We start from the raw sequence: 57,671 nt of genomic DNA, 5'->3' as shown, positions 1-57,671 counted from the left end.
CGTTACAATTTCCATACTTTCTCCTCCTAATCCAAACGAATACGCGGATCTGCTACGCCGTATAACAAATCAGCAACTAGATTCCCAACCAGTGTTAAAATTGAAAACAACATTGTAAGCGACATCATAACTGAGTAGTCACGAGTTGCTACAGAGTCAACAAACAACTTTCCGATTCCTGGATACGTAAAGATCGTCTCTGTAATGATAGAACCGCTAATGATTGTTACAAGATCAAACCCTAAAAAAGTGATAAGAGGAATCATTGAATTGCGTAAAATATGAACATTATAAATTTTAGATTCTTTTGTTCCTTTTGCTCTAGCAGTGCGCACAAAATCTTTGCGACTGTTTTCAATAATGTCATTGCGCAAAAATTGGGTATACTGCGCGGTCGACATCAAGCCAAGAATCAGCGCGGGTAATATAACGTGATGAATTCTACTTTGAATAAATTCCCATGACCCCTCTTTCAATCCTACTTCAACAGAACCGCTAAATGGAAACCAACCTAACTGAAAGGAAAATAAATAAATGCCTACGATCCCTGCGATAAACGATGGAACCGCTAATGCAAAGTAATTATATCCTGCAATAAAGTTATCTGCTAAGGTATACGGTTTTCTTCCTGCATACATACCTAAAATAAATGCAAACACATACGTAATCAAAAGCGAAGTCAAAGCTAAAAAGATAGTATTAGGCATACGCTCTAAAATAATATCTAATGTCGGTAACTTATGAGTTGTTGACTTTCCTAAATCTCCTTGTGCTACGCCCTTTACCCAGTTCCAATATTGAACGTAGATAGGATCGTTATATCCTAGCTTATCACGCATTTCCTCAATGTATTTTGGATCTGTATTACTAGGGTTGATTTCTCCCCCAAAAGGGTCCCCTGGCATCATTTTTGCCAGGGAAAACACAACAAAGGAGATCAGAATCAACATTGGAATCATCCCTAAAATACGTCTTAGTGAGTATTGCAGCATCGTTGACTCTCCTTTACATGTAAAATACTTATTCCGTTACAGACCATTTCTCCGGATCTACAACTACCGTTGATGGATCTAGAGTTACGTTTTTCACACGCTTATTCACAGCATAAATATTGATATTTTCCCATAAAGGAAGCGCTGGCAGCTGCTCATTAAAGAATTTTTGCCATTTTACATATACATCTTTACGGTATTTATCATCAAATGATTTTTCACTCAAACCGTCTTTAAGCATTTCATTAGATTCCTTATTTACCCAACGGCCATAGTTCCATTCAGCATTAGAGCTCCATAATCCTGTAGGATCTGGATCTGAGCCAGTGTCCCAAGAACCAAAGAACGCTTCTAACGCCTTATCGTCGTTATCTTTCATTTCATTGTACAAGTTAAATTCAACAAGTGAACCCGTTGCTAATTTTGTTTTAATACCAATATCATTCCATGCTTGCATAATAGCTTTCGCACGACCCTCGAAGTTGGCTGGACCAGCATAGTGGCCGAATGAGATGGTAAATGGTTTTCCGTTTGGATCTTCTACAAAACCGTCATTATTCTTATCTTTATAACCAGCTTCAGCTAATAATTTTTTAGCTTTTTCTGGACTATACTTGTACTTTGTTAAATCTTTTTGGTCAGCAGCAATCCAGAATACAGACGGAATAACTGTGTTAGAAACAACCGCTTTGTCATTCATAAATGCTTTTACCATTGCTTTTCTATCTATTGCATAAAGCAATGCTTGACGAAGTTTTAGATCTTTGAACTTTTCGTAATCATCTACGTTTTTACCAGCCTTTTGATCACGATGTCCAAATCGTAGACCAATATACGAATAACTAGTTGATTTCCCTTCCAAAAAGTCTAAGTTTTCTGCTTTTTCAACTTGCCCTAAATCAGCTGGACGAACATCCATAATGTCGACATCGCCTTTTTTCAATGCTCCGGCGGAAACAGATGGATCCAGTACTTTTACAACAACACCATCAAGATGAGGTTTACCTTTCCAATAATCATCATTACGCTCCATTTGGACATATTCACTCGCTACCACTTTTTTCACTTTAAACGGTCCAACACCAATAGGCTCTTTACGAACTTGTTTGGACTCTGCAAGATCTTTTACAGCAATTCCTTCATAGTACTTTTTCGGCATTGGATACGGCCATAGATTGTCTAAGTTATTTACACGAACTTCTTTAAATGTTACTTTAAATGTTTGCGGATCTACTACTTCAACTCCGGAAATAGAATCCGCTTTGCCGTCGTGATATTCTTGAGCGCCTTTAATGTGCTCAACGTTTACATAGCGTGGACCTGTATAGTCTTTATCGGCAATCGTTTCATACGTATATTTAAAATCATCTGCAGTTAATGGATCTCCATTATGCCACTTAATCCCCTTTTTTAATTTAAACGTGTAAGTTAGTTTATCACCACTCACGTCCCAATTAGCTAAGTCAGATTTAATCTTTAATTTCTTATCATAAGTAAAGAGACCTTCATTGATAAATTCTAAGATTTGGCTATCGTATGCACTGCCATACAATGCGTACTCAAAAAGCCCTTCCGGTGCTCCGTCAATCCCATACGTAATCGTTCCGCCATCTTTTGGCTTGTCTGTTTTTGCACCTTCAGTTTTTGTTTCTCCGCCTTCTTTATTACTAGAAGATGAAGAACTGCTTCCACCGCTGCATGCCGCTAGAAAAAGCGATAGCACAAGCAAAATGGAAACAATTGATAAAAACGATTTCTTTTTCATCATGACGTTCCCCCTATTTAACTAATAATCTGTTCGTATGTAGCTTTTACGAGTTATATAAATGGCAAGCTACTTGATGGCCAGGTCTCACCTCCTTTAAGGCAGGTTTCGTTTGGCTGCACTCTGCCATGGCATGTATACAGCGAGGATGAAACGCACAGCCTTTTGGCGGATCAATTGGACTTGGCACATCTCCCTGTAAAATAATACGCTGTTTGTTCTTTCGTGGATCTGGTTCAGGTATAGCCGATACAAGCGCTTGCGTATAAGGGTGCAATGGCTCTGCGTATAGGCTTTTCTTATCAGCAATTTCTACTAAACCGCCTAGGTACATAACACCGATACGGTCACTCATATGTTTAACAACACTCAAATCATGGGCAATAAATAAAAAGGTTAGGTCGAATTCTTGTTGAAGTTCTTTAAGAAGGTTTAAAACTTGTGATTGGACAGAAACGTCGAGTGCCGATACCGGTTCATCAGCAATAATAAGTTTTGGACGAAGTGCAAGTGCACGTGCAATTCCAATCCGCTGACGCTGTCCACCGGAAAATTCGTGAGGATATTTATAGTATGCATCTTCCGGTAACCCTACTTTTGTAAGTAGATTCATAACTTCTGATTTTAATTGATTGGTTGATTTTCCTGTAAAATTCCGAATTGGTTCAGAAATAACATCTCCAACCATTTGCATTGGATTGAGGGAAGCATAAGGATCTTGAAAAACCATTTGGAAATCTTGTCTGATTTTACGGAGAGAAGTTCCTTTTACTTCTGTGATATCTTTACCATCGAAAATAATTTTTCCGCTAGTTGGTTCCAACAGTCTTAGAATCGTTCTTCCTGCCGTGGATTTTCCACAGCCAGATTCTCCTACCAGTCCGAGCGTTTCTCCTTTTCGAATAGCAAAAGAAATACCGTCAACTGCTTTTACATCACCAATTTTCTTTCGAAAAAATCCGCCGTGAATAGGATAGTAGGTTTTTAAATGCTGAACTTCTAGCAATACATCTTTCATCGCTTTAGTCATTAGCTTGTCTTCACTCCTTTTGACGGATAGCTATTTTTATACAGCAGACATGCGACATCATGCTCCTTTGAATCCTGGCGAAGAACAGGCGTAACGGAACTGCAGTCTTCCATTGCATGAGGACATCGGTTAACGAAACGACAGCCTGTCCGCGGCATGTTTACAAGAGAAGGCACAATTCCTTTGATCGTATTTAATACTTCTACATCATCTTCCATGCGTGGAATTGAGTGAAGAAGCGCTTTCGTGTATGGATGTTTTGGGGCATAAAATAACGTATCAACATCTGTATGCTCAACAATTTTTCCGCCATACATGACAATCACTTCATCACACATCTCAGCAACTACTCCTAAATCATGTGTAATCATAATAATAGACATATCATTGCTTTCTTGAATTTCTTTTAGCAATTCTAAAATTTGAGCTTGAACCGTAACATCTAGGGCCGTTGTCGGCTCATCAGCAATTAAAAGTTTAGGCTGACAAGCTACCGCCATGGCAATCATGACACGTTGCCTCATTCCTCCTGACAGCTGATGCGGATATTCATCGATGAGCTTTTCGGATCTCGAAATACCAACGCTTTTTAAAAGCGCAATGCTTTTTTCACGCGCTTCCGCTTTCGATATATTCATATGGTTAAATAATACTTCCTGCAGCTGATACCCAATGGTTAACACAGGATTAAGGGATGTCATCGGTTCTTGGAAAATCATTGAGATGTCTTTCCCCCGAACATCATTCATCTCATCTTCTGATAAGTGCGTAAGATTCTTTCCGTTAAATAAAACGCTTCCGCTTCTAATTTGACTATTTACTTTAGGTAATAGCCCCATAACAGATAAAGACAATACGCTTTTTCCACAGCCAGATTCTCCGACAACTCCTACAATTCGCTTTCGCCCGACTTGAAACGACACGTCGTCCACAGCATTATGCCAGGAATCATTAATGGAAAAAGCAGTTTGTAAATTTTTCACTTCTAGTAAAGGTGTTGATTCGACGGGCTTTTTATCCATTTATAGTGCACACCTCATTTTTCTAAAAATTGTTATATTTGAATAAGATATTATTACAATTTCATTACAAAATCAATATATTTTGAAAATTAATTATATTTTTTATTTTTAAAATAATGATTTCTGAATATCTCTTCGGCACTTTAACGCATAAACTTCCTAATTTTTTGTTGAAAATAGGAGAAAATTTACTATTTTTAACTTTAGGTATATAGAACTTGTTTTTTTACAGTTGGAACGCAGATTTTTTTAAGATAGTATTGGTGCTAAGAGGAAGCAGCTGGGTAGTAGTTAAAGTGTGAGGCTTCATACATGAAGTAACAAGATGATAACCAATATTGTAGCCCATCATTTCTGGATACCAATTTTGGCCGAATAACAGTTGATCATATTTTTTTTCGTCAGCGCGCAGATTGTAATAGGGTTTAACATGCTTTTCCCACATTTTTTTAGCTTCTTCAATGGTATAATAATTTGTCCAAGGAGCTAAATATTTTTTACCACAATACTCCTCTACAGCTCTTTCAGCTAACCCTTCCATCATCATAGCGTCTAACAAAGTAATCGTTTCATCAGATTTATTAATGGCTTTTAGCCTGCAAACGTGATGGTATTCATGGGTAAGTACCGCTAACATTTCTTCATCGGATGTATGACTTGTCATAAACACAAATAATTTATCGGTAAAAGCTACACCTGCTCTTCCGTTAAATTCACGCTGCATTTTTCGATTTCTAGGATTGCTTGGAAGCACTAGCACCGCTACATCGGGCCCATTCCATGCTTTTTTAAGCTTCTCATAATGTGCTTTAACTTTCTTCCAAACCTGTCTTTTCTTCATTTCTTCTAATTCTTTTATAAACATTAAAGAAGGCGGACACATTCCATAGTTAAAAAGTAATTCCATATATTCTTTTTCTTTTAATTTCTTAAAATAGCGCGCAAGATAACGGCTTATTTCTTTCGGCTCCGTCCAAGTAGAAGTTGAAACAATCGGCATGTTTTCCCCTCACTTTCTTCATCCTTTTATTTCATGATATGTTCACAGCTACTCTTTTGGTTATTAGAAATAAAAAAAATTCTAGGCATCAGCCTAGAATTTTTTATTATGCTTCGTATTTTTTAAAGATGATAGTTGCATTATGACCGCCAAATCCAAGTGAGTTGCTTAGCACCGCTTTTACTTCTTGCTTACGCGCTTTGTTTGGAATGTAGTCTAAATCGCACTCTTCATCAGGTGTTTGATAGTTAATTGTTGGAGGAAGAATACCATCTTGAATTGCTTTCACACTAAAGATAGCTTCTACTCCGCCAGCAGCTCCTAACAAGTGGCCAGTCATTGACTTTGTTGAACTAATTGCTACTTTTTGAGCGTGGTCACCAAATACTTCTTTAATAGCCATTGTTTCAAATTTATCATTGTATCCTGTACTTGTACCGTGAGCATTGATGTAATCAATATCACTTGGCTGTAGGCCTGCATCTTCAATCGCATGACGCATTGCACGAACGCCGCCTTCTCCTCCTGGAGCTGGCGCTGTGATATGATGAGCATCTCCAGTTGAACCATAGCCCACAATTTCAGCATAAATACGTGCGCCGCGCGCTAGTGCATGTTCAAGCTCTTCAAGCACAATAACACCCGCACCTTCTCCCATAACGAAGCCGTCGCGGTCTTTATCAAACGGACGAGATGCTGTTGCAGGATCTGGATTTGTAGAAAGTGCTTTATTCGCACAGAAACCAGCAATAGATAAACGCGTGATTGGCGCTTCCGTACCGCCCGTCACCATCACGTCTGCATCTCCGCGTTGAATTACTTTAAACGCATCACCAATAGAGTTTGTACCTGTTGCACATGCCGTTACCGTACAAGAGTTCACGCCTTTCGCCCCTAAAGCAATAGAAACTTGTCCTGTTGCCATATCAGGAATCATCATCGGAATGAAGAATGGACTTACACGGCGGGCACCTTTTTCTAATAACGTTGAATATTGGTTTTCAAACGTTTCCATACCGCCAATTCCAGAACCAATCCAAACGCCGACGTTTGGAGCAATTTCTTCTGTAATAGTCAAATCCGCATCTTTAACAGCCGCCAATGCAGCTACCATTGCATATTGAGTAAAGCGATCCATCTTACGAGCCTCTTTACGGTCAATAAAATCTTCCACGTTAAAATCTTTTACTTCAGCTGCTACTTTAGCCGGGAATTCATCTGCATCTAGTCTTGTTAAAGGACCAACGCCAGACACGCCTGCTACTGCGTTTTTCCAAGCTGTTTCCACGTCATTTCCAATTGGTGTAAGCCCACCAAGTCCTGTTACAACTACACGTTTTTTATTCATCGTACATTCATCTCCTTCAGTTGCTTTAAAAATGTAGTGTTATTTTCCCCATCTAATAGCAATAGCTCCCCATGTTAAGCCGCCTCCGAAGCCAACCATTACAATTAAATCATCATCTTGAATTTTCCCTGCTTCAAGCTCATGAACAATTGAAATTGGAATCGATGCTGCTGATGTATTGCCGTAGTATTGGATTGTTTTAGACATTTTTTCTTCAGGTAAGTCTAATCGCTGTCTTGCAGCTTCCATAATACGAATATTCGCTTGATGAGGTACAAGAAAATCAACATCCTCTTTTGTTAAACCTGCTTTTTCAATTACATTAACAGCAGATTCCCCCATTTGTCGAACAGCAAACTTAAATACTTCACGTCCGTTCATGACAATATGATCAAGCTCGTTTTGATACAAGTGCTTGCCTCCCGTACCGTCGGACCCTAGTTCAAAGGATAAAATACCTCGTCCTTCTGATACAGGTCCCATTACAACTGCACCTGCTCCGTCTCCGAATAAAACAGCCGTGTTACGGTCGTCCCAATCTGTAATCTTAGAAAGCTTTTCTACACCGACCACTAATATATGCTTGTAAGCATTGGTTTCAATAAATTGCTTAGCTGTAATCATGCCGTACATAAACCCTGCACATGCGGCACTCACATCGTAAGAAGCTGCTTTTTTTGCTCCCAATTTTTCTTGTAGCATACATGATACTGTAGGAAACGGTTGATCTGGCGTTACCGTAGCAACAATGATCATGTCAATATCTTCTGCCTCGACGTTAGCTTTATGTAAAGCTTCAACTGCTGCTTTATAAGCTAAATCAGATGTGTCCTCGTTATCGGCTGCAATTCGGCGCTCTTGAATACCTGTGCGCGTACGAATCCACTCATCTGATGTATCCATTACTTTTTCAAGATCTAAATTTGTTACAACTTTCTCTGGTACATAACGTCCAATTCCTAGAACACCAGCGTTCATATCAACCTCTCCTTTAAATAAAAGGCTTATATTCCTATAAAACCTATATCCGTCATTTCATTTATCGATTATATAATCAATTATTATGAGTTGGTACTAATTTTACTTCATTTTTTATTTTTTGTCTATATAGGTGTTCGTCCTACTCAGGTATCTATCATGCTACATATAGTGATCATACGGGACCCTCTTACTCTAGTATGGGACATTAGGTAAGAACTTACCCACCATTAAAATAATGAAAGGAATGAGTATCATGGCAAGAAGACAAAGAAATGAAGCTTTTTCTGATTTTATGTTTGGAGCTGGGCGCAGAAAATCAAGAGAAGAAAGAGAGCGAGAGGAGTGGGAAAGATTATTTAAACAAATCGATGAAATTGTACTCGCCGTCGAAGAACTAGCTCCTCTGCTTAAACAGTTTGCCCCTTTAGTCGATTTATTTTCCAAACAAAAATAACAGCTCGGATTCTACCGAGCTGTTTTCTTTAGTTGTTTTCATTTTCAGCTAATGCATCTTGCTTGCCAAGCTCATAGGCATCGTTCATTACTTTTGTTAGTAATGTCAATACCGGCTGCACGTGTTCCATCGATAACTCAACGCCTGTTTCATCTAAAATCTGCTTTGCTTCTGGCAAGTACTTCATTGCAATTTGCATGAATTGCATATTTTGCTCTTCCATAGTGAAATCTCCTTTATTAAAAACATTTATTCCTCCTTATATTAGCGAATCTATTCTATAAGTACAACTTTCTCCTTTTAATGAAGAGGTAAAAAGAATGTTCTCATATGTTTTTTTTGCAGATAAATGCCTTCTTTAGCCGTTACTCTTGAAGAAAAATGCAGCAGTTCTTTCGCTTTCCTGCTGATTTCATATTTTTCTTGAGCCGCTTCTTCCTTCACCTCCATATGAGTAATGTTTGCTCCTGCGCTCCAAGGCTGTAACTTTTCTTCAACTAAATGAACCACTTCATATGAATATGCAGCAGTTTTACAGCGTCTAAGTGCACTGATGGCATCTTCAATATAAATAATAAAATCCGTGCCTTCCATAATGTTAAATGCCTCTTCGTACCCGGCAATATTTTTAGAATAGCACATTGACAAAGGCTGCCAAGGTCCGTAAAGAGTCGGCGTTCTGACAATTATAATGGGCCATCCGTCATCTTTATACTTCTCTATCATTCGCTCAAAATGAACGTATAGTCTTCCTTCACTACTGTCCGGTTCTGGAATCATTGTTTCTTCAATCTTTCGCTGCTGGTCTCCAAATACGCGCATGGTAGAAACAAACACAAATCGAATGTTGAATTGACGGCATTTGTTAAGAGCTTGAATGAGCACTTGCTGCGCTTTTTGCATTTTTTGTCTTAAAAAATCAGGATGATAAAAATCTCCTCCATCGAAATACGTGAAGTAGACAATATCCGTTTCTGAGGTAATCATATCTAATGAATCTCCTATTTCAGTCGATACATAATTAGCGTTTCTCCCTAAGAAAAATTTCATCTCTTCTTGCAAATCATCTTCTTCTTTATGAGCAGAATGTGTATATCCTTTTACTTCTGTACCTTCGTCTAAAAAAGCTATACATAAATGAAAACCAATAAAGCGGTTTGCCCCTATTACTACTACATTTCCCATATCGCTTCCTCCAATTCTTCATTCATCATTTATTCAACAAAAAGCTTAAAGCCCTATAGTTATAGAGAATACTCATTCCTTATTTCAAAGAAGGTTATCTGTGAAAGCATCATGAACTCTTTTTTTCCTTTTATCTCTTATACAAAAAGCCCCTATGATATGTATAATCATAGAAGCTTTGCTTATAACACTTTTTCATACTGTTTATAAAATTGGAGAAGGGACCGTTCAAACAAATAGTTTTTTTCCGGCAAATAAAGTGAAAGCATAATCGGAGAGTGAAGTTCTTCACGATGTAGTTCATATTTTTTACTGTGTGCAATTGGATAATGAGTAGAGGCATTAGGCGCGGTCCATATCTTCACCGGCAGCGTTGATTTTAATTCCGTAACAGAAGGGTACTCCTTAATTAGCTTTGATACTTGCTTCCGCTCTACTTTATAAGCTTGAGTCAAGTCTTTCGTGAATTGTTTATAAAAGAATTTATTGTTTTTTTCATGTTCTGCATGCGTATGAAGATCAATACATGGATTTAATAAACAAACTGATCGAATGAACGTATCCCCATCATTCTCCATTAGCTGCAGCGCTAACAGGGCCCCCATTCCTTCAGCTAAAATATGAATTCGTTTATTTAAAATTTCTTGTTTCATTACTAAATGATAAAGTTGTTTTGCAAGGTGATATGCTTCAGGAGACCCCCAATGCCGGCCATATAAATTGGAATAAAATACTGTGTATCCTTCATCTTGTAAACATTGCAACAGCTGTGACCTTCCGCCGTGCTGAATCCATAAGCTAGTTGAACTTTCAACAAAATGATCTTTATCACCCAATACTAACACACCGAAACCATTCGGTCGTTCAGGGACATGTACGACATTCCATTGCGTATCTAAGCTAAAAAAGCGTCGATGTATCATAGCTCTTCCTCCGTAACTTACTAGTTGTTCCATACAGTGTATGATAGAACCATCAAAAAGCGCACTAGAATAATGCCTATTTCTGACTTATTGCTCTTTTGTTTCTATATGGGAACACGCCCCTTATTTATTCATAAAAAATTCAATTTCTTATTTGACTGCTATATGCTAAAATGAAATCAAACTGTACTGTAAACGAGGTGAATAGAATGCGTGTCGTAATGGCTTTTGTTTGGGGCTTTTTACTAATGAATATGGCAGTGTACGTAATCTCTGCAATGACGGGTGGTACTTACAGTTTCGCAACCGCTTCCATCCTTGGAGTAGTTTTCACGCTAGTTGTAATTTTGATTGGAGAACTGGGTGTACCGAATAAACCAGCAAATAATCACCACTAAAAAGTGTTGGCTGTAAAGCCAGCGCTTTTTTTATCTTTTGGCATAAGCACTTCTCAGCAATTTCTTTCGTTAACTCGTATTCAAAACGAATGACTGAAGCTACTTTTTTTACATTTATATACATTCATAATCATTGATTATGCCAGACTTCAACTGTATAATTTTTGAATAATCAAACTATTAATTGTAGGAGTGAATACTGCTGTGACTGAAGAAAAAATTGGTTTTATCGGAACAGGCGTTATGGGTCAAAGCATGGCCGGGCATTTAATTGACGCAGGATATGAAGTCCTTGTTTATACACGAACAAAAACTCGTGCTCAAGCACTACTTGAAAAAGGGGCCAAATGGAAAGAAACCGTTCAAGAAGTGGCCGAACAATCTGATGTTATTATCACCATGGTAGGCTACCCTCACGATGTAAAAGAGATTTATTTAGGAAAAGACGGCATTATACATAATGCAAAGAAAGGCTGCTATACAATTGATATGACGACATCGAGCCCTATACTTGCTCGTGAGATTTATCAAGCAGCAAAAGAGAAGCACATTCATGCGCTTGACGCTCCTGTTTCAGGAGGAGATATTGGGGCTCAGAAAGCAACCTTAGCGATTATGGTAGGAGGCGATTCTGAAGCATTCTCTGCCGTTACGCCTATACTTGAAAAAATGGGGACAAATATCGTTCTTCAAGGAAGCGCTGGTGCTGGTCAACATACAAAAATGTGCAATCAAATTGCTATTGCCTCTAATATGATGGGTGTATGCGAAGCTATACTTTATGCTGAAAAAGCCGGATTAGATCCAAATACCGTTCTAAAAAGTATTGAAACAGGCGCAGCGGGAAGCTGGTCGTTAAGTAATTTAGCTCCTCGCATGATTAAAGGAGACTTCGAACCAGGTTTTTATATTAAACACTTCATTAAAGATATGAAGATTGCCATTGAATCAGCTGAAGAAATGGAGCTGTATACACCAGGGCTAAAATTAGCAAAATCGCTTTATGAACAGCTCGAAAAACAAGGCGATGATAATAAAGGAACACAGGCTCTGTATATCCTTTTAAAACAGCATGCCCTAACTGTATAAAAACAGGCAGCTCATTACGAGCTGCCTGTTTTTATTAATGATTTACGCTTCATTTAACGAATTCATAAAACGACTGAATGCGAGCTGCCCTTCAGTATTTTGTTTAAACACACCTGCATGTTCTAAAATAGTTGCAAAGACCAAACCGAGCTCTTGTTGGAGAATACTTTGGACATTTTCCGCTTCAATATGTGGATATTTTTTCTTGATTTTTTCGGCCCACTTCACGTGTTTTTGCACTTGATCATGTCTGCTGGCTAACTCGCTCAGATTATTCTGAACTAACCCTTTGGCCACTAGACTCATTTCGTCTTTCAAACGACCGGGTAAAACCGCAAGCCCCATTACTTCGATTAAACCTATGTTCTCTTTTTTGATATGATGAACTTCTGCATGCGGATGATAAATTCCATCTGGATGTTTGCCGTTTGTTCTATTGTTTCGCAGTACTAAATCTAATTCGTACAAATCTCCTCTTTTCCGAGCAATAGGCGTCACCGTGTTGTGAGGAGTTTGATCTGTAAAAGCTAAAATACCAGCACTTTGATCACTATATGATTTCCATTTCTTCAAAATGAAATCCGCTGCTTCCACTAATGGTGCAAGGTGCGAACTTTGAAGACGAACGACCGACATCGGCCAATGAACAATTCCAGCTTTCACGTCTGGATATGCTTTAAGAGAGAACAATTTATTTATTTTTGCTTTAGCCATAGGAAAATCATGATAGCCGCCTTGAAAGTGGTCATGAGTTAAAATAGATCCTCCTACGATGGGTAGATCTGCATTTGATCCTAAAAAATAATGTGGAAATTGTTCAACGAAGGCAAGCAGCCGCTTAAACGTTTGCTTTGAAATATGCATGGGTGTATGTTCACTCGCAAAAACAATGGCATGTTCATTATAATAAACATAAGGTGAAAACTGCATGTACCACAGCTCTTCCTGCAATTCCACAGGAATAATCCGGTGATTTTGACGAGCTGGGTGGTTAATACGACCTGCATAACCAGCATTTTCTTTACAGAGAAGACACAGCGGATAGTTGCTTTCCTTCAATGATTTGCTTGCTGCAATTGCTTTTGGATCTTTTTCCGGCTTTGATAAGTTGATAGTAATTTCAAGTTCTCCAAAGTCAGTGTTTGTTACCCATCTTTCGTTTTTAGCAATTCGATCTCTTCGAATATAGTGAATGTCTTTTGACAGCTTATAATAATAGCTTGTGGCTTTTTGGGGGCTTTGCTGATAGTGATCATAAAATGTCCGATTAACCTCTGAAGGCATGCTTGCAAAGCATCCCATTATTTTGGTATCAAATAAATCTCTATACGTAATAGAATTCTCGGCGATTCGATTGTTTTCTGCAGCCCAATCAAGCATGTTGTCTAAAATAGCAGCTGGATGTTCCAGACGTTCTTCTTTGACTTCTACTACAATACATTCGTCGAGCTTTAACACTTCCAGCAGTTTATTTCTCACCACATCTATATCCCATTCTGTTAATAGATTCTTTTGTAAACCATATTGAATAAGTCGGGTGATTTCTTCATGAATGTTGACTGACATACACTCGTTCCTTTCTCTATCTGTTTTCTCTTATACTGCTTCTAATGTGAGTTCACGCGCTCCTTCTCCAACCGTAACCACATAAAATTCAGCTTCTAAACTCGTTTTCTCATAATAGGTATTCCTTACTTTTTCAACAAACCTATCAACCTGTGCTTTTTGTACGATGCTAATTGTACAGCCGCCAAAGCCTGCACCTGTCATGCGTGATCCAATCACACCTTCTTGCAACCAAGCTGCTTCTACAAGAGCATCTAATTCTTTCCCACTTACTTCATAGTCATCTCGCAGTGAGCAGTGCGATTCATTCATCAATTGACCAAACCCTTTTAAATCACCGTTTTGCAATTTAGCAACCGCTTCTTTTGTGCGTTCATTTTCATATACCGCATGTTTAGCGCGCTTACAATCTACTTCGTTTTGTATCAAAGATTTATGCTTTTCAAATTGTTCTTTGGTTAAATCACCAAGCGAATTAATGGAAAGTGACGTTTGTAAATCTGACAGCGCTCTTTCACACTCCATGCGGCGTTCATTATATTTTGAATCTGCCAGCCCTCTTCGCTTATTTGTGTTAGAAATAACGAGCACAGCATCTGTTAATTGCAGCGGGCTATATTGGTATTCAAGAGTTTGACAGTTTAACAATACGGCTTGATTTTCCTTTCCCATTCCAATTGCAAACTGATCCATAATCCCGCAGCTTACGCCGATAAATTCATTTTCAGCTTGCTGCGCCATTTTTACAAGGTCCATCATATCAATATTCAATTCAAGAATTTTATTTAAAAGTACGCATGTGACTAACTCAATTGATGCTGATGATGAAAGCCCTGCTCCGTTAGGAATGTTGCCAAAAAACAAGATATCAAAACCAAAAGGAAGATCATATCCGTGCTTTTTAAAGGTCTCCATTACTCCTTTTGGATAATTAGCCCAATCATCTTCGGTTTTGTACGTTAATTGCTCTAAAGAGGATTCAATGACGCCTGCTTCAGAGAAGTTTTTAGAGTACATACGTATTTTTCGATCATGACGTTTTTGTACTACCGCATACGTTCCTATACTCAATGAACAAGGAAAAACATGCCCTCCATTATAATCAGTATGTTCTCCAATTAAATTGACACGTCCTGGCGCAAAAAAGCAGCGAATAGCTTCTGACGAATGAAATATTTGTTTGAACTCTTCGATTAATTTTCCCAGCATTTATTATCACCTATTTTAAGTAGTTTTTTGGAAACGGATTCATATGTACATTGTAAAGTCCAATTTTCTTTGCCTCAATGGTAAAATTCCTATTGATAATCGGTACTTTTTTGCTTATCACTTTAAAAATGATCCTTTTGAATTGACGATGAACTACTCTTGCGCCAAAAAGATGTTATCTTTATGTGAGCCTTGACTTGCAAATTATAAGAAAATAATAAGATTTAGAGACATTCCCTAAAAATAATCACGATATTTTCAAAAAATTATAGAAAAATGAAAGCGATTACGTTAAAGTAAGAATTAAGTACTACTTTATTTCAAAAAGAAGGTGAAAATTTGCTCTCACATTTCCAAGCTCAAGAATATTCAACGTACGCATACAGGTTTTTAGAATCCCGCACAAATGAAGTTGCGCAGCTATGGTCTGTTGGGTGGGATGAAGTTTTCTCTCCCCTTTATAACTGGAGCGGAAATCAGCGAAAAGACGTAGGGAAATATATTTTTCAATACACGGTTTCTGGGTACGGGATGATTGAAATAGATGGACAAGAATATAAAGTGGATGCTGGGAAAGCATTCATCGTCAATATACCTGGAAATTATCGCTATTACTTACCAAAGGAAAGTGAAAACTGGGAGTTTATTTTTCTTACATTATACGGAGATGAAGTACAAAAATGCTGGGATTATATTCAGTCAACCCACTCCCCTGTAATTAGGTTTCATCCTGAATCAGCACCTGTTCAGCTGCTTGCTCAAATATATAAGCGGGCAAGTGAAAAACATATAGCAGATCCATTTCATGCCTCAAGCTTATCTTACCGCTTTGTAATGGAGCTGTACCAATATATTAAAAGCATGGACAGTTTTACAGAAGATTGGCCTGAAAGTATCATTAGCTCTATTTTATTTGCCCGTAATCATTATCATGAAGAAATCGGTCCGGATGAAATGGCAGATGCAGCTCATTTATCTCGCTATCATTTTAGCCGGTTATTCAAACAAACAACTGGGATTACGCCGATTCAATATTTAACGAAGCTTCGCATTCAAAAAGCGGCCGAGCTATTGCATCAAACCAAGTACTCAATCGAAGAAATTGCTGAAAACGTCGGCTATGCAAATGCCAATTATTTAACAAAAGTATTTCGCAAAACAACCAATATGACACCCGGGCAGTATCGAAAAAGTGATGCATCCATTGATGAGCACTTTGCATTGCCAAAATAAAAACGACTTCCATAAAAGGAAGTCGTTTTTATTTTTTATCGGGAATTTCTACTACCACAGAACCTTTTTCGTAAATAAAAGTCAATTTTTTACCCGGGATAATCATATTTTCTAAAATATCTCGTGCAGCTTGAAGTGCAAACTCTGTCCGTTCTGCCTTTTCCTGCACTTCTTCATTTTCAGCTTGAAGCTCATTTTTATCCAGCGCTCTTATTTTAGTTAATGCCTGATCTATAAAATCGTATGCTTCGTCATATATAAGCTCTATACGGTCCTTCATGTGCTCATTCATGCTCCTTTGCCCATTTTGTATTATCATAAATGAATTAGATATATTCTACAACCTAAAACTGAATAAGTTTTTACGCTTAGCTCTCACGTATTTTCTTTCATTTCTTTTTATTTATTTTAAAAGAAGAGTTGCTTTTAATAGCAAAAAAAGACCATTCAATTTATCATGAATGGACTTTTTAGAAAACTTATACGCTGACAACAAACTCATCATCTTTTACATCAACTGTCACTTGACTATAATCTTCAATTTGCCCTGCAATTAATTCTCTGGCAATTTTTGTTTCAATATATTTTTGAATAAACCTTTTTAAAGGGCGAGCTCCATATACCGGATCAAACCCGGAGGCTGCAATATAATTTTTTGCTTCTTCTGTTAATGTTAACGAAATATGACGATCGGATAAACGCTTTTCAAGCTGAAGCAATAGCTTATCAATAATCCCTTTTACTTCATGAACAGTTAGCGGTTTGAATAAAATCGTGTCGTCTACTCGATTTAAGAATTCTGGACGAAAATGCTGTCTTAATTGAGCCATCACTTGCTCTCTGGCTTTTTCAGTAATCTCGCCTTCACTTGTTAAACCGTCTAATAAAAATTGAGAACCGATATTCGACGTCATAATAATGACTGTATTTTTAAAATCAATGACTTTTCCTTTTGAATCTGTTGCTCTTCCATCATCTAGTATTTGAAGGAGCACATTAAATACTTCGGGATGTGCTTTTTCAATTTCATCCAACAAAACGACTGAATAAGGCTTGCGTCTCACCGCTTCCGTTAGCTGGCCGCCTTCTTCGTATCCTACATAGCCAGGAGGCGCTCCTATAAGCCTAGAGACCGCATGCTTTTCCATGTACTCAGACATATCAATACGAACCATTTGTTCTTCACTGTCAAATAAAGAATGTGCCAACGTTTTGGCTAGCTCCGTTTTTCCTACTCCGGTAGGTCCTAGGAAAATAAATGATCCAATCGGACGGTTTGGATCTTTAATGCCTGCCCGTGCGCGAATCACAGCATCCGTCACTAAGGATACGGCTTCGTCTTGTCCAATCACACGCTGCTGTAAAATTGACTCAAGCTTCAACAGCTTTTCTCTTTCCCCTTCAACTAGTTTTGATACCGGAATTCCCGTCCATCTTCCTACAATTTCAGCAATTTCTTCTTCTGTTACTTCTTCTCTTAACAAACGGTTTTCTTGTGCTTTTTCAGCAGCTGTTTCTTCCAGCTGTTTTAGTTCTTTTTCAAGAGCTGGAATGCGTCCGTGGCGAAGTTCAGCTGCTTTATTTAAATCATATTTCCCTTCAGCTTCTTCTAGGTCTCGCTTCGCTTTTTCAAGCTGCTCCCGGACATCTTGCACCGTTTGAATCGACTGCTTTTCTTTTTCCCACTGCAGCTTCATTGTATCTGCACGTTCTCTTAAATCAGAGACTTCTTTTCGAATTGCCTCTAACCTTGTGATGCTTGCTTGATCTGTTTCTTTACTTAATGCCGCTTCTTCAATTTCAAGCTGCATGACACGTCGTGTAACTTCATCTAATTCTGATGGCATCGAATCAATTTCTGTTCGAATAGTTGCGCATGCTTCATCAATTAAATCAATTGCTTTATCAGGTAAAAAGCGATCTGAGATATAACGATCAGACATAACCGCTGCTGAAACAATCGCTCGGTCATGAATGTTTACACCGTGATGAATTTCAAATCGTTCTTTTAAACCACGTAAAATAGAGATTGTATCTTCTACTGAAGGTTCTTCAACCAGCACCTGTTGAAAGCGTCTTTCAAGCGCTGGATCTTTTTCAATATACTGACGGTACTCATCAAGAGTTGTAGCTCCTATACAGTGAAGTTCTCCTCTAGCAAGCATTGGTTTTAAAATATTCCCTGCATCCATCGCTCCATCCGTACGGCCTGCGCCAACGATTGTATGAAGCTCATCAATGAATAAAAGAATTTGACCGTTGCTTTTCTTAACTTCTTGAAGAACAGCTTTTAAACGTTCTTCAAATTCTCCTCTGAATTTCGCTCCTGCTACTAAAGCTCCCATATCTAATGAAAAGATGGTTTTATCTTTTAATCCTTCAGGCACATCTCGGCGAACAATACGCTGTGCTAGTCCTTCGACAATAGCTGTTTTACCAACGCCAGGTTCTCCGATCAAAACTGGATTATTTTTTGTTTTTCGCGATAAAATGCGGATAACGCGGCGAATTTCTCCATCTCGTCCAATGACTGGATCAATGTTCCCTGCTCGTACTTCTGCTACTAAGTCTCTTCCATATTTAGCTAACGCTTCATATGTGACTTCCGGATTTTGACTTGTAATTCGCTGATTTCCTCGAAGGCTGGTAAGCACATCTTGCAGAGCTTTTTTTGTTATACCGTGACTTGAAAATAACTTGCCATATTCACTAGAAGACGGTTCCTGTGCTAATGCTAAAAAGATGTGCTCAACTGAAACATAATCATCTTGCAGACGGGATGCTTCTTCTTGAGCTTTAACAAACAGCTGCTGAAGTTTATTCGTAATATAAACCTTCCCTGCTTCAGCACCACTTCCTGTAACAGCTGGTTTTTTCGCAAGCAATTGATTTACCTGCTGCTGAAAAGATTGATGATCTATATGTAAATGATCTAATATGCGAGGAGCAATACCATCTTGCTGATGAATGAGCGTATAAAGCAAATGAGCAATATCCACTTCCTGCTGATTTCGTTTAATAGCTTCGGACTGCGCTTCCATCACGCCTTCTTGCAATTTTTGGGTCATTTTATTTATATCCATTGAACATCCTCCTTCGATACATTTGACCTTTATTGACCTTTATTTCATTATACCCAGCAATAGGAAAACAAGTAAAGCCATTCAATTTAGAATGGCTTCTTTATTTTTTACTATTTAAGGCTTGCGCATGTACGTCCAGTGGCGATCATCGTTGGCCGTCTCTGGAAAACGCTCTCCTGCTTTTAATTTAACCTTTTGAGGATTATTTACGTTGCTTCCTGTTTCACCAATTTCAATATACACTCCGTTATTAGGAGCTTTTTGACCCGGTGTGAAATGACGATTTTGTCCCATTGTCCTGCCTCCTCATTCCTGAAATGAAATGTTCTCCTATACTATTCCCTTAAGATTTCTGTTTCATAATGGAGATGTTTTCATATTAGGCAGAGAAAAAGAGCAGACCTTTAGATCCGCCCTTTTATGTTAATGAGTAAATTTAATAGCTTGTTCGATTTCAGTTTCTCCAGCTAACATTTCAAACGTTTTTCCTATCGTAGCTTCTTCGTTTAGACATTCTACAAGCACGGCTGCTACATCTGCTCGGGGAATCGTCTTAGATTTATCTTCAATATCATTATTGATATCAATTTTTCCAGTAGCTTGATCATTCGATAAAGTTCCTGGTCGTACAATTGTATACTGTAGATTAGACTGCTTTAGGTATTCATCCGCTATCGCTTTCGCACGCAGGTAAAGCTGTAAACCTTCTGGTCCTTGTTCAGGTGCGTCTGTTCCCATTGAACTTAACATAACAAAGCGCTTTACACCTTGATTTTTTGCTTCATCAATGATATTTTTAGCACCGTTTTGATCTACAGCGATTGTCTTTTCGTCTCCGGTATGTCCTCCAGAACCTGCTGCAAATATGACAGCGTCCATACCTCTTAAAGCATCTGAAACATCTTGCTCCAAGTCAGCAATCACAACGTTGGCACCTAGCTTCTTTAAAGCGTCTGCTTGCTTTTCGTCGCGAATCATCGCATAAGCTTCGTGCTGCTTGCTGTTTGCAACTTTTTCTACCACTTGTTTTCCCGTTGTTCCGTTTGCTCCAACAACTAATACTTTCATCATAAATCACCTTTCGTTCTGTTTAGTATACAAGTGGTGTTCCCTCAATTAATTCCCTTTAAACAAAAAACCCCTTCTGATATTCTCAGAAAGGGTTTTTCTCTTAAGCTAAAATGGCTTGCAGCAAAGCTTTTTGTACATGCATACGATTTCCAGCCTGCTGAAAGACAACAGAATTTGGGCCGTCAATAATGCTTGCTGTTACTTCTTCTTCACGATGCGCAGGCAAACAGTGCAGAAATAAATAGTCTGACTTAGCATAGGCAGCTAGTTCTTCATTTACTTGATAAGGAGCAAATATTTTCAAGCGCTGCTGTGCTTCTTCTTCCTGTCCCATACTTGTCCATACGTCTGCATAAATAGCATCGGCATTTTTCACAGCCTCTACAGGATCTTTTGTAATCATAACCTTCGCACCTGTTGTAGCAGCTATTTCATTAACATAAGCTGTTACAAAGTCTTTTGGCTCATAACCATCAGGGCATCCAATTGAAATATCTATCCCCATTTTTGCACATGCAATCATTAACGAATGCGCTACATTATTTCCGTCTCCAACATAAGCTACTTTTAGCCCTTTAAATGATTTCTTGTGCTCGTAAATCGTTAATAAATCAGCTAGAGCCTGACAAGGATGATAATCATCTGTCAAACCATTAATAACGGGAATAGATGCGTAATCTGCAAGCTCTTCGATCTTGCTGTGTTCAAACGTACGAATCATTATAGCATCGATGAATTCAGATAGTACGCGTGCTGTATCAGCAATCGTTTCTCCGCGTCCAATTTGTAAATCTTGGCTGCTTAAAAAGAGGGCGTTTCCTCCAAGCTGCATCATTCCTGCTTCAAATGAGACTCTTGTTCTTGTTGAAGATTTTTCAAAAATGAGCCCCAGCGTTTTTCCTTTTAACGATGTTACGATTTCACCATTTTTATGCTTTTCTTTCAGCTCGATGGCGCTCTCCAAAAGTGACATAATATCGTCTGATGATAAATCTTTAAGCGTAAGCAAATCTTTTCCTTTTAAATTGGTATTTACCGATACTGTACTCATGATACTGTCACTTCCTTTTTAGTTTTTTGAAACCATTCTTGTAGTGATGAAACCTGATATTCATCGACTTGGAACGATTGGAAAAATAGCGAAGCCGTTTCTGCCTCCGTCATGACCATCAAACCATGTTTTAACGCTGACATACGGCTTTCTTTATCTTCAGGCTGTAAGCTTACGTATAATAACGCTTCTTTCGTTTTCACCCATTCACTAACTTCTTTACCTTTAACAAGAGTTAAGCCCGCGCTTTGCACAAGTGCTTCAAGACCCTGCGCTTCTCCGTTGATATACACTTCCGCAGCACCTTTTTTACTTAACACATACTGATGGAATACTTTTTTTGCTGCTTCTTCAATCGTTGAAGAAATCGCAATTCCTTCACCAGTTGACTTCATTTCCGGTCCCACAAGAGGATCGACTCCTGATAATTTACTTGTCGAAAATACTGGAAACTTAATGGTTGTGTAAGCTGGATCTGGCAATAAACCTAGCTTTTCACTAATTTCCGACAATGATTTCCCAAGCAATATTTGAGTTGATAGCGAAACAAGCGGCGTGTTGCACACTTTACTTACTACTGGCACTGTACGGCTGGCACGCGGATTAACTTCCAGCATGTAGACTTCATCGTTGTAAATAACATACTGGATATTCATAATCCCTTTATATTGAAGTTTGTTTACAATTTTTTGAGCGTAACTCACCATTTTTTCTTTATGTGCTGCTTCTAATGTTTTGGCTGGTAAAAGCGCGTAGCTGTCTCCTGAATGAACGCCGGCTTTTTCAATATGTTCAACGATTGTCGGAATCAACACATCTTTTCCGTCTGCTACCACATCAACTTCTGCTTCTTTTCCAGGGAAGTAAGCATCAATAAGCATTGGGAAATGAGAAGCTTTAATAGCCGGTAAACAAGCCTGAAGCTCTGTTTCGTTTTGAATTGTCAGCATTCCTTTTCCCCCAATTACGTAAGAAGGACGAATGAGTAATGGGAATCCCATATCTTTTGCTTTTTGTACAAGTTCTTTAGCGTCTTTCGCCATTTCACCTGGAATATGAGGAATATTGCAGTCATCTAATAGCTTATAAAACAGGTCACGGTCTTCAAATGCATCAATGACATCATTTGTAATCCCTAGTAAATTGACGCCAGCTTCTTCTAGCCCTTTAACAAGCGAAATTGCCGTTTGACCTCCGTATTGAACAATTACATCCGTCACATTTTCAGCATCAAGAACATTTAATACGTCTTCTACTGTTACAGGTTCGAAATATAAGCGATCTGCTACTTCAAAATCCGTACTTACCGTTTCTGGATTATTGTTAATTAAAATCGTTTCGTATCCTTCTTTTTCAAGAGCTAGCACACCGTGTACAGAGCTGTAGTCGAACTCTACTCCTTGCCCGATACGAATTGGTCCAGAACCGATAATCGCAACTTTTTTATTCGTTGATGGTTCAATCTCACTTTCGCCGTAGTAACTAGAGTAGAAATAAGCCGTTGAAGATTCAAACTCCGCTGCACATGTATCCACCATTTTATAGCTTGGCGTAATATGTAGTGCTTTACGTTTCGCTCTTACGTCAAGTTCTGGCACATTCCATACGTTTGCTAGATACGCATCTGTAAAACCATGCTCCTTTACTTGTTTAAAGTGTTCAGCTGTAATGGAATCAAAACGTACTTCTTTTAAAGAGGCTTCCATTTTAATCAGCTGTGCAAAGTGTGTTAAATAGAAATAATCAATTTGTGTTACTTCATGGATATACTCAGGCGTTGTGCCGCGGCGTAAAAGCTCAAGGATAACAAAAATACGCTCATCGCTTTGTTCGCCTAGCTTGCTTTTTAATTCATCCGTTGAAATTTCTTGCAGTTCTTCTACTTCTAATCCTTGTAAGTCAATTTCTAAAGAAGATAATGCCTTTTGGAAGCTACGTGTAAAGTTACGGTCAATAGCCATTACTTCTCCAGTTGCTTTCATTTGTGTACCAAGCGTTCTCTCAGCGTAGAAAAACTTGTCAAACGGCCATCTTGGAAATTTCACTACTACATAGTCAAGAGCAGGTTCAAAGCTTGCATACGTGTCTCCTGTCACAGGATTTAATAACTCATGAAGCGTGTAGCCTACCGATAGCTTTGCAGCAATTTTAGCAATCGGATAGCCAGTTGCTTTTGATGCAAGAGCAGACGAACGGCTCACACGCGGATTTACTTCAATTAGATAGTACTGCTTGCTTTTTGGATCAAGCGCAAACTGAATGTTGCAACCTCCAATAATGCCAAGCGATGAAATAATTTTAACTGAAGCAGAGCGAAGCATTTGATATTCCACGTCTGTTAACGTTTGAGAAGGAGCAACTACTACCGAATCTCCAGTATGGACGCCTACGGGATCAATGTTTTCCATATTACAAATTGTGATGCACGTATTGTTCACGTCACGCATAACCTCGTACTCAACCTCTTTAAATCCAGCGATGCTTTTTTCAATTAAGCACTGAGTAATAGCACTTTCACGCAAACCTGACGCTGAAAGCTTTTCAAGCTCTTCCATAGAATGAGCAATTCCTCCGCCCGTTCCGCCTAACGTATAAGCAGGACGTACAATAACAGGAAAACCAATTTTCTCGGCAAAAGCTAACGCTTCTTCTACTTTTGTGACAACTTCACTTTCCGGCACCGGTTCATTCAGTTCATTCATCAATGCACGGAACTCTTCACGGCTTTCACCTTTTTTGATTGATTCAATCGGTGTTCCTAAAAGTTTCACATCGTATTTCGGCAAAATGTTTTGTTCATGAAGCTCAAGGGCTAAGTTTAAACCCGTCTGTCCACCTAATGTGGCTAACAAACCATCCGGCTTTTCTTTTGCAATAATTTTCTCCACGCAGTCTACTGTTAATGGTTCAAAATAGATTCGATCTGCTACGTGAGTGTCCGTCATAATGGTAGCTGGATTATTATTGATTAAGATAACTTCATAACCTTCTTCTTTTAATGACAAGCATGCCTGAGTTCCTGAATAATCAAATTCTGCTGCTTGCCCGATTACGATTGGTCCTGATCCGATTACTAAAATCTTTTTTAACGTTTGGTCTTTAGGCATATACTTTTCCGCTCCCTACTTGCTGTACTTTCGTCATAAATTCATCAAAGATATACGTGCTGTCACTTGGTCCAGGATGTGCTTCTGGATGGTATTGAACCGACATAACAGGAAGGTCTTTATGCATTAAGCCTTCAACCGATCCGTCATTCACATTTTTAAATCGAACGTTTAATGGCGTAGATGTAATCGTCTGTTCGTCTACGACATAGCTGTGGTTTTGAGACGTCATACACACTTTGTTATTTGTTAAATCAATTACAGGCTGATTAGCTCCTCGGTGACCGAACGCCAGCTTTTTGGTTTGTGCCCCAAAAGCGAGCCCAATTAACTGATGTCCAAAGCAAATTCCCAAAGTTGGATACGATGAAATAATTTCTTTTAATTCATCCAGCTGACTGCTCACTTGAGTTGGATCTCCAGGTCCGTTTGATAAGACAATGCCATCCGGCTGCAGCTCTTTTACTTTTGAAGAGCTTGTAGAATAAGGAACAACTGTTACTTTGCACTCTCGATTTAACAGCTCTTGTAAAATTGATTTTTTATAGCCAAAGTCCATTAATACAACGTGTTTTTCACCGTTTCCGTAAGTAACAGGCTCTTTTGTTGATACTTCTTTTACTACATATCCATCGCATTCAGCAGTAAATGCTGGCGGCTCAGCAGATGTCGAAAAGGCAGATTGCATCGTGCCTTCTTTTCGAATTCGTTTTACGACCGCTCTCGTATCCACATGTGTAATAAGCGGAATGTTCCATTTCTTTAAATATTGTTTAAAGCTGTACATCGCTTCGTAATGGAACCCTTCATCTGAACATTCGTATACGACAACGCCTGCTACGTGAGGCTTTTTGCTTTCATAATCTTTTTCATTGATACCATAGTTCCCAATTAAAGGGTACGTAAAGACGATAATTTGATCTTTGTAAGATGGATCAGTCACAACTTCTTGATAACCAGTCATTCCAGTAAAGAAAACAATTTCTCCTTCTGCCTGGTGCGTTGCTGTATGTTCAATGTGTCCGGCGAACGAATCGCCGTTTGCTAAGTGTAAATATCCGTTCATTGTGCATCCCTCTTCGAATAATTATTTATAAAACAGAATTTTTATACAAATATATTCAAAAAAATTTGTATTATGAAGTAATTTTTGTTTGGCTAAACGCTTCTTCAATGATATGAATCGCTTGGTCCAACTCTTCTTTTGTTACAGTTAAAGGCGGCAGCAATCGTACTACGTGCGGTCCTGCTCCCAGTGCTAGCAATCCTTTTTGACGCATAGCTGCAAGCAATGCTGACTGATGTTCTCCGCATTCAATTCCAATCATAAAACCTTTTCCACGAACATCGGTTACAAATGAATAATCTGCTACACTATTTTTCAAAGCATGGGTAAAATAAAGGCTTTTTTCTGTAACCTCTGCCAAAAATGCTTCATTAAAAATAATGTTTAAGGTTGCTTTGGCTGAAGCTAATGCAATTGGGTTTCCTCCAAAGGTTGTTCCGTGAGTACCAGGTCCAAACGCTTCTTTGAGATAGCCTTTTCCAATCATCGCACCAACCGGCATTCCGCTTCCTAACCCTTTGGCTGCTGTAATAATATCTGGTGAAACGTTAAAATGCTGATAAGCAAATGGTTTTCCTGTTCTGCCGATTCCAGTTTGCACTTCATCGACTATAAACAGTGCTTCGTGCTTTTTACACAGCTCTTGAATGGTTAATAAAAATGCTTCGGTTCCTGGAACCACTCCGCCTTCTCCTTGAATGACTTCAACCATAATTGCTGCTACGCTATCGTCCATTTCTTGTTTTAATGCTTCTTCATCATTGTATGGCACGTAAACAAACTCATTAACAAGAGGACCGAAGCCATCATGAATTTTCGCCTGCCCTGTAGCTGTCATTGTAGCAAATGTACGTCCATGAAATGATTTTGTAAACGTAATAATTTTGTGTTTTTGTGTGTACTTGCGCGCTAATTTAATCGCCGCTTCGTTGGCTTCTGCACCGCTGTTAGAGAAAAATACTGCATCACCGTTTGAGTGTTCCACAAGCTTACCTGCTACGTCTTCTTGAATCGATTGATGAAATAAATTTGACACGTGCCACACTTTATTTAACTGCTCTTCGACCGCTTTTTGAACATCAGGATGACGATGACCTACGTTACAAACAGCGATACCTGAAATAAAATCTAAATACTCATTTCCTTTGTTATCTATTAATTTTGTTCCTTGCGCCTCTTCCACATGGATATCAAACCGTTGATATGTTGGAAACAATGAACTCATCGCTATCTTCTCCACCTTTTCCACTATATTTAATTGCTGTACCAATCAGCTTTCCTTCCTTATCTAAAAATCCATCAGTTCCGCTAATAATATGAACTTCTTCAAGCAAAGGAGATAACGCATTTACCGCTGATGTTACTTTCGGAATCATTCCGCCGTAAATTACTTTTTCTTCAATAAGTGCATCAATCTCTGACTTTGTAAGCTCAGGAAGCAATGCTCCATCCTTTAACACACCTTTTACATCCGTTACAAACATCAGCTTTTCAGCATTTACTGCTTGTGCAACGGCTCCGGCCGCCACGTCAGCATTAATATTATAGCTATTGCCTTCTTCATCGGCTCCAATGGAAGAAATAACTGGAATATACTGACTGTCAGTTAGTTGTTTTAGTAATGTATCATTTACGCCTTTTACTTCTCCAACGTAACCTAGACGTTCCACATCAATTGCCTCTGCTTTAAGCAATAATCCATCAATTCCTGATAGTCCTACCGCTTTTAAGTTCGCTTTTTGTAGTTCTTTTACAAGCTGCTTATTAACCTTGCCTGCTAATACCATCGTCACCACTTCTAATGCTTCTTTGGACGTTTTTCGAAGCCCATCTACAAATTCCGTTTCAATATGAAGTTCGGTAAGCGTATCTTGAATATCAGGCCCGCCTCCGTGCACAACAATGATCTGATATCCACTCGCTTTTAACTGCTGAATACTTTCAAAAAAAGCGCTTGTTAACTGATTGACAATGCTGCCTCCGCATTTTACAACGACGATTTTTTCACTGCTCATTTCACTCTCTCCTTACGTTCGATAACTGGCATTGATTTTGACATAATCGTAAGTCAAATCGCAGCCCCACGCCTTGCCAATTCCATTTCCCTGCTGCAAGTCAACATAGACTTCGACCGTATCATTTTCTAGATAAGCCTTTGCTTCTTCTTCACTAAATGAAACAGGCTGACTGTTTTCTAACATCTGGATATTGCCTAACGAAACATTCACTGTTTCTGGATTAAGCGCTACTCCGCTGTACCCAACTGAACAAATAATTCGTCCCCAATTAGCATCGGCTCCATACATAGCCGTTTTCACTAGGTTCGAGCCCACAATTTGTTTAGCAATCACATTTGCTTCTTCGTTTGTATGAGCACCAGATACGTTTACTTCAATTAGTTTTGTTGCTCCTTCACCGTCGCGTGCAATTTGTTTGGCTAAATCTTCACACGTCAAGCGCAGTGCTTCATAAAACGAATTCCATTCAGGATGATCTGGTGTAAGCGACTGATGATCAGCTTTTCCATTTGCTAAAACAACAACCATATCGTTGGTTGACGTATCACCATCCACTGTAATTTGATTAAAGCTTTTATTTGTAATAGAACCTAGCGCATCTTGTAGCACTGAAGCCTCAACCTTAGCATCCGTTGTGATAAAGCTAAGCATCGTAGCCATATTTGGGTGAATCATACCTGATCCTTTCGCTGTGCCTCCAATGGTAACTACTTCACCATCAATCTTTGTTTCATAGCAGGCTGACTTCATCACTGTATCTGTTGTTAAAATAGCCGTTTGAAATTCTTCTGCTTTTTCTTTGTTCGACGAAGGGCTTAATAACCCAATACCTTTAACAATTTTTTTCATATCTAGAAGCTCTCCAATTACGCCTGTAGAAGCTACCGCTACATGATGAGGTAGAATATTAAGCTTTTCTGCACATGTATTTCGCATTTGGTATGCATCTTTTAATCCTTGTTCTCCAGTACATGCATTTGCACATGCGCTGTTCACAACGATCGCTTGCAGCTTCTGCTCCACCGCTACACTTTCTTTTGTAACAGCTAAAGGCGCTGCTTGAAAGGCATTAAGCGTGTAAACAGCTGCGCAATTAGCTGGCACGTCGCTTACAATAACTCCTAAATCTTTTTTAGCATAACGTAAACCAGCGTGAACGCCATCTGCTGAAAAACCTAGCGGCGTTACAATTGTACCGTTCTCTATTTTCTTTATCTTTTCTTTCGTTTGTTTAACCGTAATCACTATACGTTCCCTCCTGCTTTTATCGTGATTAGTGATGCTGTGCCTTTATGGGAAGACAGGCAGTAGCCCGATACCCGCTTGCTGTTCAAATCCCATCATGATATTGGCATTTTGAATGGCCTGACCGGCTGCCCCTTTAACTAAGTTATCAATGACAGAAACAATCGTGACACGCTTTGTTCGTTCGTCAAATGCAACACCGATATCGCAATAATTTGATGCACTTACTTCTTTAGTAGACGGAAATTCACCAGCTTTTCGAACGCGAACGAACGGGGAGTTTTGATATGTATCTACATATAGCTGATGAAGCTCTTGTACTGAGCTCACTTCAGAAAGTTCAGCGTATATTGTACTCATAATCCCTCGCGTCATTGGAACTAAGTGCGTACTGAACGTAACGTGGCCAATTTCCTCATCCCACTTTTCTAAAATAGATTCGATTTCTGGGATATGCTGATGTTGATTAACTTTGTATATTTTCATATTTTCATTGATTTCAGCATAATGAGCCATTTGCGAAAGACCGCGTCCTGCTCCTGAGATTCCGGACTTTGCATCAATGATAATAGAGTTTGATTTCACCATTTGTTTACTAACGAGGGGAGCTAGCCCAAGCAGTGTAGCTGTTGGATAACAACCCGGGTTCGCAACGAACGTGCTGCTTTCGACTTCGTCTGCAAACCATTCTGATAATCCATACACAGACTGTTGTAAAAACGCTTCGGCTGCAGCAGGCTTTTTGTACCATTTTTCATAAAGCGCTTCTGTTTTTAATCTAAAATCTCCAGATAGATCTACCACTTTTATTCCTTCTTCTACTAATTGAGGTACAAGTTTGCTAGAAACACCGGACGGAGTTGCTGTAAACACTAAATCTAATTCTTCAGCCATATTCTTAGGGTTTATATCTTGCAGTGTATATACAGTATTAGAAAGGTGAGGATAAACTTCTGCTAGTTCCATCCCATCCTGAGAGGATGAATAAACTGCATAAACATGAAAATGTGGGTGATTCGCTAACAAACGAATCAGTTCTACTCCTCCATATCCTGTTGCTCCAACAATTCCTACCTTGTATTCTTTCATTTTAAAACTCCTTTTTCCACGTATCTATTTGAATTATTTATCATTATAATACCGTATAAAAATAAAATCAAATGAATATTTAAAAAATCCAACACTTTATTCTATATTTTTAAACATTTTTATTTATTCATAAGTTTTTATTTTTATAACTATCTTTCTATTTTTGTTTAGAAATTGTTCACAGATAGTTTTGGAAAACACTGGTTGTTTTTGTGTATAATAAGAATATCGATCAAAATGATCCGTATGACATTTTTTCATACGGCTAGTGGACGTACAGCATATACAGACTGTTCTAACTTAATAGATTAATAAGTAACAGTCGCAAAAATTTTAATTAAAAGGTGATAACATGATGAACATCACAACGGATTCTTTTTCAAATGAGCTGCAGCAATTTTTTATGAACTTTGATTATAAAATTTCGTTTAAAAAAGGTGACTTTCTCTTTCAAGAAGGTTCACCTTCAACTCATTTATTTTTTATTACTTCTGGAGCTGTACAAGTAGGTAAAGTGACGCCGGAAGGACGTGAACTGACGCTTCAGCTGGCGAGTTCAGGAGACTTAATCGGGGAAGTCATGCTGTTTTGCGGATCTACTCCCCATATGCTTCAAGCAAAAGCTATTGAACATTGTACGGCAATCAGTATTCAAAAACGGGTGTTAGAAAACGAACTAGCACAATACCCTGCTCTTTCTATGGAGTACATGAAGTGGATGGGACTACAAATTAAGCGAATGCAGACAAAATTTAGAGACTTAATTCTAAATGGAAAAAAAGGTGCTCTCTATTCTACTCTGATCCGCATGTCTAATAGCTTTGGAGTAATGAAGCCAAATGGTATTTTATTAAACGTAACGTTGACAAATCAAGAAATCGCCAATCTATGCGGGACATCTCGAGAAGTGGTCAATCGCATGCTTGCTGAGTTGCGAAAAAACGAAGTGATTTCAATGGCAGATGGAAAAATTATCATTCATAAGCTTTCTTTTTTAAAGAAAGAAATAGACTGTGAGGACTGCCCTGTGGAATTGTGCAGAATTGAATAAGAAAAAAAGCCATCGTTGATGGCTTTTTTCTTATTGAACACCTAATGCAATTTTAGCGTAGCGCGTCATGCGATCTTTATCCCATGGCGGATTAAATGTGATATTCACTTCTACATTTTCTACTTCTTCAAGAGAAATTAATTGTTTTTTCACCTGTTCGCCAATCACACCAGCCAGCGGGCAGCCGATAGAAGTTAACGTCATCGTCACGATAACCGTGTTGTTTTCTTCCATTTCTACACCGTACACTAAGCCTAAATTTACGATATCAACGCCAAGCTCTGGATCAATTACTTCTTCTAGTGATTCCATGATTTTATCTTCTAACTGTTTATCCATATTCATTCTCCTTTCTTTTACTTCCGTAATTATCTTCACGTATTAAATATACCCTGAAACAATTTATCGTAAGCAATCAATAACTATGTCTTACACCGTAACAAGACAGCTTTTGCATGTCAATCGTTCTGCTTTGCTCCTAAGGAAAAGTTGTGTAAAATATGGGAATACAAGCATGAATATTAGTAGAATTCAATATAATCGTATAACTACTTCAATTTAAAAGGAGCCCTATATGAGAAACGATCAACACTTAATCGCCTTAGATCTGGATGGAACATTGTTAACGAATGAAAAAACCATTTCACCTATAACAAAACGGGTATTAGAAAAAGCCAAACAAGAAGGACATATTGTAATGATTGCAACTGGAAGACCTTATCGTTCCAGTGCTATGTATTACAGCGAATTAGATTTATCCACGCCTATCGTAAACTTTAACGGAGCGCTTGTCCATCACCCCCTTCAGCCTGATTTCGGCACGCATCACGAACCTTTAAACCGCTGCACTGTCCATGACATTGTGACAGCTATGCAAGACTATCGTATCAACAATATCATGGCAGAAGTACAAGATGATGTGTATCTTCATTTTGAAGATCGAAAATTAATGGATGTACTTAGCCTAGGGGATCCTAAATTACAAACGGGTGATTTGCGTCATACGCTACAGCACGATCCAACGTCTATTTTAATTCACGCAGATGAAGAACATGTACAAGATATACGCTCTCACCTTTCAGATGTTCATGCAGAAGTACTAGAACATAGACGCTGGGGAGCACCTTGGCATGTGGTTGAAATTGTAAAAAAAGGACTTAATAAAGCTGTAGGTCTTGAGCGCGTAGCTAATCATTATCAAATTCCACGCGAACGAATTATTGCGTTTGGAGATGAAGACAATGATTTTGAAATGATTAAATTTGCAGGACACGGTATCGCCATGGAAAATAGTATTAACGAATTAAAGCAGCTAGCGCGTGAAGTAACAAAATCGAATGAAAATGATGGTATTGCTTATTATTTGGAAAAAACGTTAAATTTATAACTTAGCTTTTTTTGAAAAGCAAGGTAAATTTTTATCGCTATCATTTTTTTTATTTAGCACACACTATAACCGACACTTCTTAAGGTGTCGGTTTTATTTATATTACGAGGAGGAATTTATGATGGGCAGAGGCAATCGATCAAAACGTTTTGTGAAACAAGGTGCAGACGCAGTTCAAAAACATGATGAACGAATTCCTTATCATATGACTATGGCAGAGGCAGAAGCATTTCAAGCTCAGCAGCGCCAAACTCCTCATGGAGGACAGTAACTTATGAAAAATTCACTTTTTGGTCAAGTAAAAGATGCGATTCGAAATGCAGTATCCGGCCATTCAGAAGATCAGCTTCACCGTCAAAAGCACGGCAATGGTGAGCTTGATATTTCAGAAGGCGTATTAAATAGTATTGCTTCTAACGCTTCTCCTGAGGAGCAAGAGCAGTTGAAGCAATTCCAAAACTCATTGCATCAAGCGTATGATACAGATGGAGAATCACATTCACAAGAGAAAAGCGCAGACATTACGTCTGATACGCTGTCTCATATCGTTCAGAATGCTTCTCCTGAAGAGAAGGCACAGCTTGAACAGCTTCAAAACACTTTAGAAGGCGGTCAGTCTCACGCTCACGGTAAAGCTCACATGTCCAGTGAAAGCGTGGCAGCTGATATATTATCTCATGCACAGCAAAATGCTTCTCCTGAAGAAAAGAGCCAGCTTGAACAGCTTCAAAGCACTTTAGAAGGCGGTCAGTCTCACGCTCACGGTGAAGCTCACACGTCTAGTGAAAACGTAGCAGCTGATATGCTGTCTCATGCGCAGCAAAATGCTTCTCCTGAAGAACAAGCTCAGCTTCAAGAGCTTTCTAATGACTTAAAAGGTACACATTAATACAAAAGGTCCAGGTAATTAATTACCTGGACCTTTTTTAATCCTTGCGAAACAAACCAAAGATTCCCGTTGTCTGAACAATATTGGTAAATGCCTTAGGATCTACCTCTTTAATCACTCGTTCCAAGTCAAATAATTCATATCTAGTCAAAACAATCATTAGCATTTCTTTATCTTCATTTGTAAAGCCGCCTTTAGCCGGTACCGCCGTAATCCCTCGCACGAGTTTGGCGTGGATCGCCTTTCTTAGCTCCACTCCTTTTTTCGTTACGATCATTGCTGTAAGTTTGACATGACGCGTATGAATAACATCAATGACGCGAGTAGTTGTATAAAGCGTCACAAGCGTATAGAGTGACTTCTCAGCACCATATAAAAGACCTGCTAGCACGATAATAATTGCGTTTAATATGAACATATAAGTGCCAATTGGTCGGTCTTTTACTCGAGACAAAATCAGGGCAATAATATCGAGCCCACCAGTTGAAGCTCCAAATTTTAACGTAATTCCTACCCCCACCGCTAAAATAACGCCTCCAAAAACTGCGTTAAGGATGATGTCTTTAGAAAGTGCTTGAATAGGAATAATTCCAAGAAACAAAGTTGTTGCAGCAACGCTGATAAAGCTGTAAACAGTAAATGACTTCCCAACTTTTTTCCACCCTAAAATAGTTACAGGAATATTTAACAACAACAGCAGCACTCCAGTGGAAATAGTAAAAGGGGTGTAATCTGTCACGATACTCGAAACAAGCTGCGCTACTCCCGTAAAGCCGCTCGAATATACATTAGCAGGTATCAAAAACAAGTTGAGCGCAAGCGCATTCAATAATGCTCCTACCAAGACGACTATCGCTTTTTTTGCTTCAAGCCACATATTCAAATGACCGACCTCCGCTTTTTTAAAACTTCTTACTTTCTTATACCCATTTATAAAATGAATAAAGTCAGCACCTTTAAAATAGTTAGTACATATAGTATGTACGATTTGGCCGAATTAAAAAAACTTATTCAAAAATTGTATTTTCCTCAAAGTGCTTATACACTAATACTATGTCGTATATAACGCTTCTCAATGTTTATACATCAAACTCATTTAATATTTTATAAATGCAATTAGGAAGGTGACATTTATGTCAATTAAACTTTTAACCGATAGTGCAAGCGATTTGCCTTTATCCTTTTTTCAAGAAAATAACGTTGGCTTTTTACCGCTTCGCGTAAGCTTGGATAATCAAGAATTTTTAGATCTGCAAACGATTCAACCAGCTTCTGTCTACGAAGCCATCCGTAAAGGCAAAATGCCAAAAACATCTCAAGCCGCTCCAACTACTATGTATGAAGTCTTTGAGAACATAGCTAAATCAGATGATTCGTGCATTTATTTAGCTTTTTCTTCAGAATTATCCGGTACATATCAAACAGCAATGATGATTCGAGAAGAACTCCTAGAAAAATATCCTGATTTTCAATTAGAAATAATCGATACGAAATGTGCATCTCTTGGCCAAGGAGTAGTTACTTATTATGCAGCACAATTACTACAACAAAACCTCTCACTAGTAGAGATGACAGAAAAAATAAAACAATACGCTCTGCATATGGAGCATATTTTTACGGTCGATGACCTAGATTTTCTTGCTCAAGGAGGCCGCGTGAGCAAAGCTTCTGCTTTTGTAGGAGGTCTGCTTAATATTAAGCCGCTGCTTCATGTGGAAGATGGAAAATTGATTCCAATCGAAAAAATCCGCGGCCGTAAAAAAGTATTTAAACGCATGCTTGACGTGATGGAAGAGCGAGGAAAAAACCTCTCTTCTCAAACCATTGGAATTAGCCATGGAGATGATTTAGAAACAGCTCTTCAGCTGAAAGAGATGATTCAAGAACGTTTTGGAACCAAACATTTTATTATTAATATTATTGGTGCAGCCATAGGTTCTCACTCTGGCCCAGGGACGATTGCAGTCTTCTTTTTGAACGAAACCATCGAATAATTTAAAGAGGTCAGGGCATTCTAAAGGTACGATCAAAAAGGGGTGTATCACAATGCCAAAAACGAGCGATAACGATAAAAAAGCAAAAGATAATAACGCAAAGCTTCACGAAAAGAATCTGCAAACTAAGCATAACCGTGAGCTTGGAAAACATTCATTTTCTAAAAAAACTGATCACTTATAAAAAGAAGCCGCTGAATTTTCAGCGGCTTCTCCTTTTAGTTTTCTTCTTTTTTAAAATATGTCCATCCTTCTTCTTGATAAACTTTTCCTTCTTTCATCAGTTTACCAAGCGCACGTTTGAACGCAGCTTTACTCATATTAAAGCGCTCACGAATATCTTCTGGATAGCTTTTATCCCAAAATGGCATAACACCACCGCGGCTTTCCATGTAATCGTATAGTACTTGTGCATCTTCATCCATGCTTTCTTGCTTGCGAGGAAGAAGCGATACGTTTAGCGTTCCGTCTTCTTTTACATTAATTACGCGGCCTGTTACATACGTACCAAGCTTTGGTTCTTTGCGTCTCTCGCTTTCATGAATAAATCCAACATATCCTTCATCTGTCATAATAAATGAACCTACGCGCAGTACGCGATAGATGTATCCGCTCACTTCACGATTAAAAAGTTCGGGCGGAGCATCTAATGCCATTGCTTTCATCACATCATCTGTAGCAATTTTTCCATACATCTTACCGCGCTTTGAAATCTTCATTGTACAGTAAACCTTGTTTCCGGCTTCTGGCCACAGATCTTCTAGCGCAGGTAAGTCTGTTGAACCAATTAACATATCTTTGTTCATGCCGATATTTACAAACACGCCCAAACCTGGATTAACATCTACGACCTCAACCCACTCATAAACACCTTCTTCAACAAGAGGTAAGTGCATCGTTGCCGTTAAACGGTCATGCTGATCAAGGTATAGAAAAACTTCTACTTCTTCTCCTTCAGCAAGTTCTCTTGTTGTTTCATTTTTATGTAGCAAAATTTCTTCTTCACCTTCTGCTAACATATAACCAATCGGCGTTTCCCGGTTTACTGTTAAATACGCTTTCATCCCAGCTTCTACATTCATCGTTCTATCCATCCTTTATATAAATTAGTAGTGACTATTCCGTCACCACATACCTTCTCACTTTGCATCGAACAGCATTTTAAATTTCAAATCAACTTAAATGCATGCATTGTTTAAAAAAGCTGCTTCTATAGCTTACAACAAAAAGCATAACTTGTATTGTATCAATTACCGGCTCTCTATTCAATATCAGTTGTATACAGTTTGTGTTTTATTTATAATAAAAGAACAAACTCTTTACATATGGAGGTTATTATGGCTAAAGATAGTTCATTTGACATTGTGTCACAAGTCGATTTATCAGAGGTAACAAACGGCATTACCATGGCAACAAAAGAAATTAAAACCCGCTACGACTTTAAAGGCAGTAAAAGCGAAATCTCGCTTGAAAACGAAGAGCTTGTTCTTATTTCTGATGATGAATTTAAGCTTGAACAGTTAAAAGACGTACTGATCTCTAAGCTTATTAAACGCGGCGTACCTACACGCAATATCTCATATGGAAAAATTGAGAACGCCTCTGGAGGAACGGTTAGACAACGCGCCAAGCTAATTCAAGGTATCGACAAAGACAACGCTAAAAAGCTAAATACAATTATTAAAAATACTGGTTTAAAAGTAAAAAGCCAGATTCAAGATGATCAGCTTCGCGTAAGCGGTAAAAATCGTGATGACCTGCAGCAAATTATTTCAGCTATTCGCAGCGCTGATTTACCTATTGACGTACAATTTATTAATTACCGCTAAAAAAATGGATGCCCCGGCATTCATTTTTTCTTTTAAAGCCTTTTTTTATTCGTTCAGGCTTATTCCTATGCATAGATACACTTTCTTAACAAATACTAGTATACGCTTACATACTCATATTAATTAAGGAGTGTATACCAATGAATCAAAATCAAAATCAAAATCAAAACTTCCCTCCTCAGCATCAGCAAACTCAGCCAGGTATTGAGAAAGATATGCATCCAATCCCTATCTCTATCGCTCCAGACTATAAGGCAAGCGGAAAATTACAGAACAAAGTAGGTGTTATCACCGGAGGAGACAGCGGCATTGGACGTTCTGTCGCTTATCATTACGCTAAAGAAGGCGCAAATGTTGTCATAACCTATCTTAATGAACATGATGATGCAAATGAAACCAAAAAACAAGTTGAACGAATGGGAGCTTCTTGTTTGTTACTTGCTGGTGACATAGGAGATGAGCATTTTTGTCAAGAAGTCGTCTCAAAGGCCATTCAGACTTTCGGAAAAATAGACATCTTAGTCAATAATGCAGCTGAACAGCATCCTCAAAAAAGTATTACGGATATCACGACTGAACAGCTTACTCGTACGTTTCAAACGAATATTTTTTCAATTTTTCATCTGACCAAAGCTGCATTGCCTCATTTAAAACAAGGAAGCGCTATTATTAATACAACGTCTGTGACAGCTTACCATGGGCATGATCAGCTGATTGATTACTCTTCAACCAAAGGTGCTATCGTTGCTTTTACGCGTTCTTTATCAGCTTCGCTCGCAACAAAAGGCATTCGCGTAAACGGCGTAGCTCCGGGACCTATTTGGACACCTCTTATTCCGTCTACGTTCGACGAACAGCAAGTTGCGACATTTGGGTCTAATACACCTATGAAACGGGCAGGACAGCCTTCTGAGCTCGGACCGGCCTATGTATATTTGGCAAGCTCTGATTCTTCTTATATGTCCGGGCAAGTTCTGCACATTAATGGGGGATCCATTGTAAACGGATAACATTTCTCTTCGGTCATTCATTTATTTTTATGTGGAAACACTATCAGAATTCAGCTATTTTTGTTTAAATAGAGATATGAACACCGCTAAAGGAGAGTATTTGAATGACCGATACATTAAGCACTCTTAAACATATATATGAAACCATTTTAAATAAAGTCGATGCCGGTATCCATGCGGTCGATGAAACAGGAAAAACGATTATTTATAATGAAAAGATGACAAAGATGGAGCTGATGGATGAACAAGACGTTTTACATAAAAACTTGTTAGATGTGTTTATGTTCAAAGAAAATCAGCAAAGCACGCTTGTACAGGCGCTGCAAAAAGGAAAAGAAACGGTTAACGTCAAGCAAACGTATTTCAACAATCAAGGACAAGAAATCACGACGATTAATAATACTTTCCCTATTTTAAAAGACGGGGTCATTCAAGGAGCGGTTGAAATTGCTCAGGACGTGACGAAACTAGAGCGTCTAATCCGGCAAAACATTAGGCAAAAAGGAAACACACGCTTTACGTTTGATAGCATCATCGGAAACAGTCAAGCCGTTCACGATGTGATTGAAGACGCCAAGCGCGCTACTAGAACTCCTTCTTATGTCTTAATTATTGGAGAAACAGGCACGGGAAAAGAACTGTTTGCTCAAAGCATACATAATGGCAGCAGCCGCTCTTCTGCTCCTTTTATTTCACAAAACTGTGCTGCGCTACCGGATAATTTAATTGAAAGCCTTTTGTTCGGTACGAAACGCGGAGCTTTTACAGGTGCAATGGATAATCCTGGTCTTTTCGAACAAGCGCAAGGAGGCACATTACTGCTAGATGAAATCAACTCGTTAAACCCAAATCTTCAGGCTAAGCTTCTTCGAGTGCTGCAGGAAAAAACTGTACGAAGAATTGGGGATACAGTGGACAAACCGGTTAACGTTCGAGTGATCGCGAACATGAATGAAGATCCAATCGATGCGATTGCAGAAAACCGATTACGCAAAGACTTATATTATCGACTTGGCGTCGTGACGCTTTTTATTCCTCCTCTTCGTGAACGAAAAGAAGATATTATTGAATTAACAAAGTTTTTCATCAAAAAATACAATGATTTGTTTCAGATGAATGTAAAAACCGTAGATCACCAAGTCATGTCTTCTTTTCTCTCTTATGACTGGCCAGGGAACGTACGGGAATTAGAACACATTATTGAAGGTGCAATGAACTTGGTGATGGACGAAGATGTTATTCACTATTCTCACCTTCCTTTCCAATACAGAACGAAGTTCCAGCTAAAGCAGCATGAACATTTTGAAAATAAAGCAAGCAGTGACGCACCTTCTTATCCAAGCGCTTTTCACCCTTCTCTTCCTTTAAAGGAACAGCTGTTAGCGTTTGAAGCAGAATGTATTAAACAAACGCTTGAACAACACAATCACAACATCTCAAAAAGTGCTAAGATACTAGGGCTGACCAGACAAAGCTTGCAGTATCGTATGAAACGATTAAACATCCGCTCTAAATAAAAAAGAAGTGCACAGTGCACTTCTTTTTTATTTTGCTTTATAAACCGGTGAATCCGATTGTTTTTGATCAATATTTTTCTTGATTCCTACGTGATAATACACGTAGAGTACAATGATTAAAGGGACCCCACAGTAAAGACCAATTCGTTGATCCGGAATAAAAATTAAGCTGATTAATACAAGTCCATACAAACAAAAACCTAGAATAGGAACGAACGGATAAAGCGGCGTTTTAAATTTCAATTCCTTTATGTCTCCTCCTTCCGCTAAAAAACGACGGCGGAACATAAATTGAGAGGCACAAATGGACATCCAAACAATAATGGTCACCATTCCTGAAATCGAAATAAACCAAAGATATACGGTTTCAGCAGCCACGACGCTTGTAATCAACGAGCACCCTGAAATAATCATTGTCACAATTAACGCGTTAATTGGAACACCTTTTGAAGATAATTTTTTCAAAGGTTTTGGCCCCATATTGCTGTTTGACAGTGACCAAAGCATACGAGAAGCAGCATAAACGCCGGAGTTCGCCACTGATAGAACGGCTGTTAAAATGACAAAGTTCATGATATCCGCTGCGTATGGAATGCCAATTTGATCTAATACGGCAACAAACGGACTTTCAATGACGCCTGCTGTTTTGTATGGCAGAATAGAGACTAACACAAACATAGCTAACACAAAGAAAAACAGCGTTCTCCAAATGACATTTCGAATGGATCGCGGCAACGTTTTCTCAGGATTTTCACTTTCTCCTGCTGCAATACCGACAAGCTCCGTTCCTTGAAACGAGAAGTTAACCGTTACTAAAGTTAATAGAACTGCCAGTATTCCATTCGGAAAAAGACCTGCACCTTGGGTGAAATGCGAAAGAAACGGTGCAGGTTCTCCTCCTTTAAAGTCGATAAAACCAAAAACAGCAGCTCCTCCAATTAAAATAAATAGAATAATAGCGGTAACTTTAATGCTCGAAAACCAAAATTCCGTTTCAGCATAGCTTCGAGCGGAAAGAGCGTTAATTAAAAAGGTAATGACGCCAAAAATCAAGCACCATGACCATATAGGTACATCAGGAAACCACCTTTGCATTAAAATTCCTGCTGAAGTAAATTCAAGCCCTGTTGTATTTGCCCAGCTGAACCAGTACAGCCATCCAATCATAAAGCCTGTAGAAGGTCCTAAAAACTTTGTGGCATATTCTTGAAAGGAACCTGAAACCGGCATCGCTACCGCTAGCTCTCCTAAACAAAGCATAACTAAGTACATGAGGAAACCGCCTATTATATAAGCAAGAATGGCTCCACCTGCCCCTGCCTGGCTAATAGTAAAACCCGAACCTAAAAATAGTCCTGTCCCTATAACGCCTCCTAACGCAATCATAAATAAATGTCTGCTTTTCATTGTTCTCTGTAATTGGTTTTGTTCTGTATGTCTATTCATCGGTACCTCCGTTCTTCATTTTCTTATATGTGGTTTGTACAAGCATGCCTACTTTTTAGCATCTGAACAGTTGTTTCTTGAATCAACTTAGGAAGAACTCCGAACGAATAAGGCTTATACACTCGCTCTGTCCACTTATGTCCGTCTTTCCCATATACTCCTATATTGATGGACGGAATATTTAACTCTCGAATTTCACGGAAAGGAATCGCCCCTGCAATCCCCCACCCCGGAAAGTTACGTGTAAAAGCATCGATTTCCTCATCTGTCTCATGAAGAGATAAAAAGCTGCCATCCGCTAGGTAGGGAAAAAATTTTTTAAACTGAAACGTCTCTCCCATCTGTTTTCCAACCTTCTCCACAGCTGCTTGCAAGGGATAAAGAAGCTGCTGATCTCTGCTTTCGTCTTTCTTCAAGTGATTATGAGGCAAGTAAGGCGGTGCAAAAAAGACAATTACGCGCGGACTTTGATGCGGATCTAACTTTTGAAGTTCTTCAATTACTTTAAAGCACCTTGTTCTAAGTTCTAAATGCGCATACTGTTCGAAAGCTCGTTCAATACAAGCCTGAGCATTTATCCCTTTTTGATCCAATTCTTCCAGGTAATCTTCCAAACTCACAACATCCACTTTCCAAGACAAGTTTCGCTTTGGTAAATTCGTTCTTCGAACAAAAAGTTCGTAATAATCAGAAAGTTTTTTCTCCACTTTTTCACATGCTTCGATTGATAATCCAATTAATTGACTCATCACTTCTTTTGCCGTTCGTTCATAGATGAAATAGTTAAAATACAAATGACTGCTTACAGCGGTTTGCACATTATAAGCCTCTTTATTATCTCGTTGATACAGGCAGGAAGGTGGCAGTACCAGCTCTCCTTCAATATTTTCAGCTAGATTAATATTGTTATGGATGCTTCCCGTAATCTCAGATGCAATCAAATTAGGATCTATACCAGCAAGCGTATCTCCTACGTGTACCTCCCTTCCGTAAATATAAAAACATGGAAGCAGTTTCCCAGCGGCTCCTGTATAAATATAGCGCGTGGAATCTCCATCGTAAAGGGGTGTAATAAAGTCGGTATTAATCGCTGCTACATATAAAAGATTTTTTTCTTTTTTCAAACGGTTCAGTTCAGAAACAGCAGAAATAATTCCAGCATGCTGACTTTCCTCATCTGGGTTGACCATAAAAAGCACGTTTCCTTCTAATTGATCTGGATGCTTAGTAAAATGCAGCACATTGGCTAAATGTACAGCAATTCCACTTTGCATATCAACACTTCCTCTTCCAAACATCCATTCACCTGATTTGGCATCTCGCTGTACATCTTCATTAATATTATGCATAGAGAAATAGCGCTGAAGTTCTTCTGGATCTAACGCTATGTCTTTTAATGAACCAAAATCTTCGATGCCAACCGTATCTAAGTGCGCATGATAAATAATCGTTTGAGCATTCTTTCTGCTGCCTTGAATAAAAGCGAATACATTTTTTCTGCCTAGCGCATCGCCATTAATTTTCTGTTCCCAGACGTGAAGCGGATTGTCTTTGAAATAAGGAAAACTTTGAAGCGTGTTTTTAATAAAATCAGCAATCTTCACTTCACCGCTTGTCCCGTTGACACTTTTGATTTTAACTAACGCTTTTGTTAAACATTCAACTTGCTCTTCCATCCTTAGCCGTGAGAGTTGGGTATACACTTCTATTCCTCCTGCCTATCAAATAAAAACGTTATTTAGCTGCATATGAATAAAAATAGTACGATATATACATATCGTACTATTTTTATTTACTTTAGACCGATTACTCAGCAAATACTTTTTCAATTCGTTCAATCGCCCAGTCCAACTCTTCTTTTGAAATCGTTAACGGAGGCGCAAAACGAATTACCGTACTGTGCGTTTCTTTACAAAGCAAACCTTGTTCTTTTAATTTTTCACAATAAGGACGAGCCTCTTCATGTAATTCTACCCCAATGAATAGACCGCGGCCGCGCACTTCTTTAATAATTGGATTGCTTAAGCTTTGGAGCTTCTGTTTAAAATAAGAACCTAATTCTAATGAACGCGCTGGAAGTTCTTCGTCTTCAATTACTTCTAAAGCAGCTAATGACACGGCACAAGCAAGCGGATTTCCTCCAAACGTTGAACCATGAGAGCCAGGGTTAAAGACACTTAAAATGTCTTCATTAGCTACTACGCAAGAAATAGGAAAAACTCCGCCTCCAAGGGCTTTACCTAAAATCAGCATATCTGGTTCTACGCCTTCCCAATCACAAGCAAACATTTTGCCTGTACGCGCTAAGCCAACTTGGATTTCATCAGCAATAAATAGCACATTATGCTCTTTACATAAGTCAGCTGCAGCTTTTAAAAAGCCTTCTGGCGGTAAAACGATACCTGCTTCACCTTGAATTGGCTCAATTAAAAATGCGGCTGTATTTGGTGTAATAGCAGCTTTTAACGCTTCTAAATCACCGTAAGGAATGGTTTGAAGCCCTGGAAGCATCGGTCCAAAACCACGTTGATATTCTGCTTCAGACGATAAGGAAACAGCTGTCATTGTACGACCGTGGAAGTTGCCCACACACGCGATGATTTGTGCTTGATTTTCAGCAACGCCTTTCACATCGTAAGCCCAGCGGCGTGCAGCTTTAATAGCTGTTTCCACCGCTTCTGCTCCCGTATTCATTGGAAGAGCCATATTTTTATTTGTTAATTTACAAATCTTTTCATACCATGGACCAAGCTGATCATTATGAAACGCTCGTGATGTTAACGTTACTTTATCAGCTTGACGTTTTAATGCTTCAATAATTTTTGGATGGCGATGTCCTTGGTTAACAGCAGAATAAGCACTTAGCATATCCATATATTTATTATTTTCTGGATCGTGTACCCATACGCCTTCTGCCTTTTCAATTACAATCGGCAGCGGATGATAGTTGTGTGCCCCAAATTTTTCTGTTTGCTCAATGATTTTCACCGTTTTTTGTGTTTCAGTTGTCATATTTACTCCTCCTTATTTTCCAATTAGAATGTTTCAGATGTTGTTTTTGCTTGCATGTGAAGAACAAGATAATCCGGTCCGCCTGCTTTTGAATCCGTTCCTGACATATTAAATCCGCCAAAAGGCTGGTACCCAACAATCGCTCCTGTACATCCTCTGTTAAAATACAGATTTCCAACATGGAACTCTTCACGGGCGCGCTCAATATGCTCGCGGTTATTTGATAATAAAGCGCCTGTTAATGCATATTCTGTATTGTTTGCAATCTCCATCATATGATCAAAATCTCGCGCTTTAGAGAATGCTACTACCGGACCAAAAATTTCTTCTTGCATGAGACGAGCTTTTTCATCTACATCCGCAAAAATAGTTGGCTGAATAAAGTATCCAGTTGAATTGTCTGCTTCTCCTCCCGCAACAAGCCGTCCTTCTTCTTTTCCAATTTCAATATACGATAATACTTTGTTATACGAAGCCTCGTGAATAACAGGTCCCATATAAGTTGAAACTTCTTCCGGGTTTCCAACGGTTAATGTTTTTGTTAGCGCAACTGCTTTTTCAAGGACTTCATCATACACATCTTGATGCACAACAGCACGAGAACCAGCGGAGCACTTTTGCCCTGCAAAACCAAATGCAGAGTATACGATTGAAGAAGCAGCTAAATCAAGATCCGCATCTTTGTCTACAACCACCGTATCTTTTCCGCCCATTTCAGCAATAACGCGTTTTATCCATTTTTGGCCCGGCTGTACTTTTGCTGCTCTTTCGTAAATGCGGCAACCTACTGCGCGCGAGCCGGTAAATGAAACAAAGCGTGTTTTTGGATGTTCAACTAAGTAGTCACCGATTTCAGGTGTAGCACCAGGAATAAAGTTTAATACGCCTTTCGGTAAACCTGCTTCTTCCATTACTTCTACAAATTTCGCTGCTACTACAGGAGTGGCATCAGCTGGCTTTAATAAAATCGTGTTGCCTGTTACAATAGCTGCTACTGCTGTTCCAGCCATAATAGCTAACGGGAAGTTAAATGGTGAAATGATAATACCTACGCCAAGCGGAATATAATTGTACTGATTATACTCACCGTCTCGACTTTGTACTGGAGAACCATCTTTTAATGTCAGGACTTGACGTGCATAGTACTCTAAAAAATCAATTGCTTCTGCTGTATCAGCATCTGCTTCGTTCCAAGGCTTTCCTGCTTCTTTTACAAGATAGCTAGAAAATTCATGCTTTCTGCGACGGATGATGGCCGCTGCACGGAAAAGAATATCTGCTCGATGTTCTACTTTCCATTTTTTCCACGTTTCAAAAGCTTTTAAAGCTGACTGCATCGCTTGCTCTGCTAGATCTTTATTTACTGTAGAGACATATCCAATCACTTCTTTTATATTCGCTGGGTTAACAGACGTAATTTTCTCTTCAGTTTCCACTTTTTCACCGTCGATCACAAGCGGGTACGTTTTGCCAAGCTGTGTATTTACATATGTTAATGCTTCTTGAAATGCCTTTTTATTGTTTTCGTCCTTAAAATTTGTAAATGGTTCATGAGAATAAGAAACTACCATGATATATACCTCCTAGTATGCAAATCTTTGTTTACTTTATAGTTATGCAAATAGCGTGCCAACTTTTAATAAAACTTTACAGCCTATTTGTCATCAAGGTTTTCACCACTTCTATCATTCTTTCTTTTTGATAAAGGAAAAAATAATTGGCATGTGTATATTTTTTTGCACTTTAAACGCCAATATTTTTGGCATAAAGAATATATTGAGACATACCTAAATCAACCCAATCACCAGCTAAGAAGCAGCTACCCACGTTTACCCTACCAACAAAAAAATCCGAACAAGTTTGATTCTCCATCAAGAATCAAACTCGTTCGGATCTTCCTTCAACTACAATACTTTTGTTACAGCCTCTTTTCTATTTGTATATAAAGTTATCTTTTCGTCATTTGAATGGTTTTACAGGAATGTCTTTTAATCATTTTGTGAGGAACGCGCACTTGTTCTGCAACAGCATATGGCGTTTCAATCTGCTTAATCAAGCAGCGTACAGCCTGATAACCAAGTTCAAAAATATTAATATCAATAGATGTGAGAGCAGGTCTAGCCATTTCGGCGATCAGAACATTATTAAAACTGACAATCGAAATGTCTTCAGGAACTGCAATCCCCATTTCATCCAATGTATTTAAAACGCCTAATGCCATTAGATCGTCTGCTACTACTAGAGCCGTTGGACGTTCTTTTAGAGATAAAAGTTCGCAAACAGCTTCTTTTCCTCCCTTCTGTAGAAATTCTTCATGAATCACATACTCGTCCCGGTAAGGAATGTTTGCTTTTTGAATCGCTTTATCATAGCCAGTTAAACGGTCAATGGTAACGACTAATTCAAGACTTCCGCCAATAAAAGCAATACGCTCATGCCCAGATTCAATTAAATATTCCGTCGCTTCTTTTCCAGCTTTAAAATTATCATTATCAACAAACGTGATGCTTTCACTATGTTTAAACGGCTTTCCGATAACTACAAACGGCACGCTCTGTTCTTGCAAATAAGAAAGTACTTGATCATCAACTTTGGAGTACAGCAAAATTAATCCATCCACTCGTCTCCCCTGTACCATTTGAACAACTTCTGCAAAAATCTCTTCTTCCGTTTCTCCAGTGGACATATAAATCGCTCTTTTGTTTTCGTGAGCTCCAGTGCTGATTCCTCTTAGCACTTCGGGAAAGAATGGATTTTGAAACACCTTGTCTGCTGAGCTCGGCATCACTAGGCCGACTGCCTCTGTCGTTTGATTTGCTAGACTTCGCGCAATAATATTTGGGTGATAACCAAGTTCTTTCATAGCCGATCGCACGCGCTGTTTTGTTTTTTCACTAATTCTTGAGCTGTCTGCAATGACGCGAGATACCGTCGAAGGGGCTACATTTGCTAAATTTGCCACATCTTTTATTGTTACACCCATAATTCCACCTCTTAATTATGTTTTCTTCATTAATACTTATCCAATATAATTTGACAACTACGACGCGCTGTCCTTTTTACGAGATTGAGAAATTTTCTTTTCTTTTCTTCTTTTTGAAGATGCTTTGTACAAAAAGATGCCAAATCCCGTATAAACAGCAGCAACCGCTGCGATATATCCAATATTAAACCCTGACTTTTTCACTACTTTATATACATTTGTGGTCTCAGGCTCCAATGAAATGTTGTATACATCGTCAACGGGTCGTATAATTCCTTCCGTTATTAACCCTCTTAGTTCATTTTCTTTTCCAACTTTTTTAAGCGGGACATTAATGGCCGACGTTTCCTTTGTATTATTAACCACAACAAATGTCGTTTCGTCCTTATACCTTCTCTTGTATACAGCCACACCTTTTTGCTCAGACACAAGGGTAAAGCTTCCTTTTCGAAGAGAAGGCGACTTTGCTCTAAGTTCAGCCAGTTTTTTTAAATGATCTATAATATCGGGATTAGCTAAAAAATTCATCATGCCATAATTTTCTGCTCCCTTTCCCCCATTCAGCGCAATTTCCGTTCCATAAAAAACGATTGGTACACTCGGCGAAGTATAAAGATAGGAAAGCCCTTGCTTTGTTCGGGCTCCAGGATGATTTTCACTCTTTAATGCTTGTGCTGTAAAACGTGTGCTATGAACATCATCTAAAAAATTGGCTAAAGGCTGATTACTTCCTTTTCCCCACTTGTCATACAACATTTTCTGCGGACGATTAGTACCGCTAAACGTAGCAGCAGTGGCTTCGGCTAGCGTTCTATCTACAAGCAAATCCACTCCTAACGAATCAGCCTGCTCATTTTTTTTTAATGGTTGCCCGTTTATTTCTCCTATTAATAGAAAAGAAGGATCCATGCTTTTTAGCGTCTGAGAAAAGGATGAAATAAATGCAGAAGGAGCTTGATCGATATCTTTAACGTAATATCCGTCAATATCTGCTTGTTTGCTCCACCAAGCAGCATTTTTAATAAGGTATTTCTGCACAGCGCTTTCTTTTAAATTAAGGTGAGGCAATGCTTTAATTACTTCGTTATCTGTACCGGATTCATTACTTATCCATGTTTGTTTTCCTTTATCTGCTACCCAGGTATGATTGTTACTGATTGTCAAAGGAAATTCGACCATAATTTTTATATTGCGCTCATGTGCTTTCTTCACAAGATTTTGTAAGTCTTTTAACGTTCCAAAATGATCGTCTATTTTATAATGGTTGGTCACCGCATATCCATGATAGCCTGTCTCATCATTTTCCATAAAAGGAGTTAATAAAACAGCGGTAAATCCCATCTCTTGAATATAGTCTAGCTTTTGTGCTATTCCCTGTAAATCGCCTCCATAATAGGCATCTGAGCGTTCATAGTTAACATCTCGATCATTCTGTTCACTTCCGTTATAAAAACGGTTAATCATCAATGAGTATATTACCTCATCACGTATATCTTTATGATCTTGCGCTGAGGCGCTGCTTCCAAAAAGCAATAATAGTATAAGTAGCATACTTGTCCTTTTCCATTTCATCTATTCTCCTCCTATAGACGAACTGTTTCAAACTCACTTTTGTTTCCATTATAACGTTAACGCTTACATTATTGTTAAATAAGTTGATAAAAACAAAAAAAGTGATTAAAAGTTTTTACTTTTAATCACTTTTTTTCATCTATATACTGCTATACCGTCTCATTTACGTTCGATATATGAGGTTTATCCGATACTTTACCAACTTTATTCAATCGATCAATCAATCCAACACCAAATTCAGGATGAAGATTACCGTCTCCTGTCGCTACAAAACTTTCACGAAATTCGTATGCGGATGAACCATGTTCAGCAAAATCTAAACCAGCAATTTCTTCTTCACTTGATACTCGAATAGAAGAAAAACGCGTGAGAACAAATAAGAATAACCCAACCGTTCCAATTGTCCAGCCCATCACAGCTATAATTCCAAGAGCTTGAATACCTAATAGCTGTACGCCACCACCATAAAATAAACCATTAGCCGTATCAAACAGCCCCACTGCTAACGTCCCCCAAATACCGCAAATTCCATGAACAGTAATAGCACCAACTGGATCATCTAACTTCATTTTGCTATCGATAAAATGCACAGCTTCTACTAGAATAATTCCTGCAATTAGCCCAATGACGATCGCACCAGGAATCGATACGTTTGCTGTTCCAGCTGTAATCCCTACAAGTCCAGCTAAGGCACCGTTTAATGTTAAGCTAGCGTCAATACGTTTGTAGCGAAACTTTGTATATAAAGCAGAAGACAGGACTCCGCATGACCCAGACATTAATGTAGTTGCGATAATTCCTGGTACAAGGGCAGGATCCGCTGCTAATGTACTTCCTCCATTAAATCCAAACCAGCCAAACCAGAGGATAAATACACCTAAGGCGCCAAGTGGAATATTATGTCCTTGAATAGCATTGACTTTTCCATCGCTTCCATACTTTCCAAGACGCGCTCCTAGAAAAGTAACTGCTACAGCCGCACCAAGAGCTCCAGTCAAATGAACAACTGTCGACCCTGCAAAATCTACAAAGCCTAGTTTAGACAACCATCCTCCTCCCCATACCCAGTGACCTACAACTGGATAAATAACAGCTACCATAGCAATTGTGAGCACCATATAGCTGGATAATTTCATACGTTCTGCTACCGCTCCTGAAATAATCGTAGCGCACGTTGCTGCAAAAACAAGTTGGAAGACAAAAAAGCTCATTTGATCGTTTTCTCCATTTAAAAAGAAACCGCTCGAACCGATAAATCCTCCTTTAGAACTTCCAAACATAAGCGCAAAACCAACCACAAAATACAAGACGGAAGACACAGCTACCGTTAGCATATTTTTCATTAAGATATTAAGCGAATTTTTCGAACGAGTGAAGCCTGTTTCAACCATCGCAAACCCTGCGTGCATTAAAAACACAAGTACTGCCCCAAACATTACCCACATCATGTCAATTGATGCGCTGACTGATTCAACAGTTGGGTCAGCCGCATTAACGCGTGTTGCCGCCAACAAACTAATAAACAAAGCCGCACTAATTTTCTTTTTCAACGCTTAACTCCCCCTCTATTAAAATAACACTCTCTTTTTATAAAATAGCCTCTACACCTGCTTCTCCTGTTCTAATTCGTACAGCATCCTCTACCGGATATACAAAAACCTTTCCGTCGCCTATTTGATTCGTAGAACAAATTGATTGAATGATCTTAATGACTTCATCAACTTGTTCTGTTTCTAAAATCATTTCTACCTTGACTTTAGGTACTAGTTTGATTTCAAAACTTTGTCCCCTGAACAGTCCCTGCTCTCCTTTTTGCTGACCGCATCCTGCTACTTCTGAGACCGTTAATCCGTTTATTCCTACTTCCTCTAATTTTACGCGCAGCGCTTGAAATTTTTCTGGACGAATGATGGCTTCTACTTTTTTCATCGTAACCCCTCTTCCATGTTAGTTTTATTAACATTTAATGTTATGTATATTATCATATAGATAATTTTCTGAATATTCAAGTTAATATGTGATAAAAATGAGACTTTTTTCTTATTTACATAATAGTTAACGCTTTCATATCTTTTCAAAAAAAAAGCAACGCAAAGGAAAAGTAATTCCTTTGCGTTACCCCGTAGAAATAGATGTCATAATTTTCTTTTTCACTTGACTTGTGACAAAGTGCTTTTCTGTAAATACGTCATAATTTTCTTTTCGAATTTTATCAAGAATCGCTCGGTATAAATGCGCCGCTCCTGTAAGAGGTAAACGAGAAGCCACCGGATATTTATGAATCGACTGAAGTCCTTTTAGATAATACATTTCAGCTTCTTTGGCCAGGTGCTCCCACATCTCTATAAACTCAGAAGTGACCCACCGGTTCTCTAATAGCATGCGCGTATATCCGTAAGAATTCATAAGGTCTTTCGGTAAATAAATGCGCCCTCGCTCTAAGTCTTCCCCAACATCTCTTAAAATGTTGGTCAGCTGCATCGCAATGCCTAATGCAACTGCTTCTTCTTCTAAATCTTTATGAGTAGTTGGAGCTAAAATCGGTAAAAGCATTAACCCTACCGTACTCGCTACGTGATAAGAGTATGTTTTCACTTCATCAAGCGTATCGTATTCTTTTTTTACTAAATCCATTCTCTGGCCGGTAATCATATCATCAAACGCTTGAACATTCATCTCATATTGTTCGAATACATTGCGCAGAGCTACCCACATGGCGCTTTCGTTTAATAGTTCTCCATTTTTAAATCGGGCAAATTCTGATTCGAATTGCTGCAGCTCTATTTCAGGGTTGCATCCTTCATCTACAATATCATCGACTTGACGGCAAAATGCATATACTGCCCATACTGCCTTTCTTTGTTTTGACGGCAGCATGGAAAAAGCTTTGTAAAACGTTTTTGAGTTTTCTTTAATAATTTCTTCACACTGATTGTACGCTTTGTCTAACGAAATGTTCATCATATAGGACCCCTTTCTCTATTAAAGGATAAACCATCATTTCCTTATGGCTTACAAGATCTTAAGAAAGCTTTGCAACCGTTTGAACAGATGATTGTTCAATAAGATGATCAGCTAACATTTTTGCTCCTTGCATAACAATCGGCACGCCTCCGCCTGGATGAATAGATGCTCCGACCGCAAAAACATTTTTATATTCGTACGGCTGGTACTGGGGTCTGAATACGCCCGATTGAAACAGCTCAGGAGCAATACCAAAGCTTCCTCCTTCGTAAAGTCCAAATGCTTGAGCATCATTTGGCGTGCGTACTTTTACCCACTCTATTTCTTTACGAAGCTCTTCAAACCCTTTTTCTTCTAAAGTTCGAATGATTTCATCAACAAAATCTTGCTGATTGCTCCAATCAATGTGGCCACCGGATGGAACCGGTACAAGCGCATATAGCACACTTTTCCCTTCAGGGGCTAACGATGGATCAATAACAGAGGGATTAAATGTATAAATAGCGGGATCTTCAGGAATCGTTTTATGCTTAAACACTGCTTCCATATGTTTAGCCAAATCATTGCCCATAAAGTATTGATGCACATTGTGATGATCATATTTTCTCTTCAAACCAAGATAAAGCAGCAGACAGCTGGACGAAGGCATATACTTCTTTTCTTTTTTTCGAGCAATTTTCGCCATATTAGGAAAGTCGCCATTTAAAACAACTTGATCAAATGGATAAAGTTTTTCGTCAACAATAACCCCTTCCGTCTTGTCTCCTGATATAGAAAGCTCTTGAACCACCTTATTCAAATGAATGTTTACACCTTGCTCTATCAGCGCCTTTTCAAGAAGTGGCACAAGACTTGCGTATCCGCCTTTTACGTAATAGATGCCATGAGCATGCTCACTGTAAGGAACAAGGGAATAAATAGCTGGCGCCGAATAAGGATTTCCTCCAATATAGAGAGATTGCAGCGAATAGGCATCTACTAGACGTTCATCATGGAAATACGTTGAAACAAATTTTCTCATTGATTTATTTGCATTCATTTTTTTTAATGCCTTGATGTTTTGCCATGTCCAAAAATCTCGTTTATTTACAAATGTTTTTTCCAAAAATGCCTTACTTCCTAATTCAAATCGCTTTTTTAATTCAGACATAAAACGCCGGTAGTTTTGCTCTTCGCCTGGAAACAAACGGCTAATCTCCTCTAACTGATCTTTTTCAGTCGCTTTTTTTGTATAGGTCGTACCGTCTGGAAAATGAATATCATAAAGTGGATCACAGCGTATTAGTTCATATTGAGAAGCAGAAATGCCTGCTTCATCTAAAATACGTTCAAGCATTAAAGGCAGTAAGACAATCGTGGGACCTTCATCAATTTTATAGCCGTCTTTTTCTACAAACGCCAGCCGACCGCCCAGCTTGTTTTCTTTTTCGAAAATATCAACAGAAAATCCTCGTTTCCTTAATAACAAAGCGGTAATTAAACCGCCTATGCCGCCTCCAACAATTGCTGTTCTCATAATGCACTCTCCATTTCCTTCATGGTTTTAAACGGCTCATTCAGTAATTGTCCGTCTCTTTTTAAGATGAGCTTTGTCGTAATGCGAGATGATTCCAGAATAGTTGGTAGACCGCTCCCTGGATGAGTTCCTCCTCCAACTAGCCAGCAATTTTCTAATTCTTCAAATTTATTATGCGGACGCAGCACCATCATTTGAGTGAGCTGATGTCCAAGGTTAAATGTCGCTCCTTTATAGACCAGCACGTCTTCTTCCCACTGCTTTGGTGAAATGATTTTTTCAACTTCAATATGACTCTCTAAATCTTTGAAACCCGTTTTCTTTTCTACAATTTTTAATACTGCATCCCGAAAATCTTTTTGTTTTTCATCCCAGTTTACACCGCTGAAATTATTTGGAACCGGCGCTAAAATATAAAGAGCAGACTTTCCTTCTGGTGCTAAAGTTGGGTCTGTTATACCTGGGTTTTGGATGTAGATAGAAGGGTCTTCTGAAAGAGCTAGCGTTTTTGTGATCTCTTCTACATTTTTTTTATAATCTTCAGCAAACACAATCGTGTGATGAGGCAGATCTTTGTACTGTTTGTCTATGCCTAGATAAATCATGAAAGTAGAACAAGAGTATTTTTTCTTTTCAAGTTTTTTAACTGCATATTTTTTAAGGGTGCCTTCATCTATTAAATTCGTCATTGCATGAGCAAAATCTCCATTAATAATGACGTCGTCTGCCCCTATTCGCTCTCCATTTTCTAGAATAATTCCTTTTACTCTCTTATTTTCAATCCATAGTTTTTGGACACCTTGGTTTAAGTGGATGTGCCCTTGATGTTCTTCCACTACTTTTGCCATTGCTTGAGATAGTTGGTTTACTCCTCCTATTGGATGGAAGATACCGTAAGCGTGTTCCATAAACGATAAAATAGAAAAGGCTCCTGGACATTCCCAAGGGGACATTCCCAAGTACTTCGATTGAAAAGTAAAAGCTAATTTCAATTTCTCATCAGTGAAATACTTGCCAAGTACCTCATAGAGCGTTTTACCTAAGGATAAATGCGGCAGTGCTCGAATTGCTTCAGGCTTTAAATAGTGATGAAAACGATCCATCTCGCCCTGCAATAAAGGCAGCAAAGCCGCCATCTTTGCTTCGGTGTCTTTCATAAAGCGCTCGTAGCCTTCTCCGTTTCCTGGGTATAAACGTTCGATTTCTTCTTTCATCTTTTTATGGTTATCCGTCATCTGAATCTGCGCATCATCGAAAATAAGCTCATACATGAGATTTAGACGTTTTAAGTCCATATAATCATGCGCATTGCGATTAGCAGCTTGAAATAATTCTTCAAAAATCTGTGGCATGCTCAAAAATGTAGGACCCATATCAAACGTATAACCTGACATTTTAATCGCTGAATTTCGCCCGCCCACGTATCCTTGCTTTTCATATACATCTACTTTATAGCCATGACTTGCTAACAGCATCGCTGCCGCTAGTCCTCCTGGACCTGCTCCAATCACGATTACGTTTTTTTGCATACATACACTCCTAATCCTATACAATAGTTATACAAACATTATACAAAGCTTTATTATTAAACACAACGATAAACTGCTTGTCTTTATTCGAATCATAAAATTACCAATAACTAAACCATTAAAATATGACGTTTGTACCATTTTTCCAGGGTTTCAGTACACTTTCCCTTTATTTGGTGCTTTCAAGCTTTTATTTTATATCTATGTAAAGTTATACAAAAATAGACTGCGGTCTTCTTCTCTAGTTAAACGTGCAAAAAAGAGAAACAGATGACTTATTTCATAAAAAAAACCCTCTGTACTGCGAGGGTTCTGTCATTCAACAATTTGAATATTATTGTGAGTAAACCAGACGTGAATTTGAGCTAGATGAGCTAGCAGCTGAGGTCCTGTCATTAATTGACCAAACCACGGTGCTTTAAATCCTTCTCCGCCTGTATCAATAATATGCTTTAACTGTTGCTTATCAAAAAATTCATGAAGAGGTGACTGTTTATCTTGTAAAAGAGATTGAAGCCATACAGTTACAGCTTTTGTATAAGCTGGGTTATGCGTTTTAGGATAAGGGCTTTTCTTGCGATAAAGAACATCATGAGGCAAAATTCCTTCAAGCGCTTTGCGTAAAATTCCTTTCTCTTTATTGCCCGTCATTTTCATCTCCCACGGAATATTCCATGCATATTCCACAAGGCGATGATCTGCAAAAGGTACGCGTACTTCTAAGCTCGCGCCCATGCTCATACGATCTTTACGATCTAATAAAGTTGTCATAAACCAAATCTGATTTAAATAAAACAGCTTTCTCCGCTGCGCATCTTCTAACGATTCACCTTCTAATTCAGGCACTTCCTTTAATGTTTCTTCATATCTTGCACGCACATAATCTTCTAGCTGTAATTTCTTTCTCCATGAACTTTGCAGCAAATCAATTCGAGCATCTAATGAACGCATCCACGGGAAGGTATCCGAAGACAAATCATGTTTTCGGTGAAACCACGGATATCCTCCAAAAATTTCATCCGCACATTCTCCTGATAAGCTCACGACAAAATCTTGTTTGATTTCACGGCAAAACCAAAGCAGCGATGAATCTACATCAGCCATTCCAGGAAGGTCTCTCACCTCTACAGCCTCTGTTAAATGCTGCACAAGGTCCTCCGTTGAAATAATGCAGCGGTGATGATTTGTTTGAAACGTATCCGACATGAGCTTGATATAAGTCCCATCAGAATTTGGCTGAAACTCATTTGCTTTAAAAAATTTATCATTGTCTTCATAATCGATAGAATACGTATGAAGAGAGCCCTTGCCGCTTTCTTTGAACGCATTTGCAGCAATTGCTGTAATGGCGCTTGAATCTACTCCACCTGATAAAAATGTACAAACCGGGACATCCGACACTAGCTGTCTTACAATCGCGTCTTGCACTAAAAATTTAACTTTTTCTGTAGTTTCACCTAAATCATCTGTATGCTGCTCACTTTTTACGTTCCAGTATCGCCAAATCTTCAACCCGTCACGCGTAAGCGTGAGCGCGTGAGCCGGGCGCAATTCATTTATTTCTTTAAATACGCCGTGGCCGGGAGAACGAGAAGGTCCTAAGCCAAACACTTCTGCTAATCCATCTAATCCTACTTCCGCTTTCACCTCAGGATGAGCTAATATCGCTTTTAATTCAGATGCAAATTGAACTCCACCTTCATAAGATCGATAGAATAAGGGCTTCACTCCCATTCTGTCGCGTGCTATAAATAATTTTTCATTGGCTTCATCCCAGATTGAAAAAGCAAAGATACCATTAAAATGATCTACGCATGATTCTTTCCATTCTATATAAGATGTTAGAAGTACTTCCGTATCTGAATGTCCCTGAAATTGATAACCTCTTTTTAGTAATTCTTTCCGAATATCTTCTGTGTTGTAAAGCTCTCCATTATAGCAAAGCGTATAGAGCTGTTCATTTTTTTCTCGTGTCATCGGCTGTCTTCCGCCTTGAGGATCTACTACAACTAAGCGTTTGTGCCCAAAAGCAACATGCTGCTGTGTCCATACGTTGGTGTCATCAGGACCTCTTTTCGATAAAGTGTCAGCCATTTTTGTTATTGTTGCTGTTTCATTTAAAAGCGATCGCTTTAAGTCGACCCAACCCGTTATACCACACATCGTTTATCATCCTTTCTTTCACGCTCTTGTTTATGAATGAAATAATGCCATTGTATGCACGCAATAGTTACAGTTGAATTGTCCTTATATTTTATTTTCACTTTCGAGTTATAAAGAGAGCTTTTTTAGGCAATAAAAAAATATGGATAAATTTCACACGGAGGTTTGATTATGAATCATTATTCTAAACAACAAGCTCTGAACAATCAGCCGCGTTCCTTCGTGATTGGTACGGTTGAATGTGTTGATTCACAGTGGATTTTCTTTGAAGATGAAAGTGACGAAGCTTCCATGCTCCATGAAGTAATGGATGATACATTAGAACTTCTTATTGATACACGCTGGGAAAAAGCCATTATGGTTGATGACCGTCAAATAAAGCTTCACGATGGAACGTATTTATTGCGAAATGGGGATAAGCTAAGACTGACTAAAAAGCTACCTTATGCATACGAACAGCTTCTTCAATCACTACCGAAAGAGACCTTTTTATCATTCACTCAGCACTTAAATTCATTAAAATTCTCTCTTTATGATTGTATTTACTGTCACAACACATTATGTTTTTTACCGACAGACGGTGATACAAAAGGTGCTAATTTTATCATTTATGACAATGAGGAAAAAATTTGTGCCGTTCAGCATTTATTCGAACGAGGCACGCATCACCTAGATCGATTTGAATATACCGTTAATGATGGAGAACGTTCAATGAATCTTTTTTTAGATTAAAGCAAAAGAAAAAAGCTATCTTATCTGAACTGCACCCCAATTGTTAGACAAAGAAACTCTAATGATTGGGGTGCTTGTATGTCTAGACATACATTTGAAGATAAGTTGAAGGCTATTGATTTGTACCTAAATAAGCGCAACTCATATAGGGA

Annotated in this window: 53 protein-coding genes (1 of these 53 running past the window's edge); 14 read left to right on the top strand and 39 right to left on the bottom strand. The window is 38.6% G+C overall.

The features are described from left to right. From opp4C to ACN6NE_RS14450, 8 genes are all read right to left on the bottom strand, one after another. Positions 1 to 15: the beginning of an oligopeptide ABC transporter permease gene (gene opp4C, locus ACN6NE_RS14485; RefSeq protein ID WP_129706251.1), read on the bottom strand. It extends 900 nt beyond the left edge of the window; 15 of the gene's 915 nt are visible here — the first part of the coding sequence; the start codon lies at positions 13 to 15; the stop codon falls past the left edge of the window. Between the two features lie 11 nt (positions 16 to 26). Next, the gene (gene opp4B / locus ACN6NE_RS14480) at positions 27 to 992 is read right to left on the bottom strand and encodes an oligopeptide ABC transporter permease (protein WP_013055410.1); all 966 of its coding nucleotides are present in this window, start codon (positions 990 to 992) and stop codon (positions 27 to 29) included. 28 nt (positions 993 to 1,020) lie between these two features. After that, positions 1,021 to 2,760: an oligopeptide ABC transporter substrate-binding protein gene (opp4A, locus tag ACN6NE_RS14475; protein ID WP_474325744.1), complete on the bottom strand. Its 1,740-nt coding sequence runs from the start codon at positions 2,758 to 2,760 to the stop codon at positions 1,021 to 1,023. Positions 2,761 to 2,803: 43 nt separating this feature from the next. Then, positions 2,804 to 3,787, bottom strand: coding sequence for an ABC transporter ATP-binding protein (locus tag ACN6NE_RS14470; RefSeq protein ID WP_474325742.1), 984 nt, complete (start codon positions 3,785 to 3,787; stop codon positions 2,804 to 2,806). Then, positions 3,787 to 4,809: an ABC transporter ATP-binding protein gene (locus tag ACN6NE_RS14465; RefSeq protein ID WP_129706245.1), complete on the bottom strand. Its 1,023-nt coding sequence runs from the start codon at positions 4,807 to 4,809 to the stop codon at positions 3,787 to 3,789. The genes ACN6NE_RS14470 and ACN6NE_RS14465 overlap by 1 nt, the downstream gene beginning before the upstream one ends. A 226-nt stretch (positions 4,810 to 5,035) precedes the next feature. Beyond that, positions 5,036 to 5,809 (bottom strand): DUF2268 domain-containing putative Zn-dependent protease, encoded by a 774-nt coding sequence (locus ACN6NE_RS14460; RefSeq protein ID WP_016763040.1) that lies wholly within the window; start codon positions 5,807 to 5,809, stop codon positions 5,036 to 5,038. Positions 5,810 to 5,915: 106 nt separating this feature from the next. After that, positions 5,916 to 7,157, bottom strand: coding sequence for a beta-ketoacyl-ACP synthase II (gene fabF, locus ACN6NE_RS14455; protein WP_013055405.1), 1,242 nt, complete (start codon positions 7,155 to 7,157; stop codon positions 5,916 to 5,918). Positions 7,158 to 7,196: 39 nt separating this feature from the next. After that, complete coding sequence (locus ACN6NE_RS14450; RefSeq protein WP_013081747.1) at positions 7,197 to 8,135, bottom strand: beta-ketoacyl-ACP synthase III; 939 nt, start codon at positions 8,133 to 8,135, stop codon at positions 7,197 to 7,199. Positions 8,136 to 8,391: 256 nt separating this feature from the next. On the opposite strand from ACN6NE_RS14450, the gene ACN6NE_RS14445 reads away from it, so the two are divergent. Beyond that, positions 8,392 to 8,592, top strand: a complete 201-nt coding sequence (locus ACN6NE_RS14445; RefSeq protein WP_045291919.1) for a hypothetical protein — start codon at positions 8,392 to 8,394, stop codon at positions 8,590 to 8,592. A 28-nt stretch (positions 8,593 to 8,620) separates the two neighbouring features. On the opposite strand, the gene ACN6NE_RS14440 is transcribed toward ACN6NE_RS14445, so the two are convergent. The 3 genes from ACN6NE_RS14440 to ACN6NE_RS14430 all read right to left on the bottom strand — a co-directional run bounded on the left by ACN6NE_RS14440 (position 8,621) and on the right by ACN6NE_RS14430 (position 10,700). Continuing rightward, complete coding sequence (locus tag ACN6NE_RS14440) at positions 8,621 to 8,815, bottom strand: ComZ family protein (protein ID WP_013081746.1); 195 nt, start codon at positions 8,813 to 8,815, stop codon at positions 8,621 to 8,623. A gap of 77 nt (positions 8,816 to 8,892) precedes the next feature. Further along, complete coding sequence (locus tag ACN6NE_RS14435; RefSeq protein ID WP_474325738.1) at positions 8,893 to 9,777, bottom strand: NAD-dependent epimerase/dehydratase family protein; 885 nt, start codon at positions 9,775 to 9,777, stop codon at positions 8,893 to 8,895. A 182-nt stretch (positions 9,778 to 9,959) separates the two neighbouring features. Continuing rightward, a complete protein-coding gene (locus ACN6NE_RS14430; RefSeq protein WP_474325736.1) occupies positions 9,960 to 10,700 on the bottom strand; it encodes an alpha/beta hydrolase in 741 nt (246 codons plus the stop codon). Positions 10,701 to 10,909: 209 nt separating this feature from the next. On the opposite strand from ACN6NE_RS14430, the gene ACN6NE_RS14425 reads away from it, so the two are divergent. After that, complete coding sequence (locus ACN6NE_RS14425) at positions 10,910 to 11,098, top strand: YjzD family protein (RefSeq protein WP_013055400.1); 189 nt, start codon at positions 10,910 to 10,912, stop codon at positions 11,096 to 11,098. A gap of 204 nt (positions 11,099 to 11,302) precedes the next feature. Then, entirely contained in the window at positions 11,303 to 12,187 is an 885-nt protein-coding gene (locus ACN6NE_RS14420; RefSeq protein WP_474325734.1) for an NAD(P)-dependent oxidoreductase, read from the top strand. Positions 12,188 to 12,229: 42 nt separating this feature from the next. On the opposite strand, the gene galT is transcribed toward ACN6NE_RS14420, so the two are convergent. Both galT and ACN6NE_RS14410 read right to left on the bottom strand, forming a co-directional pair. Further along, the gene (gene galT / locus ACN6NE_RS14415; RefSeq protein ID WP_474325732.1) at positions 12,230 to 13,753 is read right to left on the bottom strand and encodes a UDP-glucose--hexose-1-phosphate uridylyltransferase; all 1,524 of its coding nucleotides are present in this window, start codon (positions 13,751 to 13,753) and stop codon (positions 12,230 to 12,232) included. A 30-nt stretch (positions 13,754 to 13,783) separates the two neighbouring features. Then, positions 13,784 to 14,962: a galactokinase gene (locus ACN6NE_RS14410; RefSeq protein ID WP_129706236.1), complete on the bottom strand. Its 1,179-nt coding sequence runs from the start codon at positions 14,960 to 14,962 to the stop codon at positions 13,784 to 13,786. Positions 14,963 to 15,301: 339 nt separating this feature from the next. Between ACN6NE_RS14410 and ACN6NE_RS14405 the strand changes: the two genes are divergently transcribed. Beyond that, positions 15,302 to 16,195: a helix-turn-helix domain-containing protein gene (locus tag ACN6NE_RS14405; RefSeq protein WP_013081740.1), complete on the top strand. Its 894-nt coding sequence runs from the start codon at positions 15,302 to 15,304 to the stop codon at positions 16,193 to 16,195. Positions 16,196 to 16,223: 28 nt separating this feature from the next. Here ACN6NE_RS14405 and ACN6NE_RS14400 read toward each other — a convergent pair whose 3' ends face one another. The 11 genes from ACN6NE_RS14400 to argC form a co-directional block, all read right to left on the bottom strand. Continuing rightward, positions 16,224 to 16,475: a hypothetical protein gene (locus ACN6NE_RS14400; protein WP_129706234.1), complete on the bottom strand. Its 252-nt coding sequence runs from the start codon at positions 16,473 to 16,475 to the stop codon at positions 16,224 to 16,226. Positions 16,476 to 16,674: 199 nt separating this feature from the next. Then, a complete protein-coding gene (gene clpB / locus ACN6NE_RS14395; protein WP_192996570.1) occupies positions 16,675 to 19,278 on the bottom strand; it encodes an ATP-dependent chaperone ClpB in 2,604 nt (867 codons plus the stop codon). Positions 19,279 to 19,392: 114 nt separating this feature from the next. Further along, on the bottom strand, positions 19,393 to 19,572 hold the full coding sequence (locus ACN6NE_RS14390; RefSeq protein WP_013055394.1) for a YjzC family protein: 180 nt from the start codon (positions 19,570 to 19,572) through the stop codon (positions 19,393 to 19,395). A 129-nt stretch (positions 19,573 to 19,701) separates the two neighbouring features. After that, entirely contained in the window at positions 19,702 to 20,346 is a 645-nt protein-coding gene (locus tag ACN6NE_RS14385; RefSeq protein WP_057241305.1) for an SDR family oxidoreductase, read from the bottom strand. A 103-nt stretch (positions 20,347 to 20,449) separates the two neighbouring features. Beyond that, positions 20,450 to 21,400, bottom strand: a complete 951-nt coding sequence (gene argF, locus ACN6NE_RS14380) for an ornithine carbamoyltransferase (protein WP_129706228.1) — start codon at positions 21,398 to 21,400, stop codon at positions 20,450 to 20,452. Beyond that, positions 21,397 to 24,507, bottom strand: a complete 3,111-nt coding sequence (locus ACN6NE_RS14375; protein WP_474325729.1) for a carbamoyl phosphate synthase large subunit — start codon at positions 24,505 to 24,507, stop codon at positions 21,397 to 21,399. Before ACN6NE_RS14375 ends, argF begins: the two co-directional genes overlap by 4 nt. Next, positions 24,500 to 25,573 (bottom strand): carbamoyl phosphate synthase small subunit, encoded by a 1,074-nt coding sequence (locus ACN6NE_RS14370; protein WP_013055390.1) that lies wholly within the window; start codon positions 25,571 to 25,573, stop codon positions 24,500 to 24,502. The genes ACN6NE_RS14375 and ACN6NE_RS14370 overlap by 8 nt, the downstream gene beginning before the upstream one ends. Before the next feature lie 70 nt (positions 25,574 to 25,643). Continuing rightward, positions 25,644 to 26,798 carry an acetylornithine transaminase gene (locus ACN6NE_RS14365; protein WP_474325728.1) on the bottom strand — a complete coding sequence of 385 codons (1,155 nt, stop codon included), beginning with the start codon at positions 26,796 to 26,798 and terminating at the stop codon, positions 25,644 to 25,646. Next, positions 26,764 to 27,588: an acetylglutamate kinase gene (gene argB, locus ACN6NE_RS14360; RefSeq protein ID WP_129706222.1), complete on the bottom strand. Its 825-nt coding sequence runs from the start codon at positions 27,586 to 27,588 to the stop codon at positions 26,764 to 26,766. The genes ACN6NE_RS14365 and argB overlap by 35 nt, the downstream gene beginning before the upstream one ends. A gap of 12 nt (positions 27,589 to 27,600) precedes the next feature. After that, the gene (argJ, locus tag ACN6NE_RS14355; protein WP_129706220.1) at positions 27,601 to 28,836 is read right to left on the bottom strand and encodes a bifunctional ornithine acetyltransferase/N-acetylglutamate synthase; all 1,236 of its coding nucleotides are present in this window, start codon (positions 28,834 to 28,836) and stop codon (positions 27,601 to 27,603) included. Positions 28,837 to 28,881: 45 nt separating this feature from the next. Further along, positions 28,882 to 29,925 (bottom strand): N-acetyl-gamma-glutamyl-phosphate reductase, encoded by a 1,044-nt coding sequence (argC, locus tag ACN6NE_RS14350; protein ID WP_129706218.1) that lies wholly within the window; start codon positions 29,923 to 29,925, stop codon positions 28,882 to 28,884. A 352-nt stretch (positions 29,926 to 30,277) separates the two neighbouring features. Here argC and ACN6NE_RS14345 point away from each other — a divergent pair, with 352 nt between their 5' ends. Continuing rightward, entirely contained in the window at positions 30,278 to 30,976 is a 699-nt protein-coding gene (locus tag ACN6NE_RS14345; RefSeq protein WP_129706216.1) for a Crp/Fnr family transcriptional regulator, read from the top strand. Positions 30,977 to 31,006: 30 nt separating this feature from the next. Here ACN6NE_RS14345 and ACN6NE_RS14340 read toward each other — a convergent pair whose 3' ends face one another. Continuing rightward, positions 31,007 to 31,315: a metal-sulfur cluster assembly factor gene (locus tag ACN6NE_RS14340; RefSeq protein WP_013055384.1), complete on the bottom strand. Its 309-nt coding sequence runs from the start codon at positions 31,313 to 31,315 to the stop codon at positions 31,007 to 31,009. 235 nt (positions 31,316 to 31,550) lie between these two features. Here ACN6NE_RS14340 and ACN6NE_RS14335 point away from each other — a divergent pair, with 235 nt between their 5' ends. The 3 genes from ACN6NE_RS14335 (at position 31,551) to ACN6NE_RS14325 (ending at position 33,252) form a co-directional block, all read left to right on the top strand. Continuing rightward, positions 31,551 to 32,363 (top strand): Cof-type HAD-IIB family hydrolase, encoded by an 813-nt coding sequence (locus ACN6NE_RS14335; protein WP_129706214.1) that lies wholly within the window; start codon positions 31,551 to 31,553, stop codon positions 32,361 to 32,363. Positions 32,364 to 32,481: 118 nt separating this feature from the next. Next, complete coding sequence (locus tag ACN6NE_RS14330) at positions 32,482 to 32,634, top strand: hypothetical protein (protein ID WP_013055382.1); 153 nt, start codon at positions 32,482 to 32,484, stop codon at positions 32,632 to 32,634. Between the two features lie 3 nt (positions 32,635 to 32,637). Beyond that, positions 32,638 to 33,252, top strand: coding sequence for a DUF3813 family protein (locus tag ACN6NE_RS14325; protein ID WP_129706212.1), 615 nt, complete (start codon positions 32,638 to 32,640; stop codon positions 33,250 to 33,252). A 37-nt stretch (positions 33,253 to 33,289) separates the two neighbouring features. Here the strand turns inward: ACN6NE_RS14325 and ACN6NE_RS14320 are convergent, their stop codons facing one another. Next, complete coding sequence (locus ACN6NE_RS14320) at positions 33,290 to 34,129, bottom strand: YitT family protein (RefSeq protein ID WP_042992588.1); 840 nt, start codon at positions 34,127 to 34,129, stop codon at positions 33,290 to 33,292. A gap of 256 nt (positions 34,130 to 34,385) precedes the next feature. Between ACN6NE_RS14320 and ACN6NE_RS14315 the strand changes: the two genes are divergently transcribed. Beyond that, positions 34,386 to 35,246, top strand: a complete 861-nt coding sequence (locus ACN6NE_RS14315) for a DegV family protein (RefSeq protein ID WP_474325725.1) — start codon at positions 34,386 to 34,388, stop codon at positions 35,244 to 35,246. A 52-nt stretch (positions 35,247 to 35,298) separates the two neighbouring features. Beyond that, the gene (locus ACN6NE_RS14310; protein ID WP_129706206.1) at positions 35,299 to 35,430 is read left to right on the top strand and encodes a DUF3941 domain-containing protein; all 132 of its coding nucleotides are present in this window, start codon (positions 35,299 to 35,301) and stop codon (positions 35,428 to 35,430) included. Between the two features lie 34 nt (positions 35,431 to 35,464). Here the strand turns inward: ACN6NE_RS14310 and ACN6NE_RS14305 are convergent, their stop codons facing one another. After that, positions 35,465 to 36,328 carry a CvfB family protein gene (locus ACN6NE_RS14305; protein ID WP_129706204.1) on the bottom strand — a complete coding sequence of 288 codons (864 nt, stop codon included), beginning with the start codon at positions 36,326 to 36,328 and terminating at the stop codon, positions 35,465 to 35,467. Between the two features lie 255 nt (positions 36,329 to 36,583). Here ACN6NE_RS14305 and ACN6NE_RS14300 point away from each other — a divergent pair, with 255 nt between their 5' ends. From ACN6NE_RS14300 to ACN6NE_RS14290, 3 genes are all read left to right on the top strand, one after another. After that, on the top strand, positions 36,584 to 37,075 hold the full coding sequence (locus ACN6NE_RS14300; RefSeq protein ID WP_013055376.1) for a YajQ family cyclic di-GMP-binding protein: 492 nt from the start codon (positions 36,584 to 36,586) through the stop codon (positions 37,073 to 37,075). A 140-nt stretch (positions 37,076 to 37,215) separates the two neighbouring features. After that, a complete protein-coding gene (locus tag ACN6NE_RS14295) occupies positions 37,216 to 38,085 on the top strand; it encodes an SDR family oxidoreductase (RefSeq protein WP_474325723.1) in 870 nt (289 codons plus the stop codon). A 104-nt stretch (positions 38,086 to 38,189) separates the two neighbouring features. Then, complete coding sequence (locus tag ACN6NE_RS14290; protein ID WP_129706200.1) at positions 38,190 to 39,602, top strand: sigma-54 interaction domain-containing protein; 1,413 nt, start codon at positions 38,190 to 38,192, stop codon at positions 39,600 to 39,602. 27 nt (positions 39,603 to 39,629) lie between these two features. Here the strand turns inward: ACN6NE_RS14290 and ACN6NE_RS14285 are convergent, their stop codons facing one another. The 12 genes from ACN6NE_RS14285 to asnB all read right to left on the bottom strand — a co-directional run bounded on the left by ACN6NE_RS14285 (position 39,630) and on the right by asnB (position 56,787). Continuing rightward, entirely contained in the window at positions 39,630 to 41,048 is a 1,419-nt protein-coding gene (locus tag ACN6NE_RS14285; protein ID WP_129706198.1) for an amino acid permease, read from the bottom strand. 23 nt (positions 41,049 to 41,071) lie between these two features. Continuing rightward, on the bottom strand, positions 41,072 to 42,751 hold the full coding sequence (locus tag ACN6NE_RS14280) for a M20/M25/M40 family metallo-hydrolase (protein WP_129706196.1): 1,680 nt from the start codon (positions 42,749 to 42,751) through the stop codon (positions 41,072 to 41,074). A gap of 103 nt (positions 42,752 to 42,854) precedes the next feature. Then, a complete protein-coding gene (locus ACN6NE_RS14275) occupies positions 42,855 to 44,060 on the bottom strand; it encodes an ornithine--oxo-acid transaminase (protein WP_129706194.1) in 1,206 nt (401 codons plus the stop codon). A 23-nt stretch (positions 44,061 to 44,083) separates the two neighbouring features. Beyond that, on the bottom strand, positions 44,084 to 45,631 hold the full coding sequence (pruA, locus tag ACN6NE_RS14270; protein ID WP_474325721.1) for an L-glutamate gamma-semialdehyde dehydrogenase: 1,548 nt from the start codon (positions 45,629 to 45,631) through the stop codon (positions 44,084 to 44,086). A 377-nt stretch (positions 45,632 to 46,008) separates the two neighbouring features. Beyond that, complete coding sequence (locus ACN6NE_RS14265) at positions 46,009 to 47,043, bottom strand: LacI family DNA-binding transcriptional regulator (protein ID WP_129706192.1); 1,035 nt, start codon at positions 47,041 to 47,043, stop codon at positions 46,009 to 46,011. 57 nt (positions 47,044 to 47,100) lie between these two features. Continuing rightward, a complete protein-coding gene (locus ACN6NE_RS14260) occupies positions 47,101 to 48,615 on the bottom strand; it encodes an alpha-amylase family glycosyl hydrolase (protein ID WP_474325719.1) in 1,515 nt (504 codons plus the stop codon). Positions 48,616 to 48,764: 149 nt separating this feature from the next. Then, complete coding sequence (locus ACN6NE_RS14255; protein WP_474325717.1) at positions 48,765 to 50,165, bottom strand: ammonium transporter; 1,401 nt, start codon at positions 50,163 to 50,165, stop codon at positions 48,765 to 48,767. A gap of 37 nt (positions 50,166 to 50,202) precedes the next feature. After that, positions 50,203 to 50,544 carry a P-II family nitrogen regulator gene (locus ACN6NE_RS14250; RefSeq protein WP_025749925.1) on the bottom strand — a complete coding sequence of 114 codons (342 nt, stop codon included), beginning with the start codon at positions 50,542 to 50,544 and terminating at the stop codon, positions 50,203 to 50,205. 186 nt (positions 50,545 to 50,730) lie between these two features. Beyond that, entirely contained in the window at positions 50,731 to 51,579 is an 849-nt protein-coding gene (locus tag ACN6NE_RS14245; RefSeq protein WP_129706185.1) for a phytoene/squalene synthase family protein, read from the bottom strand. Positions 51,580 to 51,637: 58 nt separating this feature from the next. Further along, entirely contained in the window at positions 51,638 to 53,095 is a 1,458-nt protein-coding gene (locus ACN6NE_RS14240) for a phytoene desaturase family protein (RefSeq protein WP_129706183.1), read from the bottom strand. Next, on the bottom strand, positions 53,092 to 54,624 hold the full coding sequence (locus tag ACN6NE_RS14235) for a phytoene desaturase family protein (protein WP_129706181.1): 1,533 nt from the start codon (positions 54,622 to 54,624) through the stop codon (positions 53,092 to 53,094). The genes ACN6NE_RS14240 and ACN6NE_RS14235 overlap by 4 nt, the downstream gene beginning before the upstream one ends. A gap of 315 nt (positions 54,625 to 54,939) precedes the next feature. Beyond that, positions 54,940 to 56,787 (bottom strand): asparagine synthase (glutamine-hydrolyzing), encoded by a 1,848-nt coding sequence (asnB, locus tag ACN6NE_RS14230; protein WP_129706179.1) that lies wholly within the window; start codon positions 56,785 to 56,787, stop codon positions 54,940 to 54,942. Between the two features lie 171 nt (positions 56,788 to 56,958). On the opposite strand from asnB, the gene ACN6NE_RS14225 reads away from it, so the two are divergent. Further along, on the top strand, positions 56,959 to 57,519 hold the full coding sequence (locus ACN6NE_RS14225) for a DUF2777 domain-containing protein (protein WP_013055361.1): 561 nt from the start codon (positions 56,959 to 56,961) through the stop codon (positions 57,517 to 57,519). Positions 57,520 to 57,671 lie beyond the last annotated feature (152 nt).

The sequence above is a fragment of the Priestia sp. 53B2 genome (genome assembly GCF_056099005.1).
Note: the sequence above shows the minus strand (reverse complement) of the source record. Positions and strands in the feature narration are given on the sequence as shown.

Bases quoted from the DNA above. Each gene is read 5' to 3' on its own strand.
- opp4B (WP_013055410.1), bottom strand. From the start codon at position 992: ATGCTGCAATACTCACTAAGACGTATTTTAGGGATGATTCCAATGTTG.
- opp4A (WP_474325744.1), bottom strand. From the start codon at position 2,760: ATGATGAAAAAGAAATCGTTTTTATCAATTGTTTCCATTTTGCTTGTG.
- ACN6NE_RS14470 (WP_474325742.1), bottom strand. From the start codon at position 3,787: ATGACTAAAGCGATGAAAGATGTATTGCTAGAAGTTCAGCATTTAAAA.
- ACN6NE_RS14465 (WP_129706245.1), bottom strand. From the start codon at position 4,809: ATGGATAAAAAGCCCGTCGAATCAACACCTTTACTAGAAGTGAAAAAT.
- ACN6NE_RS14460 (WP_016763040.1), bottom strand. From the start codon at position 5,809: ATGCCGATTGTTTCAACTTCTACTTGGACGGAGCCGAAAGAAATAAGC.
- fabF (WP_013055405.1), bottom strand. From the start codon at position 7,157: ATGAATAAAAAACGTGTAGTTGTAACAGGACTTGGTGGGCTTACACCA.
- ACN6NE_RS14450 (WP_013081747.1), bottom strand. From the start codon at position 8,135: ATGAACGCTGGTGTTCTAGGAATTGGACGTTATGTACCAGAGAAAGTT.
- ACN6NE_RS14445 (WP_045291919.1), top strand. From the start codon at position 8,392: ATGGCAAGAAGACAAAGAAATGAAGCTTTTTCTGATTTTATGTTTGGA.
- ACN6NE_RS14440 (WP_013081746.1), bottom strand. From the start codon at position 8,815: ATGGAAGAGCAAAATATGCAATTCATGCAAATTGCAATGAAGTACTTG.
- ACN6NE_RS14435 (WP_474325738.1), bottom strand. From the start codon at position 9,777: ATGGGAAATGTAGTAGTAATAGGGGCAAACCGCTTTATTGGTTTTCAT.
- ACN6NE_RS14430 (WP_474325736.1), bottom strand. From the start codon at position 10,700: ATGATACATCGACGCTTTTTTAGCTTAGATACGCAATGGAATGTCGTA.
- ACN6NE_RS14425 (WP_013055400.1), top strand. From the start codon at position 10,910: ATGCGTGTCGTAATGGCTTTTGTTTGGGGCTTTTTACTAATGAATATG.
- galT (WP_474325732.1), bottom strand. From the start codon at position 13,753: ATGTCAGTCAACATTCATGAAGAAATCACCCGACTTATTCAATATGGT.
- ACN6NE_RS14410 (WP_129706236.1), bottom strand. From the start codon at position 14,962: ATGCTGGGAAAATTAATCGAAGAGTTCAAACAAATATTTCATTCGTCA.
- ACN6NE_RS14400 (WP_129706234.1), bottom strand. From the start codon at position 16,475: ATGAAGGACCGTATAGAGCTTATATATGACGAAGCATACGATTTTATA.
- clpB (WP_192996570.1), bottom strand. From the start codon at position 19,278: ATGGATATAAATAAAATGACCCAAAAATTGCAAGAAGGCGTGATGGAA.
- ACN6NE_RS14390 (WP_013055394.1), bottom strand. From the start codon at position 19,572: ATGGGACAAAATCGTCATTTCACACCGGGTCAAAAAGCTCCTAATAAC.
- ACN6NE_RS14385 (WP_057241305.1), bottom strand. From the start codon at position 20,346: ATGAAAGTATTAGTTGTTGGAGCAAACGGAACAACGGGAAAACAAGTG.
- argF (WP_129706228.1), bottom strand. From the start codon at position 21,400: ATGAGTACAGTATCGGTAAATACCAATTTAAAAGGAAAAGATTTGCTT.
- ACN6NE_RS14375 (WP_474325729.1), bottom strand. From the start codon at position 24,507: ATGCCTAAAGACCAAACGTTAAAAAAGATTTTAGTAATCGGATCAGGA.
- ACN6NE_RS14370 (WP_013055390.1), bottom strand. From the start codon at position 25,573: ATGAACGGATATTTACACTTAGCAAACGGCGATTCGTTCGCCGGACAC.
- ACN6NE_RS14365 (WP_474325728.1), bottom strand. From the start codon at position 26,798: ATGAGTTCATTGTTTCCAACATATCAACGGTTTGATATCCATGTGGAA.
- argB (WP_129706222.1), bottom strand. From the start codon at position 27,588: ATGAGCAGTGAAAAAATCGTCGTTGTAAAATGCGGAGGCAGCATTGTC.
- argC (WP_129706218.1), bottom strand. From the start codon at position 29,925: ATGAAAGAATACAAGGTAGGAATTGTTGGAGCAACAGGATATGGAGGA.
- ACN6NE_RS14345 (WP_129706216.1), top strand. From the start codon at position 30,278: ATGATGAACATCACAACGGATTCTTTTTCAAATGAGCTGCAGCAATTT.
- ACN6NE_RS14340 (WP_013055384.1), bottom strand. From the start codon at position 31,315: ATGGATAAACAGTTAGAAGATAAAATCATGGAATCACTAGAAGAAGTA.
- ACN6NE_RS14335 (WP_129706214.1), top strand. From the start codon at position 31,551: ATGAGAAACGATCAACACTTAATCGCCTTAGATCTGGATGGAACATTG.
- ACN6NE_RS14330 (WP_013055382.1), top strand. From the start codon at position 32,482: ATGATGGGCAGAGGCAATCGATCAAAACGTTTTGTGAAACAAGGTGCA.
- ACN6NE_RS14325 (WP_129706212.1), top strand. From the start codon at position 32,638: ATGAAAAATTCACTTTTTGGTCAAGTAAAAGATGCGATTCGAAATGCA.
- ACN6NE_RS14320 (WP_042992588.1), bottom strand. From the start codon at position 34,129: ATGTGGCTTGAAGCAAAAAAAGCGATAGTCGTCTTGGTAGGAGCATTA.
- ACN6NE_RS14315 (WP_474325725.1), top strand. From the start codon at position 34,386: ATGTCAATTAAACTTTTAACCGATAGTGCAAGCGATTTGCCTTTATCC.
- ACN6NE_RS14310 (WP_129706206.1), top strand. From the start codon at position 35,299: ATGCCAAAAACGAGCGATAACGATAAAAAAGCAAAAGATAATAACGCA.
- ACN6NE_RS14305 (WP_129706204.1), bottom strand. From the start codon at position 36,328: ATGAATGTAGAAGCTGGGATGAAAGCGTATTTAACAGTAAACCGGGAA.
- ACN6NE_RS14300 (WP_013055376.1), top strand. From the start codon at position 36,584: ATGGCTAAAGATAGTTCATTTGACATTGTGTCACAAGTCGATTTATCA.
- ACN6NE_RS14295 (WP_474325723.1), top strand. From the start codon at position 37,216: ATGAATCAAAATCAAAATCAAAATCAAAACTTCCCTCCTCAGCATCAG.
- ACN6NE_RS14290 (WP_129706200.1), top strand. From the start codon at position 38,190: ATGACCGATACATTAAGCACTCTTAAACATATATATGAAACCATTTTA.
- ACN6NE_RS14285 (WP_129706198.1), bottom strand. From the start codon at position 41,048: ATGAATAGACATACAGAACAAAACCAATTACAGAGAACAATGAAAAGC.
- ACN6NE_RS14275 (WP_129706194.1), bottom strand. From the start codon at position 44,060: ATGACAACTGAAACACAAAAAACGGTGAAAATCATTGAGCAAACAGAA.
- pruA (WP_474325721.1), bottom strand. From the start codon at position 45,631: ATGGTAGTTTCTTATTCTCATGAACCATTTACAAATTTTAAGGACGAA.
- ACN6NE_RS14265 (WP_129706192.1), bottom strand. From the start codon at position 47,043: ATGGGTGTAACAATAAAAGATGTGGCAAATTTAGCAAATGTAGCCCCT.
- ACN6NE_RS14260 (WP_474325719.1), bottom strand. From the start codon at position 48,615: ATGAAATGGAAAAGGACAAGTATGCTACTTATACTATTATTGCTTTTT.
- ACN6NE_RS14250 (WP_025749925.1), bottom strand. From the start codon at position 50,544: ATGAAAAAAGTAGAAGCCATCATTCGTCCAGAAAAATTTCAAGCGCTG.
- ACN6NE_RS14245 (WP_129706185.1), bottom strand. From the start codon at position 51,579: ATGATGAACATTTCGTTAGACAAAGCGTACAATCAGTGTGAAGAAATT.
- ACN6NE_RS14240 (WP_129706183.1), bottom strand. From the start codon at position 53,095: ATGAGAACAGCAATTGTTGGAGGCGGCATAGGCGGTTTAATTACCGCT.
- ACN6NE_RS14235 (WP_129706181.1), bottom strand. From the start codon at position 54,624: ATGCAAAAAAACGTAATCGTGATTGGAGCAGGTCCAGGAGGACTAGCG.
- asnB (WP_129706179.1), bottom strand. From the start codon at position 56,787: ATGTGTGGTATAACGGGTTGGGTCGACTTAAAGCGATCGCTTTTAAAT.
- ACN6NE_RS14225 (WP_013055361.1), top strand. From the start codon at position 56,959: ATGAATCATTATTCTAAACAACAAGCTCTGAACAATCAGCCGCGTTCC.